52 protein-coding genes and 2 pseudogenes (2 of these 54 only partly in view) are annotated in these 56766 nt (G+C 59.2%); 37 read left to right on the plus strand and 17 right to left on the minus strand.

Annotated elements, in window-relative coordinates:
- Window positions 1-1028, minus strand: partial view of an acyl-CoA dehydrogenase family protein gene (locus B472_RS07650; RefSeq protein WP_019426623.1) — the 5' portion only. It extends 151 nt beyond the left edge of the window; only the first 1028 of its 1179 coding nucleotides appear in the window; it begins with the start codon at window positions 1026-1028; its stop codon lies off the left edge, out of view.
- 229 nt (window positions 1029-1257) lie between these two features.
- On the opposite strand from B472_RS07650, the gene B472_RS07655 reads away from it, so the two are divergent.
- Window positions 1258-1875: a glutathione S-transferase family protein gene (locus B472_RS07655; RefSeq protein WP_026039474.1), complete on the plus strand. Its 618-nt coding sequence runs from the start codon at window positions 1258-1260 to the stop codon at window positions 1873-1875.
- A 14-nt stretch (window positions 1876-1889) separates the two neighbouring features.
- On the opposite strand, the gene B472_RS07660 is transcribed toward B472_RS07655, so the two are convergent.
- On the minus strand, window positions 1890-3509 hold the full coding sequence (locus B472_RS07660) for a long-chain-fatty-acid--CoA ligase (protein WP_019426625.1): 1620 nt from the start codon (window positions 3507-3509) through the stop codon (window positions 1890-1892).
- Between the two features lie 28 nt (window positions 3510-3537).
- The gene (locus B472_RS07665; protein WP_019426626.1) at window positions 3538-4713 is read right to left on the minus strand and encodes a serine hydrolase; all 1176 of its coding nucleotides are present in this window, start codon (window positions 4711-4713) and stop codon (window positions 3538-3540) included.
- A gap of 142 nt (window positions 4714-4855) precedes the next feature.
- Here B472_RS07665 and B472_RS07670 point away from each other — a divergent pair, with 142 nt between their 5' ends.
- Entirely contained in the window at window positions 4856-5215 is a 360-nt protein-coding gene (locus B472_RS07670) for a MerR family transcriptional regulator (protein ID WP_019426627.1), read from the plus strand.
- Window positions 5212-5619 carry a PaaI family thioesterase gene (locus B472_RS07675; protein ID WP_019426628.1) on the plus strand — a complete coding sequence of 136 codons (408 nt, stop codon included), beginning with the start codon at window positions 5212-5214 and terminating at the stop codon, window positions 5617-5619. Before B472_RS07670 ends, B472_RS07675 begins: the two co-directional genes overlap by 4 nt.
- Before the next feature lie 24 nt (window positions 5620-5643).
- Here the strand turns inward: B472_RS07675 and B472_RS07680 are convergent, their stop codons facing one another.
- The gene (locus B472_RS07680; protein ID WP_019426629.1) at window positions 5644-6042 is read right to left on the minus strand and encodes a glutaredoxin; all 399 of its coding nucleotides are present in this window, start codon (window positions 6040-6042) and stop codon (window positions 5644-5646) included.
- Window positions 6043-6091: 49 nt separating this feature from the next.
- Entirely contained in the window at window positions 6092-9031 is a 2940-nt protein-coding gene (gene uvrA / locus B472_RS07685) for an excinuclease ABC subunit UvrA (RefSeq protein WP_116798619.1), read from the minus strand.
- 158 nt (window positions 9032-9189) lie between these two features.
- On the opposite strand from uvrA, the gene B472_RS07690 reads away from it, so the two are divergent.
- From B472_RS07690 to B472_RS07710, 5 genes are all read left to right on the plus strand, one after another.
- Entirely contained in the window at window positions 9190-10377 is a 1188-nt protein-coding gene (locus tag B472_RS07690) for an MFS transporter (RefSeq protein ID WP_026039476.1), read from the plus strand.
- Window positions 10378-10455: 78 nt separating this feature from the next.
- Window positions 10456-10953, plus strand: a complete 498-nt coding sequence (gene ssb / locus B472_RS07695; protein ID WP_019426632.1) for a single-stranded DNA-binding protein — start codon at window positions 10456-10458, stop codon at window positions 10951-10953.
- A gap of 75 nt (window positions 10954-11028) precedes the next feature.
- Window positions 11029-12012 carry a hypothetical protein gene (locus B472_RS07700; RefSeq protein ID WP_019426633.1) on the plus strand — a complete coding sequence of 328 codons (984 nt, stop codon included), beginning with the start codon at window positions 11029-11031 and terminating at the stop codon, window positions 12010-12012.
- Between the two features lie 79 nt (window positions 12013-12091).
- A complete protein-coding gene (locus B472_RS07705; protein ID WP_019426634.1) occupies window positions 12092-13426 on the plus strand; it encodes a DUF3422 family protein in 1335 nt (444 codons plus the stop codon).
- A 4-nt stretch (window positions 13427-13430) separates the two neighbouring features.
- A complete protein-coding gene (locus tag B472_RS07710; protein WP_019426635.1) occupies window positions 13431-14426 on the plus strand; it encodes a LysR substrate-binding domain-containing protein in 996 nt (331 codons plus the stop codon).
- Here B472_RS07710 and B472_RS07715 read toward each other — a convergent pair.
- Entirely contained in the window at window positions 14416-15339 is a 924-nt protein-coding gene (locus B472_RS07715; protein WP_019426636.1) for a LysR family transcriptional regulator, read from the minus strand. The genes B472_RS07710 and B472_RS07715 overlap by 11 nt on opposite strands.
- Before the next feature lie 86 nt (window positions 15340-15425).
- Between B472_RS07715 and B472_RS07720 the strand changes: the two genes are divergently transcribed.
- The 5 genes from B472_RS07720 (at window position 15426) to tcuB (ending at window position 20971) form a co-directional block, all read left to right on the plus strand.
- The gene (locus B472_RS07720) at window positions 15426-16499 is read left to right on the plus strand and encodes a 4-oxalomesaconate tautomerase (RefSeq protein ID WP_026039478.1); all 1074 of its coding nucleotides are present in this window, start codon (window positions 15426-15428) and stop codon (window positions 16497-16499) included.
- 9 nt (window positions 16500-16508) lie between these two features.
- On the plus strand, window positions 16509-17471 hold the full coding sequence (locus B472_RS07725; protein WP_019426639.1) for a tripartite tricarboxylate transporter substrate binding protein: 963 nt from the start codon (window positions 16509-16511) through the stop codon (window positions 17469-17471).
- 116 nt (window positions 17472-17587) lie between these two features.
- Window positions 17588-18343 carry an SDR family NAD(P)-dependent oxidoreductase gene (locus B472_RS07730; protein ID WP_026039480.1) on the plus strand — a complete coding sequence of 252 codons (756 nt, stop codon included), beginning with the start codon at window positions 17588-17590 and terminating at the stop codon, window positions 18341-18343.
- Window positions 18344-18375: 32 nt separating this feature from the next.
- A complete protein-coding gene (gene tcuA, locus B472_RS07735) occupies window positions 18376-19818 on the plus strand; it encodes an FAD-dependent tricarballylate dehydrogenase TcuA (protein ID WP_019426641.1) in 1443 nt (480 codons plus the stop codon).
- Complete coding sequence (tcuB, locus tag B472_RS07740) at window positions 19805-20971, plus strand: tricarballylate utilization 4Fe-4S protein TcuB (protein WP_019426642.1); 1167 nt, start codon at window positions 19805-19807, stop codon at window positions 20969-20971. The genes tcuA and tcuB overlap by 14 nt, the downstream gene beginning before the upstream one ends.
- A 1-nt stretch (window position 20972) precedes the next feature.
- Here tcuB and mnmA read toward each other — a convergent pair whose 3' ends face one another.
- The gene (gene mnmA / locus B472_RS07745) at window positions 20973-22145 is read right to left on the minus strand and encodes a tRNA 2-thiouridine(34) synthase MnmA (RefSeq protein ID WP_019426643.1); all 1173 of its coding nucleotides are present in this window, start codon (window positions 22143-22145) and stop codon (window positions 20973-20975) included.
- Between the two features lie 99 nt (window positions 22146-22244).
- Between mnmA and B472_RS07750 the strand changes: the two genes are divergently transcribed.
- Complete coding sequence (locus B472_RS07750; RefSeq protein WP_019426644.1) at window positions 22245-22973, plus strand: lytic transglycosylase domain-containing protein; 729 nt, start codon at window positions 22245-22247, stop codon at window positions 22971-22973.
- 46 nt (window positions 22974-23019) lie between these two features.
- Here the strand turns inward: B472_RS07750 and B472_RS07755 are convergent, their stop codons facing one another.
- Both B472_RS07755 and B472_RS07760 read right to left on the minus strand, forming a co-directional pair.
- Window positions 23020-23778: a sulfite exporter TauE/SafE family protein gene (locus B472_RS07755; RefSeq protein WP_019426645.1), complete on the minus strand. Its 759-nt coding sequence runs from the start codon at window positions 23776-23778 to the stop codon at window positions 23020-23022.
- Window positions 23775-24269 carry an NUDIX hydrolase gene (locus B472_RS07760; protein ID WP_019426646.1) on the minus strand — a complete coding sequence of 165 codons (495 nt, stop codon included), beginning with the start codon at window positions 24267-24269 and terminating at the stop codon, window positions 23775-23777. The genes B472_RS07755 and B472_RS07760 overlap by 4 nt, the downstream gene beginning before the upstream one ends.
- A gap of 225 nt (window positions 24270-24494) precedes the next feature.
- Between B472_RS07760 and B472_RS07765 the strand changes: the two genes are divergently transcribed.
- The 4 genes from B472_RS07765 to B472_RS07780 all read left to right on the plus strand — a co-directional run bounded on the left by B472_RS07765 (window position 24495) and on the right by B472_RS07780 (window position 30197).
- A complete protein-coding gene (locus tag B472_RS07765) occupies window positions 24495-26096 on the plus strand; it encodes a Re/Si-specific NAD(P)(+) transhydrogenase subunit alpha (RefSeq protein ID WP_019426647.1) in 1602 nt (533 codons plus the stop codon).
- Window positions 26097-26150: 54 nt separating this feature from the next.
- Window positions 26151-27569, plus strand: coding sequence for a Re/Si-specific NAD(P)(+) transhydrogenase subunit beta (gene pntB, locus B472_RS07770; protein WP_019426648.1), 1419 nt, complete (start codon window positions 26151-26153; stop codon window positions 27567-27569).
- 139 nt (window positions 27570-27708) lie between these two features.
- Window positions 27709-29388: a long-chain-fatty-acid--CoA ligase gene (locus tag B472_RS07775; RefSeq protein WP_019426649.1), complete on the plus strand. Its 1680-nt coding sequence runs from the start codon at window positions 27709-27711 to the stop codon at window positions 29386-29388.
- A gap of 32 nt (window positions 29389-29420) precedes the next feature.
- Window positions 29421-30197, plus strand: a complete 777-nt coding sequence (locus B472_RS07780) for a 5'-methylthioadenosine/adenosylhomocysteine nucleosidase (protein WP_019426650.1) — start codon at window positions 29421-29423, stop codon at window positions 30195-30197.
- On the opposite strand, the gene corA is transcribed toward B472_RS07780, so the two are convergent.
- Both corA and B472_RS07790 read right to left on the minus strand, forming a co-directional pair.
- Window positions 30190-31176 (minus strand): magnesium/cobalt transporter CorA, encoded by a 987-nt coding sequence (corA, locus tag B472_RS07785; protein WP_019426651.1) that lies wholly within the window; start codon window positions 31174-31176, stop codon window positions 30190-30192. The genes B472_RS07780 and corA overlap by 8 nt on opposite strands.
- A gap of 155 nt (window positions 31177-31331) precedes the next feature.
- Window positions 31332-32555, minus strand: a complete 1224-nt coding sequence (locus B472_RS07790; RefSeq protein ID WP_019426652.1) for a patatin-like phospholipase family protein — start codon at window positions 32553-32555, stop codon at window positions 31332-31334.
- A gap of 60 nt (window positions 32556-32615) precedes the next feature.
- Between B472_RS07790 and B472_RS07795 the strand changes: the two genes are divergently transcribed.
- From B472_RS07795 to hprK, 4 genes are all read left to right on the plus strand, one after another.
- Window positions 32616-33827: an MFS transporter gene (locus tag B472_RS07795; RefSeq protein ID WP_019426653.1), complete on the plus strand. Its 1212-nt coding sequence runs from the start codon at window positions 32616-32618 to the stop codon at window positions 33825-33827.
- A 255-nt stretch (window positions 33828-34082) separates the two neighbouring features.
- Complete coding sequence (gene hpf / locus B472_RS07800) at window positions 34083-34412, plus strand: ribosome hibernation-promoting factor, HPF/YfiA family (RefSeq protein WP_019426654.1); 330 nt, start codon at window positions 34083-34085, stop codon at window positions 34410-34412.
- A 147-nt stretch (window positions 34413-34559) separates the two neighbouring features.
- The gene (locus B472_RS07805; RefSeq protein WP_026039482.1) at window positions 34560-35027 is read left to right on the plus strand and encodes a PTS sugar transporter subunit IIA; all 468 of its coding nucleotides are present in this window, start codon (window positions 34560-34562) and stop codon (window positions 35025-35027) included.
- 23 nt (window positions 35028-35050) lie between these two features.
- On the plus strand, window positions 35051-35992 hold the full coding sequence (gene hprK, locus B472_RS07810; RefSeq protein ID WP_019426656.1) for an HPr(Ser) kinase/phosphatase: 942 nt from the start codon (window positions 35051-35053) through the stop codon (window positions 35990-35992).
- A 13-nt stretch (window positions 35993-36005) separates the two neighbouring features.
- Here the strand turns inward: hprK and fur are convergent, their stop codons facing one another.
- Window positions 36006-36437 carry a ferric iron uptake transcriptional regulator gene (fur, locus tag B472_RS07815; protein ID WP_026039483.1) on the minus strand — a complete coding sequence of 144 codons (432 nt, stop codon included), beginning with the start codon at window positions 36435-36437 and terminating at the stop codon, window positions 36006-36008.
- Window positions 36438-36524: 87 nt separating this feature from the next.
- On the opposite strand from fur, the gene B472_RS07820 reads away from it, so the two are divergent.
- From B472_RS07820 to ruvC, 15 genes and pseudogenes are all read left to right on the plus strand, one after another.
- Window positions 36525-37067 (plus strand): outer membrane protein assembly factor BamE, encoded by a 543-nt coding sequence (locus B472_RS07820; protein ID WP_040505877.1) that lies wholly within the window; start codon window positions 36525-36527, stop codon window positions 37065-37067.
- A 59-nt stretch (window positions 37068-37126) separates the two neighbouring features.
- Window positions 37127-37942 (plus strand): 4-hydroxy-tetrahydrodipicolinate reductase, encoded by an 816-nt coding sequence (dapB, locus tag B472_RS07825; RefSeq protein ID WP_019426659.1) that lies wholly within the window; start codon window positions 37127-37129, stop codon window positions 37940-37942.
- Window positions 37943-37964: 22 nt separating this feature from the next.
- Complete coding sequence (locus B472_RS07830) at window positions 37965-38609, plus strand: MotA/TolQ/ExbB proton channel family protein (protein WP_019426660.1); 645 nt, start codon at window positions 37965-37967, stop codon at window positions 38607-38609.
- Window positions 38610-38615: 6 nt separating this feature from the next.
- Window positions 38616-39035 carry a biopolymer transporter ExbD gene (locus tag B472_RS07835; RefSeq protein ID WP_026039485.1) on the plus strand — a complete coding sequence of 140 codons (420 nt, stop codon included), beginning with the start codon at window positions 38616-38618 and terminating at the stop codon, window positions 39033-39035.
- Window positions 39036-39101: 66 nt separating this feature from the next.
- Window positions 39102-41351: pseudogene (locus tag B472_RS07840) on the plus strand (leucine--tRNA ligase); the annotation flags it as partial.
- A 54-nt stretch (window positions 41352-41405) separates the two neighbouring features.
- Window positions 41406-41912, plus strand: a pseudogene (locus tag B472_RS17480) (class I tRNA ligase family protein); the annotation flags it as partial.
- A 12-nt stretch (window positions 41913-41924) separates the two neighbouring features.
- Window positions 41925-42473, plus strand: a complete 549-nt coding sequence (gene lptE / locus B472_RS07845; protein ID WP_019426663.1) for an LPS assembly lipoprotein LptE — start codon at window positions 41925-41927, stop codon at window positions 42471-42473.
- Window positions 42474-42479: 6 nt separating this feature from the next.
- The gene (holA, locus tag B472_RS07850; RefSeq protein ID WP_019426664.1) at window positions 42480-43532 is read left to right on the plus strand and encodes a DNA polymerase III subunit delta; all 1053 of its coding nucleotides are present in this window, start codon (window positions 42480-42482) and stop codon (window positions 43530-43532) included.
- Between the two features lie 41 nt (window positions 43533-43573).
- The gene (locus tag B472_RS07855) at window positions 43574-44854 is read left to right on the plus strand and encodes a glutamate-5-semialdehyde dehydrogenase (protein ID WP_019426665.1); all 1281 of its coding nucleotides are present in this window, start codon (window positions 43574-43576) and stop codon (window positions 44852-44854) included.
- Between the two features lie 76 nt (window positions 44855-44930).
- Window positions 44931-46226: a glutamate--cysteine ligase gene (gene gshA / locus B472_RS07860; protein ID WP_019426666.1), complete on the plus strand. Its 1296-nt coding sequence runs from the start codon at window positions 44931-44933 to the stop codon at window positions 46224-46226.
- A 125-nt stretch (window positions 46227-46351) separates the two neighbouring features.
- Window positions 46352-48220, plus strand: a complete 1869-nt coding sequence (locus B472_RS07865; RefSeq protein WP_026039486.1) for a potassium transporter Kup — start codon at window positions 46352-46354, stop codon at window positions 48218-48220.
- 6 nt (window positions 48221-48226) lie between these two features.
- On the plus strand, window positions 48227-48811 hold the full coding sequence (locus tag B472_RS07870; protein WP_019426668.1) for a YqiA/YcfP family alpha/beta fold hydrolase: 585 nt from the start codon (window positions 48227-48229) through the stop codon (window positions 48809-48811).
- A gap of 44 nt (window positions 48812-48855) precedes the next feature.
- Complete coding sequence (locus tag B472_RS07875; protein WP_026039487.1) at window positions 48856-50919, plus strand: ribonuclease catalytic domain-containing protein; 2064 nt, start codon at window positions 48856-48858, stop codon at window positions 50917-50919.
- Between the two features lie 22 nt (window positions 50920-50941).
- Complete coding sequence (mtgA, locus tag B472_RS07880) at window positions 50942-51673, plus strand: monofunctional biosynthetic peptidoglycan transglycosylase (protein ID WP_019426670.1); 732 nt, start codon at window positions 50942-50944, stop codon at window positions 51671-51673.
- Window positions 51674-51699: 26 nt separating this feature from the next.
- Window positions 51700-52248 (plus strand): crossover junction endodeoxyribonuclease RuvC, encoded by a 549-nt coding sequence (gene ruvC, locus B472_RS07885; protein WP_026039488.1) that lies wholly within the window; start codon window positions 51700-51702, stop codon window positions 52246-52248.
- A gap of 55 nt (window positions 52249-52303) precedes the next feature.
- Here the strand turns inward: ruvC and panC are convergent, their stop codons facing one another.
- The 5 genes in view from panC to B472_RS07910 are tightly spaced (at most 36 nt apart) and all read right to left on the minus strand, a layout consistent with a single transcriptional unit that may run on beyond the window.
- Window positions 52304-53152: a pantoate--beta-alanine ligase gene (panC, locus tag B472_RS07890; RefSeq protein WP_019426672.1), complete on the minus strand. Its 849-nt coding sequence runs from the start codon at window positions 53150-53152 to the stop codon at window positions 52304-52306.
- Between the two features lie 14 nt (window positions 53153-53166).
- Window positions 53167-54036 carry a 3-methyl-2-oxobutanoate hydroxymethyltransferase gene (gene panB, locus B472_RS07895; RefSeq protein WP_026039489.1) on the minus strand — a complete coding sequence of 290 codons (870 nt, stop codon included), beginning with the start codon at window positions 54034-54036 and terminating at the stop codon, window positions 53167-53169.
- Between the two features lie 34 nt (window positions 54037-54070).
- Window positions 54071-54922 carry a ScpA family protein gene (locus B472_RS07900; protein WP_019426674.1) on the minus strand — a complete coding sequence of 284 codons (852 nt, stop codon included), beginning with the start codon at window positions 54920-54922 and terminating at the stop codon, window positions 54071-54073.
- A 17-nt stretch (window positions 54923-54939) separates the two neighbouring features.
- Window positions 54940-55143, minus strand: coding sequence for a DUF3460 family protein (locus tag B472_RS07905; protein WP_019426675.1), 204 nt, complete (start codon window positions 55141-55143; stop codon window positions 54940-54942).
- Window positions 55144-55179: 36 nt separating this feature from the next.
- Window positions 55180-56766, minus strand: the 3' portion of a protein-coding gene (locus B472_RS07910; RefSeq protein WP_019426676.1) for a SulP family inorganic anion transporter. 69 nt of this gene lie beyond the right edge of the window; the window shows 1587 of its 1656 coding nt (coding positions 70-1656); its start codon lies beyond the right edge, outside the window; it ends in the stop codon at window positions 55180-55182.

The following is a 56766-nucleotide window of genomic DNA, read 5'->3' on the forward strand; positions in this document are numbered from 1 at the left end:
AGTATCTGCACGCAGCGGTCCACCACGCGCCATTCGGCTTCGGAGCAGGCCACCTTGGCGCGGCTCGATTCAAAGCCGCCTTTGTGACCTTGGTCGAGCAGCCAAGCCGTGTGCCAGATGTGCAGACGGGCGGTGTGCAGGTCGATGTCGTTGTCGGCCAGCATGAAGCCCACGCCTTCGTGTTCGGCCAGTGGTTTGCCAAAAGCATGGCGTCGGCTGGCGTAGTCGAGCGCAATGTCGTGCGCGCGGCGGGCCTGCCCCAGCCAGCGCATGCAGTGCGTCAGGCGTGCGGGGGCCAGCCGAATTTGGGCATAGCGAAAGCCTTGACCCACTTCGCCCAGCACATCGGTGGCGGGCACACGCAAGTTCTCAAAGTGCAGCACGCCGTGGCCGCCCGTGAAGCAGTTGTCCATGGCATCCATGCTGCGTTCGTGTCGGATGCCGGGCTTGTTCATGTCTGACAAAAACATGGTGGCTGTACCGTCTTCCATGCGGGCCATCACGATGACGTAGTCGGCCCCTTCGGCACCGGTGATGAACCATTTGACACCGTTGATCACATAGTCATCGCCCTCTTGCACCGCAGAGGTGGTGAGCATGGACGGATCGGCACCCGCGCCCGGTGCGGGCTCGGTCATGGCAAAGCATGAGCGCGTGAGGCCTGCTACCTGTGGGCGCAGCCAGCGTTCTTTTTGCGCGGGCGTGGCCACTGCCTCCATCAGGTGGATATTGCCTTCGTCGGGCGCGTGGATGTTGAGTGCCGTGGGTCCCAAGTTGGAGTAACCGGCTTCTTCAAAGACGACCGCTTTGGCGATGTGGCTCAGACCCAGGCCACCCATCTCAAGGGATGCATGGGGGGTGAGCAAGCCCGCAGCGCGAGCACGGCCAACCAGTTCTTCACGAAGTTCTTTGGATGGGCCGTGTGGGCCGTGGCGCGGGTCGCCTTCAAGCGGAATGACTTGCTCTGCAATGAACTGCCGCGTGCGGTCACGCAGGGCCGCCATGTCGGGTGGAATGTCAAAGTTCATGGGCCCAAGGTCTTTAGAGAAATGGTGAAGAAAACGCGCATGCAGGGATTGGAAGGCTTGGCGCCAGCTTGTACTGTCCGGCCTGCGACTTGCTGTCGCCCGGGTGTCTGAACCTGCAGCTTTGAGCGCCGCCTGTCATCTTCGGGGCATGCCTGAAATCGAGCGGGTGCTAGTCTGTCCGAAATGACGGAAAAACCCGTCCATGCCCCCGCCAAAAGAAGGACACACCATGAAGCTTTACACCGCCCACCGCGCCCCCAGCCCCCGCCGGGTGCTGATGTTTTTGGTGGAGAAAAACATCACCGGCATCGAGATGGTCAATATGGACCTGAATGGCGGCGAGCACCGCAAGCCCGAATACCTGGCCAAAAGCCCTTTGGCCAAAGTGCCCGCGCTGGAACTGGACGACGGCCGCGTGATCACCGAGACGCGGGCGATCTGCACTTTGCTGGAGGGGCGTTTTCCCGAGCCCAATCTGATGGGTGTGGGCGATGAACGTGGCTTCATCGAAATGGCCGACCGGCAGGTGGAGTTGTATTTGCTGGGTGGCATTGCCAATGCGATCCGCCACAGCCACCCGGGACTGGCGGCTCTGGAAAAACCCCAGTTCCCCGAGTTTGGCCGCTCTCAGGCCGAGAAGGTGCGGGAGGTGGCGCGGGGCTTTGACCAGCGCCTGCAAAGCCAGCCCTTTATTGCGGGCGAGCGCTTCACCATTGCCGACATCACCGCGTTTTGCGCGTTGGAGTTCGCACGCGGCCTGATGAAATTTGTGCCTGGCGACGAAGGCATGCTGGCCCTGCAGGCTTGGCGCGACCGCATGAACGAGCGGCCCAGCGCCAAAGTCTGATCGGCTGAAAACGATCAGCTGAACACGCCGCCGTAGTCCTTGCGCAGCTCGTTCTTTTGCACCTTGCCGGTGCCGCCCACAGGCAGGGATTCGAGGAATACCACATCGTCGGGCACCCACCACTTGGCCACTTTGCTGGCCAAAAAGTCCAGGATCTCTTGCTTCTCAACCGTTTGCCCTGGCTTGCGCACGATGAACAGCAGCGGACGCTCGTCCCACTTGGGGTGCTTGACGCCGATGACGGCGGCCATGGCCACAGCAGGGTGACCGATGGCCGCGTTTTCCAGGTCGATCGAGCTGATCCACTCGCCACCGGTTTTGATCACGTCTTTGGTGCGGTCGCGGATTTGCATCGTCCCTTGCGCATCGATGGTGGCGATGTCGCCGGTGGGGAACCAGCCCTCCACCAATGCGGTCTTGTCGGCTTTGAAATAGCGCTCGACGATCCACTGGCCGCGCACCATCAGCTCGCCTTGGGAGGCGCCGTCACGCGGCAAGGTCGCGCCTTTTTCATCCACGATTTTGATTTCAATGCCCGAGACCGCGCGGCCTTGTTTGGCCACGATGGCGTGTTGATCGGCGGCAGGCTTTTGGCGGTCGGTGCGGGTCAGCAAACTCATGGTGGCCACGGCGGTGGTTTCGGTCATGCCCCAGCCGTGGCGCACTTCCACACCATAGGTGTCCATGAACTTGGCGATCAGTGCCATGGGCATGGCCGAGCCGCCCACGCAGGTGCGCTTCATGTGGGCAAAGCGCAAATTGTTTTGCTCGACGTGCTGGATCAGGCCCATCCAGATGGTGGGCACGCCCGCGCTGATGGTGACCTGCTCGGCGTCCATCAGCTCGTACAAGCTGGGGCCGTCGAGCTTGGGGCCGGGCAAGACCAGCTTGGTGCCCGCAATCAGTGCGGCATAGGGGATGCACCAGGCGTTGATGTGGAACATGGGCACCACCGGCAAGATGGCCTCTTGGGTGGACAGGCCCAGCACATCGGGCATGCAGCCGGTGGTGGCGTTCATGACGATGGCGCGGTGCGAGTACAGCACGCCCTTGGGGTTGCCGGTGGTGCCCGAGGTGTAGCACAGGGCTGCGCCGGTGTTTTCGTCCAGCTCGGGCCAATCGAAGGTGTTGCTGTGGCCTGCGATCAGGTCTTCGTAGTTCAACACGCTCACGCCGTCTATGGCGGGGGTGTTGGCCGCATCGGCCAAGCACACCCAGGCACGGACTTTGGGGCAATGCGCCGCAATGCCTTTGACCAGCGGCGCAAAGGTGGCATCGAACAGCACCGCTTCGTCTTCGGCGTGGTTGATCACATAGATGAGCTGCTGTGGATGCAGGCGCGGGTTGCAGGTGTGCATGACCATGCCGCTGCCCGAGACGGCGTAATACGCTTCCAGGTGGCGGTGGTTGTTCCAAGCGATCGAGCCGACCGCGCTGCCCGCCTTCAGGCCCATCTGGGATAAGGCGTTGGCCAGCTGGCGTGAACGTTTGGCGGCATCGGCAAAGGTGCAGCGGTGCAGGGGGCCGTGCGTTTCGCGCGAAACGATGTCTTGCTCGCCAAATTGGGCGGCGGCATGTTCGAGGATGCCCGAAATCAACAGAGGGCGATTCATCATGAGGCCGGATGTGGGCATGGCAAAAGTCTCCAGTGTTTTGAATGGTTTACAGCAGCGCCGCGTACACCAGATCGCGGAACAGGGGTCGATAGTAATCTCTTTGGTTGGGGGCCTGAATCATCAGCATGGCGTACATGTCGAGCGCCGGGTCGATGAAAAACGTGGTGCCCGCGATGCCGCCCCAGTAGTACAAACCCACCGAACCGGGCACGGGCGACCGGCCCAAGTGGGTGCGCACCGCAAAGCCCAATCCAAAGCCATGACCTGGCGGCAGCAAGGTGCCATCTGCAGGCATACCACCCAGGTGGTCGGCGGTCATGTAATCCAATGTGTGGGGGCCGAGCAGGCGCACACCGTCCAATTCGCCTCGGTTGCGCAGGCATTGCAAAAAGCGGGTGTAGTCCATGGCGGTGGACATCAGGCCGCCGCCGCCGCTTTCCATGGCGGGCACTTCTCGGGGTTCGATCACCTTCATCGGCTCGCCCCCATCCGGGTCGTGCGCGAAGGGCTCGGCCAAGCGGTGCTGCTGCCCGGGCGGCACGGCAAAGCCGGTGTCCACCATGCCCAGCGGTCCAAATATTTCGGCTTGCAAAAATGCGCCCAAACCTTGCCCGCTCACCACCTCGACCAGTCGCCCCAGCACATCGGTGGCGCGGCTGTAGGCCCACACGGTGCCAGGTTGGAACTGCAGGGGCAGCGCGGCCAGCGTTTGCGAAAACGCGGCATTGGTCCGCTCGCGCGAGGCGATGTTCACCTCGCCGTATTGGCGCTGCACGGGCGATTCGCCCAAAAATTCATACGTCAGTCCCGCCGTGTGGCGCAGCAGGTCTTGCACCGTGGCCGGGTTGCGCACCGGCTCCAGGCCATGGGCCGTGGCCACTTGCTGCTTGGAGTACTCGGGCAGCCAGCGGCCCACCGGATCGGAGAGCAACAGCAGGCCGCGCTCGACCAGCATCATCACCGCCACCGACACGAGCGGTTTGGTCATCGAATAGATGCGGAAGATGCTGTCGGTTGTCATGGGGGTGCCCTTGCCGGGGTCTTGCTGCCCAACGGCCTCGAACAAACCGATTTGCCCGCGCCGGGCGATCATCGCCACCGCACCGGGTAACCTGCCGCTGGCCACTTCGCGGCGCAGCACATCCATCAGGCGCTGCGTCCGCTCGGGGGACAGGCCCACGGCAGCAGGGTGGGCGTGGGGCAAAGCGGGGTGCGTGGTCATCGGGTGCTCCTAAAGAAGGATGTTTTGTACACCAGCACGGCGCAGCGGGGTATCACCTGCGGCGCAAACAGATCACTGGCTTGTCGCCCATGCGTCAAAGGCTTGAACCTTGGCACTGTGCGAGCCTTGCTAGACTGATTTCATGCGCATATCAGAACTCTCGGCCAGGACCCAGGTGTCGGTGCACCGCTTGCGGCGCTACGAAGCGGCGGGCCTGATTGCGAGCCGGCGATTGCCCAATGGCTACCGCGATTACGAGGAGAAAACGGTCCGGCATGTGGTCTTCATCGCCATGTCCCGAGAGATGGGCTTTTCGCTGCCCTTCATCGCCGAGTACGTGCCCAAATTTCAATCCGGCCAGTTGACGCCTCAGGACATGATCGAGGCGATCCACCAGCGTGTGGCAGACATCGACCAGGCCATTGCAGAACACAAAGCACTTCGCAAGAAACTGATCGAGCACATCGCATGGTTTGAAACCCGACAAAGGAAATTGAAATGAGTCCACTCGACATGTTGAAAAAGATCAACGCCATGGCCGAATTCAACCGCTGGTGCGGCATTGAGGTGACGGTGGCTGAACCCGGTTTTGTGGAAATCCAGATGCCTTGGCGCCCCGAAGTCGGTCAGTATTCTGGCTTCTTGCACGCGGGTTTGATCGGCACCTTGATCGACACCGCGTGTGGTTTCGCAGCGGGCACCGTGGCGGGGCCGAATTTGTTGGCGGCCCATTTTTCGGTCAACTGCCTGCGGCCTGCCGTGGGTCAGAAGTTCATTGCCCGGGCTCGCGTGGTCAAGCCGGGCAAGGCCCAGGTGTTCACCAGCTGTGATTTGTTCGCGGTGGATGCCGATGGCGAAAGGCTGGTGGCGAACGGTCAAACTTTGCTGACCGTGGTCGCCGCGTAATCGGTTCAACGCGGCAAATGGCCCTCAAGCTGCAGGTGCTGCAAATCGCTCCCGCAAATAGGCCACGATCTCGGACGAGTCTTGCAGCCAACGGGTTTGACCATTGGCTTCGGTGATCTTCAGGCACGGCACCTTGGTCGCGCCACTGCCTTCTTGCAAGTCATTTCGGTTGGCTGCATGGTGCTGCGCGTCGCGCTTTTCAATCGGCAGCGACAGGCGGCGCATTTCTTGGCGCACTTTGATGCAAAACGGACAGGTGCTGAACTGGTAAAGCGCCAGGCTTTGGCACTGCTGGTCCACGCGGGCTTGGGCAGCAGGTTCGCGAACCACGCCAGCGGGTTGTGTCAGGCGCTCTTTGAGCAGCATGACGGGGCCCAGCACGATGCGCAGGGTTCTGAAGAAGGCACGGATGACGGTTTTCATAAGGTTTCAACAGTTCAAAAGTGGGTGGAAGAAAGAACAGGCAGCGCCGTCACAACAATCGCGCCAAATAGTGGCCCGTGAAACTGGCCTTGTTTTTGGCCAATTGCTCGGGCGTGCCTTCGCCCAGCACCGTGCCACCACCTGCGCCGCCCTCGGGCCCCATGTCGATCAGCCAGTCGGCAGTTTTGATCACGTCCAAGTTGTGTTCGATGATGACGATGGTGTTGCCCGCGTCGCGCAGCTGGTGCAAGACTTTCAGCAGCAGTGCAATGTCTGCAAAGTGCAGGCCGGTGGTGGGTTCATCCAGGATGTAGAGCGTGCGGCCCGTGTCGCGCTTGGACAACTCTAAGGCGAGCTTGACGCGTTGCGCCTCGCCGCCCGAAAGCGTCGTGGCGCTTTGCCCCAGGCGGATGTAGGTCAGACCCACATCGAGCAGGGTTTGCAACTTGCGGGCGATGTTGGGCACGGCGCTGAAGAACTGGTGCGCGGCTTCTACGGTCATGTTCAGGATCTGCGCGATGTTCTGGCCCTTGTATTGCACTTCCAGGGTTTCGCGGTTGTAGCGCATGCCGTGGCACACGTCACAGGGCACGTACACGTCGGGCAAAAAGTGCATTTCGACTTTCACCATGCCGTCGCCCTGACAGGCTTCGCAGCGGCCCCCGCCCGATGAGGCGCTCACGTTGAAACTGAAGCGCCCCGGGCCATAACCGCGCTCACGGGCGGCGGGCACTTCGGCCATCAGCTCGCGGATGTGCGTGAACAAGCCCGTATAGGTGGCCGGGTTGCTGCGCGGTGTGCGGCCAATGGGTGACTGGTCCACGTTGATGACTTTGTCGAAGTGCTCCAGCCCTTTGATCTCTTCGTGCGCAGCAGCTTCATCGTGGGTGCGGTGGATTTGGTGCGCCGCTGCCGTGTAAAGCGTGTCGTTGACCAAGGTGGATTTGCCCGAACCCGATACGCCGGTCACGCAAGTGAGCAGCCCCACCGGGAACTTCACGTTCACGTTCTTCAGGTTGTTGCCTTTGGCGCCCACGATCTCGATGAAGTCCTTGCCCGCTTTGTGGCGTTTTGGGATTTCGATCTTTTTGCGCCCCGACATGTATTGGCCGGTGACCGAGTCGGGCGCAGCCAGGATGTCGGCGCAGGTGCCTTGCGCCATCACGCGCCCACCATGCACGCCTGCGCCAGGGCCCATGTCGATGACGTGGTCGGCCACGCGGATCATGTCTTCGTCGTGCTCGACCACCAGCACGCTGTTGCCGATGTCGCGCAGGTGTTGCAGCGTGCCGATCAGGCGGTCGTTGTCGCGCTGGTGCAGGCCGATGCTCGGTTCATCCAGCACGTACATCACGCCCGTGAGCCCTGAGCCGATCTGGCTGGCCAGGCGGATGCGTTGCGACTCGCCGCCCGAGAGGGTGTCGGCGCTGCGGTCCAGGCTCAAATAATTCAGCCCCACGTCGTTCAAGAACTTCAGCCGCAAGGCAATCTCGCGCACCACCTTGTCGGCGATCTCGGCTTTGGCGCCGCGCATGGTCAGGCCCTGAAAGTATTGCTGCGACTCGCCCAGCGTGATGTGGCTGATCTCGTAAATGGCGCGGGCTTGCGCACCCTCGCCAATGCGCACATGGCGGGCTTCGCGCCGCAGACGTGTCCCATTGCAATCGGTGCAGGCCTGCATGTTGCGGTAGCGCGCCAGGTCTTCGCGCACCACGGCCGAGTCGGTCTCGCGGTAGCGGCGCGTCATGTTGGGGATGATCCCTTCAAACGGGTGCTTCTTGCTGATTTTCTTGCCTTGGGATGCGCCCGACTCCAGACGATAGCTGAATTTGATGTCTTCCTCGCCCGAGCCGTGCAGCAGCACCTGCTGGTGCGCGGGCGAGAGTTTTTCAAAAGGGGCTTCGATGTCGAATTGGTAATGCTTGGCCAGGCTTTCGAGCATGCTGAAGTAAAAACCGTTGCGCCGGTCCCAGCCCTTGATGGCGCCACTGGCCAAACTGAGCGAGGGGAAGGCCACGACCCGCTCGGGGTCAAAAAACGCCATGCTGCCAATGCCGTCACAAGTGGGGCAAGCGCCCATGGGCGAGTTGAAGGAGAACAGGCGCGGCTCCAGCTCGCTGATCGAGTAGGTGCACACCGGGCAAGAGAACTTGGCGTTGAACAGGTGCTCTTTGCCCGTGTCCATCTCTAAAGCCACGGCGCGGTGCTCGGCCAAGTGCAACGCGGCTTCAAAGCTTTCGGCCAGGCGCTGGCGCAAGGCGTCGCGCGCTTTGGCATCCTCTTCGGCACGGACTTTGATGCGGTCCACCACCACGTCGATGTTGTGTTTCTCGGTTTTCTTGAGCGTGGGCAGGTCTTCCACCTCGCAGGTCTGCCCATTGATGCGAAAGCGCACATAGCCCAGCGCCTGCATCTGCTCAAACACTTTCTCGAACTCGCCTTTTTTCTCGCGGGCAATGGGCGCGAGGATCATCAGCTTGGTGTCTTCGGGCAGGGCCAGCACGGTGTCCACCATTTGGCTCACGGTCTGTGCCTGCAGCGCCAGGTTGTGTTCGGGGCAATACGGCGTACCGGCTCGGGCAAACAGCAGACGCAGGTAGTCGTGGATCTCGGTCACCGTGCCCACGGTCGAGCGCGGGTTGTGGCTGGTGGCTTTTTGCTCGATGCTGATGGCCGGCGAGAGGCCCTCGATCAGGTCGACATCGGGCTTGTCCATCAGCTGCAAAAATTGCCGGGCATAGGCCGACAGGCTTTCCACATAACGGCGTTGGCCTTCGGCGTACAGCGTGTCAAAGGCCAAGCTGGACTTGCCCGAGCCCGACAGCCCGGTGATCACCACCAGCTGGTTGCGCGGGATGTCCAGATCGATGTTTTTCAGGTTGTGGGTGCGCGCCCCCCGGACGCTGATGTGGGTTTGCCGCAGCGCCGAGGCCAAATAGCGCGATGCATCGGGTTCTTCGGGCAAGAGAGGGGAATCGACAAGGTTCACAGTGGGCGGCCAAATCAGCAAAACTTTCGATTATCCCCTTTGGCGCCTGGGTGGGGGCAGGCTGGGTTTGATCGGGGACAATGTTGCTTTGGCATTTGCCTTTTGTTTTGCCTGCTGTGGCCATTCACGTGCATCCCCATTTTTCAGATTCTTTGGACATGACCCCCACCGAGCGCCGTGCGGCCGCCTCGCTGGCCAGCATTTTTGCGCTGCGCATGTTGGGTTTGTTTCTGGTTTTACCCGTCTTTGCCCTGGAAGCTCGCCGTTACCCTGGCGGTGAAGACCCGGTGTGGCTGGGCTTGGCCATGGGCATATATGGCCTCACACAAGGCCTTTTGCAGCTGCCCTTTGGCATGGCGTCAGACCGCTTTGGCCGCAAGCGCGTGATTGTGCTGGGTTTGCTGGTTTTCGCCTTGGGCAGCTTTTGGGCGGCAGCGGCCTCCGATTTGATGAGTTTGCTGGTGGGGCGTAGCCTGCAAGGTGCAGGGGCGGTGTCGGCGGCCGTGACGGCTTTGCTGGCCGATTTGACGCGTGACGAAGTGCGCACCAAGGCCATGGCTTTGGTCGGTGGCAGCATCGGTTTGATGTTCGCCTTGTCCTTGGTGGTGTCGCCTTGGCTGACCGCCTGGATCGGTCTGTCTGGGCTTTTTGGGCTGACGGGCTTGTTGGCTTTGGCGGGTATCGGGGTGGTCGTTGGGTGGGTGCCGCCTGCACCTGAGCCGGTGACCGGGCAGGGTCGGGGGCACTGGCGGGATGTGCTGGCGCATGCCGACCTGATGCGCCTGAATATCGGGGTGTTTGTTTTGCATGCGGTGCAGCTGGCCATGTGGGTGTCGGTGCCGGCCTTGCTCGTTCAAGCGGGATTGCAGACGGCGCAGCACTGGCAGGTGTATTTGCCAGCGGTTTCTTTGTCTTTTTTGTTTTTGGGCGTGGTGTTTGCTGCCGAGCGGCGCGGACACCTGAAAAAGGTCTTTCTTTTGTCGATCGCTCTGATCGCGTTGGTCGAAGTTGGTTTGCTGGTTCAGTCAGCAGGCACCACCAGTTTGAGTGGGATGGCGTTGCTCCTGCTCGTGTTTTTCTGTGGTTTCAATGCACTGGAAGCCACCCAGCCCAGCTTGGCGTCGCGCATCGCGCCTCAGGCCATGCGGGGCACGGCCATGGGGGTCTACAACACCCTGCAGTCGCTGGGCTTTTTTGTGGGCGGCTTGGGGGGCGGCTGGTTGGTTAAATCTTGGGGCAGCCCGGTGCTTTTTTTGTGCTGTGGCGTGGCCATGTTGGGTTGGTTGCTGCTGGCTTGGCGCATGCAAATGCCTGGCCGCGGTCGCCCGGTGGTGCCATCGGCCTGAGGGCAGGAGAGGGCTGCTGCAGTCCACGGCAGCGGCCCGGATTGGCCCCATAATTGCTGTATCTATCGAGGAGTTTCCATGGCATCCGTCAACAAAGTCATCATCGTCGGCAACTTGGGCGCTGACCCCGAAACCCGCTACCTGCCTTCAGGTGACGCGGTCACCAGCATCCGCGTGGCCACCACAGACCGCTACAAAGACAAGCAAACGGGCGAGATGAAAGAGGCCACAGAGTGGCACAGCATCAGTTTTTTCGCCAAATTGGCCGAGATTGCAGGCCAATACCTGCGCAAAGGCAGCCAGGTGTATGTCGAGGGGAGTTTGCGCACCCGCAAATACACCGACAAAAACGGCGTTGAGAAATACGCGACCGATATCCGGGCCGACAGCATGCAAATGCTGGGCAGCCGCCAAGGCATGGGTGGTCCATCCGAAGACGGTGGCAGCGGCGGTGGCTATGCCCCGCGCCAAGCCGCGCCGGCCCGCCCTGCAGCCGCCCCGGCCAACCGCCCTGCGGCTGCGGCCAAGCCTGCCCCCAGCAGCTTTGACGACATGGACGACGATATTCCGTTCTGAGAACACGTTTGAACCGATGCCCATCCCCTAACCCGTGGTCAAGCCCACGGGTTTTTTTATGGCCTGACGCAGCACATGACCCCGCCCTCTTTTTTGAAACCCGTGCAGCACCTCGGTTTTGCCTGGTTTGCCATGGTCATGGGTTTATGCGGCTTGTCTCTGGCTTGGCACCGAGCCGCAGCCTGGGGAGATGTGGCTGTGCTGGTGTCGGTCGCTTGGGGCGCTTTGGCCGCGTGTGTCTTGAGCGTTTTGATGGTTGCCACTGCCCTGCGCATGTGGTGGTTTCCAGAGGCAGTACGGGCAGATTTGAAGCACCCAGTACGCCATGTTTTTGTAGCGGCCTTGCCAGCTTCTTGGGTGTTGATGGCCAGTGTCGGCGCCGTTCACTGGGGGCGGACGTTGTGGGCTGAGGCTTTGTGGATGTTGGGTTCTGCCAGCTTGCTGGCGGTGAGTGGGGCGGTGGTGGTGAGTTGGTTTCGTTCGGATCGAAGCCAAGACCGTTTTTGGCTGGGCATGACGCCTGCTTTGTTCATTCCCGTGGTGGGCAATGTGTTGCCGGCTTTGGCCGGTATGGTTTTGGGACATCCGGTTTGGGCTGCGTTTCAATTTGGCCTTGCCGCCTTGCTGTGGCCGGTGGCTGGGGGTCTGATTGGCTGGCGCATCCGCCGCTTGGGCATGTGGCCGCCACGCCTGCTGCCTTTGACCTTCATCACCGTGGCGCCCCCTTCTGTATTGGCTTTATCGGGTTTGAACCTCGGTTCACCGTACTCGGTGGTTGTCGGGCTTTGGTGCCTGGCGGTGCTGTTTTTATGTGGGTCTGCTTGGGCGGCCCATGGGGTCGTCAAGCAAACATTTGGCATGCCTTTTTGGGGGATGTCCTTTCCTTTGGCGGCATTCGCGGCTTTGTCATTGGCCTTGTCCGTGCGGCACGTTCAGACGCAGCCTGGGGCATTGGCTGTTTTGGTGCTGGTTTCTGCTTTGATCGCTTGGCTTTTGCTGTCAACTTGGGTGGGTCTATGGCAGGGCCGATTGCTGGTGCCTGAGCCGTCCGCACCTTGAAGGTGCTGTTGAGGGTGACTGGTGGAGATTTCTTGTGGCGCCCGTGGCGTGCGCTTTCAAGCTCGGTCAGAATAGCCGCATGAACGAAATCACCTCCCGGTTCTTGCCGCCAGAAGACGCCCAAAGGCGTGAGTTGCACAATGAAGTGCATGCGCGCCCGCCTGCCCGGGTCAGGTTGCCAGCGTTGATTGTTTATGTGGCGCTGCTCAACGCGGGCATCTCGCGTGAGCAAGAGTGGGCGCATTTGCGGCTTCTACCCGGTCATGCCGATTTGGGTCTGGACCAATTGCAGGGCAATTTTTTGCGTTTGCGCTGCGACCACTTCACCGTCAAATGGGAGCGGCACACCGAGTTCACCCGTTACTCCATCGTTCAAAATTTACCGCCGAATGCGCAATGGGGTGCCGACTTGCCTGAGTTGGCTCCGCATGTGGCCGCTGGCACCGACTGGCTGCGCGCCTTGCCGGGCCAAACCATGGCTGCCATCGAGCTGGGCATGTTGACCGCCGATATCGAAGCGCCCAACTTGATCGCACAAGCCCAGAGCTGGTTGGGTGAGGGCACGGTTTTGGCGTCTCGCATGGGCAACACTGCCGAGGGCCATTCGCATTCGTGCATCCTGACCCATTTCCGAATTGGTGCCGATGGTTTTGAGCGCATGTTGGTGGTGGCCCCAGAAGACACCAGTGAAGCCAGGGCCGGACGCATTTCGCAGCGCTTGCTCGAATTGGAAACCTACCGTTTGATGGCTTTGCGGGGTTTGCCGGTGGCCAAAAACTTGTCGACCATGTTGTCAGCGGCCGAAGCGCAATTGGCCGACATCACGGGTTTGCTGGAGCGCAAGGGTGAGACCGATCAGGCCTTGCTGGATTTGTTGGTGTCCTTGGCGGCGCGCATCGAACGTGCCACGGCCGAACATGGGTTCAGGTTTTCGGCGACACGCGCTTACGACACGCTGGTCAGCCAGCGACTGACCGAATTGCGCGAGCGCCCTATTTCTGGCACGCAAACGCTGGGCGAGTTCATGCAGCGGCGCTTGTCGCCTGCCATGGCCACTGTGATGGCGACCGAAAAGCGCTTGGCGTCTTTGGCGGAGCGGGTTTCCCGCACCAGTGCCTTGCTGCGCACCCGCGTGGACATTGCCACCGAGGCTCAAAACCAGGTCTTGCTGGAAAAACTCACCCGGGGTCAAGCGTTGCAACTGCGCTTGCAAGTCACGGTGGAAGGCCTGTCCATGGCCGCTATTTCGTATTACGTGGTGAGTCTGCTGTTGTACGCTTTCAAGGGCTTGAAGGCTTATGGCTTGCCCTTCAATCCTGAAATTGCCGTCGCCATGCTGCTGCCTTTGGTGCTGTGGAGCGTGTGGCGCAGCCGTCAAAAAATCCACGAAAAACTGAACCGATCGGACACTTGACCTTATGGAGTTGCGTCAACTGCGGTATTTTGTGCGGGTGGTGGAGCTGGGCAGCATCAGCCGGGCCGCTTTGGATCTGAACCTGGTGCAATCGGCCTTGAGCCAGCAAATCACCCGGCTCGAAGGAGAGCTCAGCACACGTTTGCTGCAGCGCAGCCCACAGGGCGTGACACCCACTGAGGCCGGTGTGGCTTTTTTCCGGGAGGCGCAATTGACCTTGCGTCACGCTGAGCAAGCCATTCGCGCTGCCCAGCATGCGCGTTTGTCCGGCACGGTCAGTGTGGGCCTGGCCCCCACCACGGCAGCTGTTCTGGGCTTGCCGCTGATGCAGGCCATGCGTGAACGCTACCCGGATGTGCGCTTGCACATGGTGGAGAGTTTGTCGGGCCACTTGTCGACCATGCTCAACGCACGGCAGCTGGATTTGGCGGTCTTGTTTGACTTGCCGATGGCCGGTGGCCAATCCTTGCAGGCAGCCAGGCGCTGGAGCGTTTTGCCGCTGATTGAAGAGGATATTTTTCTCATCAGTGCACGATCAACCAGAGCCAAAAAATTTCCGCAAAGCCTGCGCATGTCGCAACTGTGTGATGAGCCGCTGATTTTGCCGACGGGGCCGCATGGCTTGCGCAGTGGCCTGAATGCGGCATTTTCTCGAGCCAAGTTGGCGCCGCGTGTGGTCATGGAAATGGACTCCTTGGCCATGCTGATGGATGCCGTGAGCGCAGGCCTGGGCTCTACCTTGCAACCTTGGGCTGCCGTAGCGCGCCTGCAAGGCGCTACCGAGAGCCTTTGCATGACGCGCATTACCGATCATCAAGTCAAACGTGTGAATTTTTTATGCGGTTTGTCGGACGATGAATTGTCGCCTGCAGCCTTGGCGACCCGCGTCGTGATGTCGGATTGTGTGCGCACGCTGGTTCGGTCAGGTGTCTGGTTGGGTGCGAGCCTGAGTGTTCCAGCATCCCATGTTGAGGTGGGCCACTCGGCGGTTAAGTTTTGACCACTGACTTGCGGCGGCCTTCCGGACGCAAGCCCAGCAGCAACTCATAAAGCTTTTCAGCCGCTGGTGTGAAGCTGCGGCCTTTACGGCGAATCAGTCCAATGCGCCTGGTGATGATGGGGTCAAACAAAGGGACGCTCGCCAATACGGGGTGATCTGCGCTGGGCATGGCCAATGAGGGGACTGCGGCCACACCCATGCCGGCTTCGACCAAACCCAACAAGGTCGTGACATGCTGGGCTTCATAAATACTTTGCGGTCTTTGATCGGCAGAGGCCAAGGCCAAATCGAGCAGCATGCGATTGCCTGAAGATTTGGAAACCGACATGAAGTCGTATTGACCCAGTTCTTGCCAGCTGACTTTTTTCTTTTTGGCAAGCGGGTGGTCTTTTCTGCAAGCTGCGACAAAGCGCTCTTCCAGAATGCTGCGAAATTCAATGCCGGGTTCGTCATTGCCCATGAAGTTGACGCCGAAGTCGGCTTCGCCACTGGCGACGACCGACAAGACCTCATTGGCGCTGGCATCGTGTACTTTGATTCGGATGCGTGGAAACCTGGCGTGGTAAGTGCGCAGGACTTGTGGCAAGAAGTAGTAAACAGCAGAAGGTACGCAGGCGACGGTGACTTCGCCCATGCGCGCACCTCCAACTTCTCGGATGCCCAACAAGGTCTCATCCAGGTCGTCAAGCAAAAGACGCACCTTGCGTGCGAAGTCTCTGCCAACGCCCGTCAGACTCATGCTGCGGGTGCTTCTGTCGATCAATTTCACGCCCAAAGCGTTTTCGAGTTTGTCGATTCGACGGCTGAAAGCCGGTTGTGAAATGTGCACGGCTTCGGCTGCTTTTCGGAAGTTGCCCAGTTCCGCTGCCGCAGAAAAAGCCTGAAGGTCATGCAAATCGAAGTTGATGTTCATGTCGATTTCAGTGTTGTGTTTTTTGCATCAATACTTTTTAAAAATGCAATTCACAAAATTCTACACAGATCGCATCATCCGCACCCATGACTACTTCATTGCCTTGCGTCCTGATGCGTTCAGGAACTTCACGCGGTCCTTTTTTCCTTCGTGAATGGTTGCCTCAAGACGATCGCTTGAGAGATCGTGTTTTGCAAAGCGCCATTGGTGCAGCCGATCCTTCGCAGATCAACGGACTCGGTGGCGGCTCTACCTTGACCAGCAAGGTCGCCATGGTTTCGAGATCTTCTCGCGTGGACTGTGATGTGGATTACCTGTTTGCCCAGGTGGGCCCGAACGGGGTCGATACCCGACCCAATTGTGGAAACATGTTGGCGGGTGTCGCGCCATTCGCTGTCGAGCAAGGCTTGATCTCGGCCACAGATGGCATGACCTCGGTTCGTGTGCACAACGTCAATACCGGGGCGCGCATTGATGTGCAAATTCACACACCCAATGGCCAAGTGACTTACGACGGCAACATCAGCATGGATGGGGTGGCCGGCACAGCTGCGCCGGTTTACTTGAGTTTTTTGGATGCATGGGGCGCTGTGACTGGAAAGCTTTTTCCGACGGGTGAGCGCATCAACTTGATCGATGGTGTGGAGGTCACCTGCATCGATGCAGCCATGCCCATGGCCTTGATGAACGCCCAGAGTTTGGGCGTCACGGGCACTGAGAGCGCTTCTCAGCTCGACGCGATGCCCGATCTTTTGGCCCGCATGGAGCGCATTCGACTGCAAGCCGGTCTCCTCATGGGTTTGGGCGATGTCTCTGCCAGTGTGATGCCCAAACCTGTATTGGTGAGTCAAGCGCAAGACCCGATGGCCATCGTGTCACGCTATTTCACGCCTTGGCAATGCCATACCGCCCATGCCGTCACGGGCGCCATTGGTGTCGTGACAGCGTTTGCATTGCCCGGCACGGTGGCCAGCCGGACGGTTTGCCTTGAAGGCGAACAAATTTTCAAAGTGGTGCACCCCTCGGGTGTGATTCAGATTGCTGCTGAGGTCCGGGAGGAATCAGGTCAGCTGCAGGTGGTTCGGGCATCCGTGGTTCGTACGGTTCGAAAAATCATGGAAGGTGCTTTGCAGCTTCCTGCCGATTTGGTTTTTTCTTAAGGAGTTTTCATGTTTTCGCGCGATTTCAAAAAGATATTGACCGCCTTGGTTTGGAGTTCATCGGTACTGGCCTACGCTTACCCTGACAGAGCGGTCACCCTGGTTGTGCCCACCGCTGCAGGCGGTGGCAATGACGCCATGGCCCGCGTCATTGCCCAAAAAATGGCGCCTTTGCTGGGACAGTCGGTGATCGTTGAGAACAAAGCGGGTGCGAATGGTTCGATTGCCACTGAGTTTGTAGCCCGTGCCTCAGCAGACGGTCATACCGTGCTTTTTGGGTATGTCGCAACCCATGCGATGAACCCGGCTTTGCAAAAGCTGCGTTACGACCCGGTCAGCGACTTCGAGCCGGTGGGCTTGGTCGGCTACTCCCCCACTTTGATGGTCGTCACGCCACAATTGAAGGCCGCTGATGCAAAGGCTGTTTTGTCGTCCATTCAGGCGCAGGACGGTAAATTGAGTTATGCCTCGGCGGGGAATGGGACGGCGCCACATTTTGCCGCTGAACTCTACAAACTCAACATGAAAGCCTCCTGGATGCATGTGCCCTACAAGGGCTCTGCACCCGCAGTCAACGACACGGTGGCGGGTCACACGCACATCATGTTCCCCAGCCTTTTCACCGCCTTGCCGCACGTCAAGTCGGGCAAATTGCATGCTGTTGGCATTGCGGGCAGTCGCCGTTCTCCTGCTTTGCCAGGGGTTCCCACTCTGAAAGAGTTGGGTATCCCCGGGTTGGACGTGACGCAGTGGTATGCCCTGTTTGTGCCCGCTAAAACGCCAAAAGCGGTGGTCGATAAACTCAATGCGGCACTCAATCAAGTGCTTACCGACAAGGACACGGTGGCTCGCATCGAAGCGCAGGGTGCCGATGTTCAAACCAGCACGCCCGAAGAGTTGAAAACGCTGGTTCGCGATGACCTTGCCAAGTGGCGGCGGGTGGTGCAACAAGCCAAACTCTCGGCAGATTGAACCTGTCCAAAAGCAAGTGGGTATCAGTTTTAATGATACCCCCATCCTTGGATGCTGGTACACAGCACAGTGTCCAGGGCATACATTTGAAAGTTGATTTTCAAATGGGATTTTTCATGGACTTGCAACTCAAAGACAAAACCGCACTTGTAACTGGGGCCAGCGTGGGCATTGGGCGTGGCATTGCCAAGGCCTTGGCTGCAGAGGGCGTGCGTGTGGCGGTGTCGGCTCGGCGGGTGGACAAGTTGCGCGAGTTGGCGGACGAAATTGTGGCCGCTGGCGGACATGCGCCGGTGATCATTGAATCGGACTTGTATGCGGACGACGCGGCCAAACGCTTGGCCGAGGCGGCTTTGGCGGGTTTGGGCAGCGTGGACATTTTGGTGAACAACGCTGGTGGTTCGCGCAGCTTCAAAGAGTTGCATGTCAGCGAAGAGGCCTGGCAAGAAGCCATCACTTTGAACTTTCACCGCCCGCGCCAAGTGGCCGATGCCTTGATCGACCAAATGATTGAGCGCAAGTGGGGCCGCATCATCAACATCACTGGCAAGAGCGAGCCCGAACACACCAACGGCGCGTTTTGCGCCAAGGCGGGCATGCACAGCTGGGCCAAGGGTTTGTCGCGCATGGTCGGCAAGCATGGGGTCACGGTGAACTGCGTGCCACCGGGGCGTATCCATTCCGAGCAGATTTTTCGCAATTACACACCCGAGTACCGCCAGTGGCAGTGCGACAACGAAATTCCTGTAGGCCGCTATGGCGAACCAGAAGACATGGCCAACCTGGTCACGTTTTTGGCCTCGCCTTTGGCCAGTTACATCACGGGCGCCGTGATCCCGGTGGACGGTGGTTTGCGCAAATACCAGTTCTGATCAAGCTTGGGCACAGTGCCCTGAAAGTGTTTATGACGGTCGATGTTTTGGTGATTGGCGGCGGCAACGCGGCCCTGTGTGCGGCGCTCATGGCCCGCGAAGCCGGTGCCAGTGTGATGCTGCTCGAATCGGCGCCGCGCGAATGGCGCGGCGGCAATTCAGGCCACACACGCAATTTGCGCTGCATGCACGATGCGCCGCAAGACGTGTTGGTCGATGCCTATCCGGAAGAAGAGTTTTGGCAAGACCTGCTCAAGGTCACCGGCGGCCTGACCAACGAGCATCTGGCCCGCTTGGCGATTCGCCATTCAGCCACCTGCCGCCCTTGGATGGTCAAGCACGGCGTGCGCTTTCAGCCTTCGTTGTCCGGAGCTTTGCACACGGCCCGCACCAATGCCTTCTTCATGGGCGGTGGCAAGGCGCTGGTCAATGCTTTCTACCGCAGCGCCGAAAAGCTGGGTGTGCAGATCCACTACAACGCCGAGGTGGATACCGTCGAATTGGACGAGGGCCGCTTCGTGGCCGCGTCGGTGATGCACAAACAGGCCGATGGCAGCGTGCGGCGCGAACGGATTGAAGCCCGCACCTGCGTGTTGGCGGCTGGGGGCTTTGAGTCCAACCGCGAGTGGCTGCGCGAAGCCTGGGGCCAGAACGAACGCGGTGAGTACCCGGCCGACCAGTTTTTGATTCGCGGCACACGATTTAACCAAGGCGTGCTGCTCAAGCACATGCTGGCGCAAGGCGCTGACCGCATTGGCGACCCCACCCAGGCGCACATGGTGGCGATTGATGCCCGTGCACCTTTGTACGACGGCGGCATTTGCACCCGCATCGACTGCGTGTCTTTGGGTGTGGTGGTCAACCGCGAAGCGCGGCGTTTTTACGACGAGGGTGAAGATTTTTGGCCCAAGCGTTACGCCATCTGGGGCCGTTTGGTGGCGCAGCAGCCGGGGCAGGTGGCGTATTCCATCATCGATGCCAAAGCCATTGGCCGTTTCATGCCCCCTGTGTTTGAAGGCACCCAAGCAGACAGCCTGCCCGAGTTGGCGCGCAAACTGGGCCTGGACGAGGCGACGTTCATGCAAACCTTGAACGACTACAACGCGGCCTGCCGTGAAGGCACCTTTGACCACACGGCGCTGGACGACTGCCACACCGAGGGCGTGAGCCCCGCCAAAACCCATTGGGCCAGGCCTTTGGACACTGCGCCTTATTACGCTTACGCCGTCAGGCCCGGCGTGACTTTCACCTATTTGGGATTGAAAACCGATGAGACCACCGCTGTGCGATTCAACGACCAGCCCAGCCCCAATTTGTTTGTGGCCGGCGAGATGATGGCGGGCAATGTGCTGGGCAAGGGCTACACCGCCGGGGTGGGCATGACGATTGGCACGGCTTTTGGCCGCATCGCCGGCGAGCAGGCGGCCAAAGCCGTGAAAGCCCAAAAGGAAGGAGCTTCCCATGCAAACGCTTGAAGCCCTGACGCGTGACGCCCGTGCCCTGGCGCTTGGCGAGTTGACAGCCCCGGAAGCCGAAGTGGCCCGGCAGATGCAAATTTGCAACGGCTGCCGTTATTGCGAAGGTTTTTGTGCCGTGTTCCCGGCCATGACCCGGCGCTTGGAGTTTGGCAAGGCCGATATCCATTACATGGCCAACCTGTGCCACAACTGCGGTGCCTGTTTGCATGCTTGCCAGTACGCACCGCCGCACGACTTTGCCATCAATGTGCCCAAAGCCATGGCCCAAGTGCGCGGCCAGACTTACGCCGATTACGCTTGGCCTCCCGCTTTGGGCAGCTTGTACCAACGCAATGGTCTGACCTTGTCGGTGGCGCTCGCTTTGGGCTTGGCGCTGTTTTTGGCGCTGGCCATGCTGCGCCAAGGCACCTTATGGGGGGCGCCAGTGGCGGGTGGCTTTTACGCGGTGTTTCCGCACAATTTGATGGTCAGTCTGTTTGCGCCCATCTTCTTGTTTGCGGTGATGGCGCTGGCCCTCGGTGTTCGGCGCTTTTGGCGCGACGTCACGCCTGCCACCAGCGGTGCCGACCTGACGCCGCCTGCTGCGGCCGAAGCGGCGCACGACGCTTTGCGCCTGAAGTACTTGGACGGTGGCCACGGTGAAGGTTGCCACAACGAAGACGATGCGTGGACGCATGCCCGCAGGCGTTACCACCACCTGACGTTTTACGGTTTCATGTTGTGCTTTGCCGCCACCAGCGTGGCGACGCTTTACCACTATGTTTTGGGTTGGCCCGCACCGTATGACTTGACCACCTTGCCCAAGTTGCTGGGTGTCATTGGCGGGGTGAGCCTGACAGTGGGCACGGCCGGTTTGTGGCGCTTGAACCTGCGCCGCCACCCAGAGCATGGTGACGCGGCGCAGAAACCCATGGACCGGGGCTTCATCGCCTTGTTGTTCTTGGTCAGCGTGACGGGTTTGCTTTTGTGGCTGCTGGGCCAAACAGCGGCCATGCCCTCGATGTTGGCGGTGCACTTGGGTGCGGTGATGGCTTTGTTCTTGACTTTGCCCTATGGCAAGTTTGCGCACGGCGTTTTCCGCACAGCGGCTTTGCTGCGCTTTGCCATCGAAAAGCGTCAACCCAACCGCTTGGGTCTGGGCGGGGAATAAATCAATCGGTTGTGGACGGGCAGGCGCTGGCCGAATGGATCACGCCGCCGCCCAAACACACTTCGCCGTCGTACAGCACAGCGCTTTGGCCGGGCGTGACGGCCCATTGATGTTCGCTGAACGACAGATTGAATCCGTCCGAGCCATCGGTCATGCAGAGCGCTTGCAGGCTGCAAGCTGCGTCCACTTGCCGATAACGGGTTTTGGCGGCATAGGCGCCCGGCTTCGGGGCCAAGCCAGCGCACCAGCTCACGTCGGTGGCTTGCAGTTGAGGCGACAGCAACCACGGGTGGTCGTGGCCTTGCACCACCCACAAGGTGTTGTGGGGGATGTCCTTGCGGGCCACAAACCAGGGTGTATGTTCACCCGCGCCTCGCAAACCCTGCGCTTGCAGGGCTTTCATTTCAGCGCCTTTGGCCTTGATGCCGCCTATCCCTAAGCCTTGGCGTTGGCCCAGGGTGTAAAAGCTCAGCCCCACATGCTGGCCGATCGTGCGACCTGATGGGTCTTTGATAGGCCCCGGTTCTTTGGAGATGTAGCGGTTCAAAAACTCGCGGAAAGGTCGCTCACCAATGAAGCAGATGCCCGTGGAGTCTTTCTTTTTGGCATTGGGCAGGCCGATCTCTTGAGCGATGCGGCGCACCTCGGTTTTGTGCAATTGGCCCACCGGGAAAAGCGTCTTACTCAATTGCGCTTGGTTCAGGCGGTGCAAGAAGTAGCTTTGGTCTTTGCTCGGGTCCAAGCCCTTGAGCAGTTCAAACAGGCCGCTGACCGTGTTTTGTCGCACACGGGCGTAATGGCCAGTGGCGATTTTTTCAGCCCCTACGCGCAGGGCGTGGTCTAAAAAAGACTTGAACTTGATTTCGGCATTGCACAGGATGTCCGGGTTGGGCGTGCGCCCGGCTTGGTATTCGCGCACAAACTCGGAAAAAACCCGGTCTTTGTAATCGGGCGCAAAGTTGACGTGTTCGATCTCGATGCCCAGCACATCGGCCACAGCGGCAGCATCGACGAAGTCGACGTTGGATGAGCAGTACGCGCTGTCATCGTCGTCTTCCCAGTTTTTCATGAAAATGCCAACGACTTCATGGCCTTGCTGCTTGAGCAAGTGCGCCGTCACGGCCGAATCTACCCCGCCGGACAGGCCGACGACCACACGTTTCAATTTGGACATGGCGTCATTATCCTTTGCGCCGTTGGGACATGGCGATGTGCAGAATGGCAGTGGTTTGGCGGATCGGCTGGATAATGGCCAGCCTTGTGTTTGGAAGTCATGTTCAAAATCTGGTCACCCGACGCTGATCGTCTGTCGCAGTGTCGCCGTGCGTTTGCACGGTTTGCAGCATTCACCCACCGTGGCTTGGCCTTGGTGGGTGCGCTGGTGGCCGCCTTGTTGTTGTGGGTCTGGCTGCAGCCGCAGTGGTTGCAGCCGGTGGAGCAACGCTTGGCCACCTGGTTGCGAGAGCGCGATGTGCTGACTGTTTTTTGGCCCCAAAACACAGCCGAGCGAGCTACGGCTGTGCATCTGCAGGATTTGCCGCCGCCTCAGGCCTCGGTGGCCATTTGGTTGGCACGCAAGTACAAGGTGGCACCTGAGCCTTTGGCGGCCCTGGTGGCCGAGGCCCATGTGCTGGCCAAATCGTCCAAATTGCCTGCGCACCTGATTTTGGCCGTGATGGCCACGGAATCGGGTTTCCATCCTTACGTTCAAAGTCAGGCCGGTGCGCAGGGTTTGATGCAAGTCATGACGGGCATTCATGCCCAACGCTACGAGGCCTATGGCGGACCTTTGGCTGCTTTTGATCCGGTGACCAACTTGCGCGTGGGCGTGGCAGTGCTGGCCGATGCGATCAAATTGCGCGGTGGATCACTGGAGGACGGGCTGCTTTTCTACCTGGGGGGCTATGCCATGACCGAGGACAACGGTTATGTGGCCAAAGTCTTGGCGGAGAAATCGCGGTTGGATGCCGTTGCCGCAGGCCAAAAACTCCCACTGGATTGAGCTTCAGGGCCCACTGTCCTTGGTTGGGGTGGGCGCATGGACAGTGTCACAAGCGGCTGAAGAAAACGATGCTCATCGACAAACCAGTGATGATGACCAAGTTGCGCACCCACTGAACGGGCAAGCGTTTAGCCAGACGTGCGCCGACCCAACCCCCAGCGGTTGCCAACACCATCATCCAGACCGCTTGCGGCCAAACAATGGCGCCCGCCAGCGCAAACGCCAGCACCGAGAGCAAAGACAAGACAAAAGAGTTGAGGTTCTTCAGTGCATTGACCGTGTTCAGTCTGGCTTCGCCGGTCAGGGTGTAAAGCGCCATCAGCAAAATGCCCAGTCCCCCGTTGAAGTACCCCCCGTAAATGGCGACAAACATGAGGCCGGGCTGGCGCCAAGCCTGTCGACCTTGTCCGGCGTTGCGTTGGGCCAGCCAAGGGCCTGCGGCAAAAAGCGCAGTGGCCAACAGCAAAAGCCAAGGCACCAGGCTCGAAAAAACGCTCGCTGGCGTCACCAGCAGCAATCCGGCGCCGATCAAACCGCCTGATGCGGCAATGACGACTTCCCTTTGCAGCAAGCTTTTGGGCAAGGCCTTGAGTTCTGAGCGAAATCCCCATGTGCTGCCCAAGTAGCCAGGGCTCACGGCCATGGCACTGGTGGCGTTGGCAGCCAGCGGGGGGACACCTGCAAACACCAAGGCTGGAAAGGTGAGAAAGCTACCGCCCCCGGCGATGGCATTGAGCACGCCCGCGGCAAATGCTGCGCCACCCGTGAGCAGCCAAAGGGCTTCACTGGACCAGGCGGCGCTCATGGTGCCAAAGGCGGCAAGTTGGCCACGGCGGCATCGGTGTGGATCACATCCAGCGGAAAGCGTTGCCCGGCCAGGTGGTCTTCGATGCACCGGAGCACCAAGGGGCTGCGGTGGCGATCGGCACTGGCGCGCACCTCTTGAGGCGTCATCCAAAGGGTCCGCACAATGCCTTCGTCCAAGCTCAGGCCTGGCTGCACATCGCCGATGTCACCGCAAAAGGCCATGCGCACATAGGTGATGTCTTCGCCCGTTTGCGGTCTCTGAAAGCGAGATAAGTAAATGCCCACTAACGCTGTGGGCTTGAAAGTTCTTGCGGTTTCCTCCAGGGCTTCGCGAGCACAGCCTTCAGCAGGTGACTCGCCGGGGTCGAGGTGACCGGCGGGGTTGTTCAGCCGAAGGCCTTCTTGGGTATGTTCTTCGATCAGCAGGTAGCGGCCTTCTTTTTCAATGATGGCGGCCACGGTGACATTGGGTTTCCAGCGTGTGTCCATGTCGCGGATTATCGGGCCCCCGTGACCCCCAAGCTGACATCCCCTTGTCAGTCAGCCTGGGTCAAGCCTGAAAATGCACAAGATCGGTGTTGACTGATGTATTGATTTTCCAAGGGCAACAGCCGCATGGCCATGCCGCTTGGAAGATCTTGGTGAAAGGGGGGACACATTGACTTCGGTTAAGCTGTTTTCCTTTGGTTTTCTGGACAGAGTGAGGAGTCAGACATGCAAACAGGCGATACAGCCGCCACGCCCCAGCGCATTGGCGTGCCCAAAGAGGTTTTTCCTGGCGAAAAACGGGTGGCCACAGTCCCCGATGCGGTGACCAAGTTGGTCAAATTGGGCTTTGCCGTGGTGGTTGAGCAGGGCGCGGGCGATCTCGCAGACCTCTCGGATGCGGCTTACGTCGATGCCGGTGCCACCATTGCGCCCAACGCTGCAGCGCTGTGGAGCGGGAGCGACATTGTCTTCAAAGTGCGCGCCCCCACACCCGACGAAGTGGCGCTGATGCACGAAGGCCAGACGCTGATCGGCTTTTTGTGGCCCGCCCAAAACCCCGATTTGATGCAGCAGCTGGCGGCCAAAAAGGTCACGGCCTTGTCCATTGACGCTTTGCCCCGCACCTTGAGTCGCGCCCAGAAGATGGACGCGCTGACCTCCATGGCCGGTGTCAGCGGTTACCGGGCGGTGGTCGAGTCGGCCAACGCCTTTGGCCGTTTCTTCAACGGCCAGATCACGGCTGCGGGCAAAGTGCCCCCCGCCAAAGTGTTCATCGCCGGTGCCGGTGTGGCCGGTTTGGCCGCGATTGGCGCGGCCGCCAGCCTGGGCGCCATCGTGCGCGCCAACGACACCCGCGCCGAAGTGGCCGACCAGGTCGTGTCGCTGGGCGGTGAGTTCGTCAAGGTGGACTACGAAGAAGAAGGCTCGGGCGGTGGCGGTTACGCCAAGGTCATGAGCGAAGGCTTTCAGGCCGCGCAGCGTGAGATGTACGCCAAGCAAGCCAAAGAGTGCGACATCATCATCACCACCGCGCTGATTCCCGGCAAACCTGCGCCTAAGCTGATCACCGCCGAGATGGTGCAAAGCATGAAGCCGGGCAGCGTGATCGTGGACATGGCCGCCGAGCAAGGCGGCAACTGCGAGCTGACCGAACCTGGCAAGGCCGTGGTCAAGCATGGCGTGACCATCGTCGGTTACACCGACTTGGCTTCACGCATGGCACGCCAGTCGTCCACGCTGTACGGCACCAACTTGTTCCGCTTGACCGAAGAGCTGTGCAAGACCAAGGACGGCGTGATCAACGTCAACATGGAAGACGACGCGATCCGGGGCCTGACGGTCATCAAAAATGGCGAGATCACCTGGCCTGCGCCGCCCTTGGCCGCTGCGCCCAAGCCGGCCGCTAAACCCGCTGCCGCGCCTGCTGCCAAAAAAGGCCACGGCCACGGCGAGCCTTCGGGGCCCATGCCGGTGGGTCAGTTGCTCATCGTTTCAGCGGTCGCCGCTGTGCTGCTGGTGCTGGTGGGTGCGTATGCGCCAGCCGCTTTCCTGTCGCACTTCACGGTGTTTGTGTTGGCCTGCTTTGTGGGCTACATGGTGGTTTGGAACGTCAAGCCCGCGCTGCACACCCCGCTCATGAGCGTCACCAACGCGATCAGCTCCATCATCGCCATTGGCGCGCTGGTGCAGATTTCACCTTTGGCTGCGGCTGGGCGCCCCAACACGCTGATCGCCATCTTGGCCTCTTTGGCGCTGGTTCTGACGGCCATCAACATGTTTGGCGGCTTTGCCGTCACCCAGCGCATGCTGGCCATGTTCCGAAAGTAAAAAAATTTGGGGACAGATCTTTAGCGCTGTCCCCAACTGATTAAAGAGACACTCATGAACTCAAGTCTGGCCACGGTCGCCTACATCGGCGCGACCATTCTCTTCATCCTCAGCCTGGGCGGTTTGTCCAACCAGGAAACCGCTCGGCGCGGCAACCTCTACGGCATGATCGGCATGAGCTTGGCCGTGCTGGCCACCATCTTTGGCCCGCAAGTCACGGCCGAGGGCATTCCCATGATCGTGGGCTCTGTGCTGGTGGGTGCGCTCATTGGTCTGTACGCTGCACGCAAAGTGCAGATGACCCAAATGCCCGAACTCGTGGCGCTCATGCACAGCATGGTCGGCATGGCGGCGGCGTTGGTGGGTTATGCCACTTACGTGGACCCCGAAGCCTCCAAGAATTTGGAAGGCGCGGCGCACGCCATCCACGCGGGTGAAATCTACATCGGCATCTTCATCGGCGCGGTGACCTTCTCGGGTTCGGTGGCGGCGTTTGGCAAGTTGTCCGGCCGCATCGGCGGAAGCCCCTTGTTGCTGCCCGCTCGCCACTGGCTCAACCTGGTGGGTTTGATCGCGGTGGTTTATTTTGGTCGTGAGTTCATGAACGCCCAAACGGTGGAAGAAGGCATGGTGCCTTTGTTCATCATGACGGCGATCGCCTTGCTGTTTGGCATTCACATGGTCATGGCCATTGGCGGCGCGGACATGCCGGTGGTGGTGTCCATGCTCAACAGCTACTCGGGTTGGGCCGCAGCGGCCACCGGTTTCATGCTGAGCAATGACTTGCTGATCGTGATCGGTGCCTTGGTGGGCTCGAGCGGCGCGATTTTGTCCTACATCATGTGCAACGCCATGAACCGAAGCTTCATCAGCGTGATTGCGGGTGGCTTTGGTACCACGGCTGCAGCACCCAAAGCCGCTGGTGAAGCGTCTGAGCCTGTGGGTGAAGTCAGCCCGATCTTGGCGGCCGAAACCGCCGAGATGCTGCGTGATGCCAAGAACGTGATCATCGTCCCCGGTTACGGCATGGCGGTGGCGCAGGCCCAGCACACGGTGTTTGAAATCACCAAGCAACTGCGCGAAAAAGGTGTCAACGTGCGCTTTGGCATCCACCCGGTGGCAGGCCGCATGCCCGGGCACATGAACGTGTTGTTGGCCGAAGCCAAAGTGCCCTATGACATCGTGTTTGAGATGGATGAGCTCAATGATGATTTTCCGGACACCGACGTGGCCATCGTGATTGGTGCCAACGACATCGTGAACCCGGCTGCGCAAGACGACCCCACCAGCCCGATTGCAGGCATGCCGGTGCTCGAAGTCTGGAAGGCCCGCACCAGCATCGTGATGAAGCGTTCCATGGCCAGCGGTTATGCCGGTGTGGACAACCCTTTGTTTTACAAAGAGAACAACCGCATGTTGTTTGGCGATGCCAAGAAAATGCTGGACGAGGTGTTGATGGCCCTGAAGACCTGACAAGCTTCTTTGTCGTTGCCATGACAAAAGGGAGATGAACAGTGTTCATCTCCCTTTCATTTTTTGGGCGTAAACCCCGATGTTTTTCAGTCAGTTCGCTGTCAGATATCAGGTAGACTGAATTTCAGGAGACTACGACATGTTGAACCCCGTTTGGTTGAAAAGTTACCCCGAAGGCATCCCCGCTGAGATTGCGCCAGACCCCTACAGCTCCTTGGTCGGTTTGCTCGAAGACAGTTTTGCCAAATACGCCGACCGTTGTGCTTACAGCTTCATGGGCAAGGACATCAGTTTTGCCCAAACCAACGAGGAAAGCCTGGCCATGGCTGCGTACTTGCAGTCTTTGGGATTGGTTCAAGGCGACCGCGTCGCCATCATGATGCCCAACGTGCCGCAGTACCCTGTGGCCGTAGCAGCCATCTTGCGTGCCGGTTTTGTGGTGGTCAACGTCAACCCTTTGTACACCGCGCGTGAGTTGGAACACCAACTCAAGGACTCGGGTGCCAAAGCGATCGTGATCATCGAGAACTTTGCCGCGACGCTTGAAAAATGCATCGCTCAAACACCTGTCCAGCATGTGGTCGTGGCTGCGATGGGCGACCGTTTGGGTGTGCTCAAAGGCAGTTTGGTCAACTACGTGGTGCGCAACGTTAAAAAAATGGTGCCTGTTTTTCACCTGCCTCAAGCGGTCAGGTTCAATGATGCGCTGAGCAAAGGTCGACAGCTGGCTTTTCGAAAGCCCGAGTTAACGGCCGACGACATCGCCGTGCTGCAATACACCGGTGGCACCACCGGGGTGTCCAAGGGCGCCGTTCTTTTGCACCGCAACGTGATCGCCAATGTGTTGCAGTCTGAGGCTTGGAACGCACCGGTCATGAAGCGCATCCCGGCGGGGGAGCAACCCACGTCGGTGTGTGCATTGCCGCTGTACCACATCTTCGCCTTCACGGTGAACATGATGTTGGGACTGCGCATGGGGGGGAAAACCATCTTGATTCCCAATCCCCGTGATTTACCTGCCGTTCTTAAAGAGTTGTCCAAGCACACGTTTCACAGCTTTCCAGCCGTCAATACCCTGTTCAATGGCTTGGCCAATCACCCCGATTTCGGCACGGTGAACTGGTCCAATCTCAAGGTGTCTTTGGGCGGTGGTACCGCGGTGACGCCCAATGTGGCCCAACTTTGGTTGGAGAAAACCGGGTGTCCGATTTGTGAAGGCTACGGCTTGTCTGAAACCAGTCCGTCCGCCAGTTGCAACCCAACCACCAGCACTGAATTCACGGGGACCATTGGCGTGCCTTTGCCCAGCACCTGGATGAAATTGCTGGACGACGATGGACACGAGGTGACCGAGCCCGGACAACCCGGGGAAATCGCCATCAAGGGGCCGCAGGTCATGGCGGGTTACTGGCAGCGGCCCGATGAAACGGCCAAAGTCATGACTGCCGATGGTTTCTTCAAATCGGGTGATGTGGGGACTTTGGATGCGCGGGGTTTCTTCAAGATCATTGACCGCAAAAAGGACATGATTTTGGTCAGTGGCTTCAATGTCTATCCCAATGAGGTGGAAGAGGTGGCTTCAACTTGCCCGGGCGTGCTCGAGTGCGCGGCCATTGGTGTGCCTGATGAAAAAACGGGCGAGAGCGTCAAGTTGGTGGTGGTCAAAAAAGACCCGGCTTTGACAGAAGCCAGGATCATGGCCCACTGCCGCGAGCACATGACCGCTTACAAGCAACCCAGGGTGATCGAGTTCCGAACCGAGTTGCCCAAAACCCCGGTGGGTAAGATTTTGCGGCGTGAGCTGCGCAGTCCGGGTTGATGGCCTGGCGCAGGCTGAATCGGGTTTGAAGGATGGCGACGATCGGCATCATGAGTGCCATGCACGAGGAATTGTCGGCTGTATTGGCTGAAATGGCAGACCAGCAGTGTGTCACTGTCGCAGGCAGGGATTTCTGGGTTGGCCATTGGCAAGGCCATTCGGTGGTGGCGGTGTTGTCCCGCATTGGCAAAGTGGCAGCAGCGACAACCGCCAGCATCTTGCTCGACCGCTTTCAGGTGAGCAGCTTGATTTTCACCGGGGTGGCCGGCGGCTTGGCGCCTGAAGTTCGCGTTGGCGATGTGGTGGTGGCCCAAGGCTTTATCCAGCATGACATGGATGCCTCCCCTTTGTGCCCAAGGTATGAAGTGCCTTTTTATGGGCGTGCGTGCTTCGATGCGGACGCCAATTTGTCCGCGCAATTGGCACAGGCCAGCGCCCAGATTTTGGCCTGCGCCCCTGAACATTTTGGGCATGAGGCCATGGGCCAATTCAAGGTGTTGTCGCCCCGGGTGCACCAAGGTTTGTTGATCAGTGGCGACCGATTTGTGTCGACCTCTGCTGAAAGTCAGGTGTTGTCCCAGGCGTTTCCATCCGCCTTGGCTGTTGAGATGGAGGGCGCCGCAGTCGCCCAAGTCTGTTGGGATTACAAAGCCGCTTTTGCAGCGGTGCGCACGGTGTCCGATCGCGCCGATGACGCAGCGCACACGGATTTCCAAAGCTTCGTGAGCGGTGTCGCCAGCCGCTACAGTTTGGCAATTTTGTCCTGTTGGCTGAAAGACTTGCCAACCGAAGGCCTCGGCATCACTTGAGCCAGCCGCGGCGGCGGAAGTACCACATGGGCACCACAGCGCTGGCCACCATCAGGGTCAGGGCAAATGGGTAACCCCACTTTTGCGACAGTTCGGGCATGTACTGGAAATTCATGCCGTACAAGCTGGCGATCAAAGTGGGAGGCAGCAAAGCCACGCTGGCCACCGAGAAGATTTTGATGATCTTGTTCTGGTTGATGTTGATGAAACCCACAGTGGCATCCATCAAGAAGTTGATCTTGTCAAACAAGAATTCGGTGTGTGAGTCCAGTGAGTCGATGTCTCGCAAAATCTGACGTGCTTCTTCAAATTGCTCGGCATTGAGCATTTTGGAGCGCATCATGAAGCTGACGGCGCGTCGGGTGTCCATGGCGTTGCGGCGGATCCGTCCGTTCAAGTCTTCTTGCCTGGCAATGGCACCCAGCACTTCACCCGCCATGGCGTCGGTCACGTCCCCTGAAAGCACTTTTTTGCCAGCGCTTTCCAGTTGGTCGTAAATGCCTTCCAGTGTGTCGGCCGAATACTCGGCATCGGCATCAAACAGCTTGAGCAGCACATCTTTGGCGTCTTCGATCAAGCCTGGGGCTCGGCGGGCGCGCATGCGCAACAGGCGAAACACCGGGACGTCTTCGTCGTGGATGGAAAACAGCACTCCTTGACTTTTCAGTTCGACGTTGTGTTGGTTCAAGATGAAAGCGCAACGGACCGTGCTGGGCTGCTCTTCGTTGGCGACCAAAAAGTCGGAGCGGATGTGCAGCTCGCCATTGTCTTCTTCGTAAAAGCGGGCGGATTCTTCGATGTCCTCGTCCATCGCATCTTCCGGGATGGACAGGCCAAAGTACTGTTTGATCCAGCGTTTTTCTTCCAGAGTGGGCGACTCCAAGTCGACCCAGATGGGTTGAAAGCGGGAGAGTTCTTCCAGCGACTCGATCTCTTCCTGAAAGAGGCGGCCGTTGACAAGGGTAAAAATGTTGAGCATGGCGAATCCAAAAAATGGCCAGTTGCCAAAAGTTCAAAGGGGCGGCGAAGGGTTCTTGGCAGCTTTCGAACGATGGGCAGGGTGCTCAGCGCGTTCGAAAGCTACCAACTCGGGGTAGTTTCCACAGCTATGTGTCTCCAGAATGAATGTTGGGATTATCGCACCTGACAAGTTGATCGGGTGCTCAGGAAATCAAGGATCTCCGCTGACCTGGCGGCCACATCCGCTTGCCCCAAGGCCAACAAGGCCCTGATGAACCCCGGCTCAAACAGCAAATAACTGGCCAAAGCCGCCCCGCTGCCTTGCAAGGCACCCAAGCCCTCGAGGACCCGCAAGATGGGCAATGGCAGTGTGTGCACATGAGCCTGAGCTAACGCGTCCAGAGAGGCGCTGGGTTGGAGTGTGAGCACCTCAACCGAACGAAATGGCAACTCGGCGCGCACCGATTCAGGCAGCTTGCGCAAGGATTGGTTGATGCGGCTGATTTGCTCCACGTCGGCTTCCAGGGTGTCATGGAAGACGCTGGCCATCGCATGTCCTGCGATCGTGCCCAAAGAGGGTCGACCGTTGGTGCGAAGGGGGGTGCCCAAGCCGGCCCGCTGAGGTTGGCTCACGCCGATGGCCAAAATGCGATCGGCACCCAGCTGCACGGCAGCCGACAGGGGAGATATTTGCCGCATCGAACCATCGCCAAAAAACTCCATGCCACCGTCGACCCACAGCGGTGTGGCCGGGAAGATGAAGGGAATGGCGCTTGACGCCATCAGGTGCTCGATCGTGATGGGTTGTTGTTCGGCGCGACGGCCGGGACGGCTCCAAGGAATCGGTAAGCCGTCCTGGGTTTGGCAAAAAGTCCAGTGCACACCACTGGAGTAACTGGAGGCGGTCACTGCCAAAGCGTGTAACACCCCTTTTTGCAGTGCCGTGTCGATGCGGCTCAGTTCGATCGCTTTGTGCAAAGTGTTGACCAAGGCCAAGCTGTCCATGGCTGCAGCTTGTTGGCGAGCCGATAAGACCAAACCCAAGGCTGTGGCCCAGCGGCTAAAGCGCGCCAGGGGTGTCTGAGGCAGGTGATACACCGCATCGGTGCGGATGCCCTGCCAAAACTCGGCCAGATCGTCGAGTGCGCCCAACCCTTCCATGGCCCGACTGGCCAAAAATGTGGCATTCAGAGCGCCAGCAGAAGTGCCTGTGAGCACTTGAAACGGAAAACAAGCCGCCGCTTGTGAAGCCCCCAGCAGTCGACCTATCGCCTGTAGAGCGCCCGCTTGGTAGGCCGTGCGCGCGCCGCCGCCCATCAAGACCAACCCAGTCAAGCGGGGTTTTGTGGTGATCGGGGTGCTGGCCAAAGCTGCGCCTTTCAGGGTGTCGATGTACATGGTGTTCCAGGGGGCAGGCCGCGGGTGTTAGATTCTCCGTCAACGCGAAGGCATTGTTTCATGATCCCCCACTTGACCCCACGGCGTGAGCGCTGGCTGCTGTTGACCTTGGCGGGCATCCAATTCACGCACATCCTAGATTTCATGATCATGATGCCGCTGGGGCCACAGTTCACGGCGCTGTTTGGCATCAGCAACGCCCAGTTCGGCTTGTTGGTTTCGGCTTACACCTTGTCGGCGGGCCTGTCTGGGCTCATGGCGGCCACCTACATCGACCGTTTCAGCCGCAAGCAGTTGCTGTTGACCATGTACCCCTTGTTTGGTTTGGCCACTTTGGCTTGTGGCCTGGCGCCCGATTACTTTTGGTTGATGGTGGCGCGCATTGCCGCAGGCTTGTTTGGCGGTGTGTTGTCGGCCTTGGCCCAGACCATCGTCGCCGACGTCATTCCGTTTGAGCGCAGGGGCAGGGCCATGAGCGTGGTCATGACTTCTTTCTCCGTGTCCACGGTGGCGGGTGTGCCGTTGGGTTTGTTTTTGGCAGCGCATTTCAATTGGCATGCGCCTTTCTTTGGCATTGCCTTGCTGGTGGGCCTGCTGGCATTGGGCGCTTGGCAGACGCTGCCCCGGCTGGACGCGCATTTGCACCACCCTGAGCGTGTGAGTGTGTGGCGCGGCATTGGCCAAGTGTTGGTGGAGCCCAACCACCTCAAGGCTTTTGGGGTCACTGCGTTGATGATGTTTGCGGGCTTCACCGTCATTCCCTACATCACGATCTACCTCCAGTCCAACGCTGGCATGCAAAACGATGAGGTGCCTTGGATCTATTTGTGTGGCGGCCTGACGACCTTGTTGACCGCGCGTTACTTTGGTCGCTTGACCGATCGGGTTGGCAAGGTCAAGGTGTTTCAGCGCTTGGCTTTGGCGGTGGCTTTTCCCTTGATGGCCACCACGCTGTCGGAGGGCTTGCCCTTGTGGGGTTTGTTACTGATTTCGACGGGTTTGTTCGCCATGATGAGTGGACGGATGATTCCTGGCATGGCCATGATTTCATCGTCCGTAGAACCACGCCTGCGCGGGACCTTCATGACGCTCAATTCAGCGGTTCAGTCCGCCGCCATGGGGTTTGCGGCTTTGGTGGGTGGGCTCATCATCGGGCGCGATCCACAAGGGCACCTCACGCTGTACTGGGTGGCAGGCTTGTTGGGGGTGGTGGCAAGCGGTCTCAGCGCCTGGTTGGCCGGGCGTTTGCGCTTGCATGGCGCGCAGGCTTGAGTTGCGGGTGCGGGTGTGGGCACTGCAAGTCGATGGGGGTGACGAAAGAGGCACCACAAAACACCGTCTCAAGTCGAACGATAGCACCGAAATGAACCCTTGAGGGCATTGAAAGCAGACTTTTCAGGTTTAGTTGGGGAAGCATTGCTTTTCGGTGGTGCGGAGCGCATAGTGGGGTTGAATCACCTGATAAGTGGTTTCTGAGCCCCGCCTCGGTGGGGCTTTTTCTACCCTGAATCTATGGAGGCGACACTCATGAATTTAATCATCAGCGGACACCATTTGGAAGTGACCCCTGCCTTGCGCCAGTACGTCACGGGGAAACTCGATCGCATCACCCGACATTTTGACCAAGTGGTGGATGTGAAAGTGCTGCTGACCGTCGAAAAGCAGAAAGAGAAAGAAAAACGCCAGCGGGCCGAGTGCAACATCCATGTCAAAGGCAGTGACTTGTTTGCCGAGAGCGCTCATGAAGATCTTTACGCGGCAGTGGACGATTTGGTGGACAAGCTCGATCGTCAAGTGGTCAAACACAAAGACCGGATCACCGATCACCACCACGCTGCGCCCAAGCGCATGATGTGAACCATCCCTCTTGGCTCAAGGCCGCTGAAAAGCGGCCTTTTTCATGGCCCATGTCGTCTCTAAATGGCAACAAAACTGTAAAAACGGCTTTGGTTCGAAGGCAGGCCATTGCTTGGGGCCGTTCGGGTGCATAATCCGGCCTCGACCATGAACCGACTCTCATCCATACTGCCTGTTGCCCAAGTTCTTGTAGGCGTGGAAGCCACCAGCAAGAAACGTGCATTCGAAGAAGCCGGACTTCTCTTTGAGAATCTCCACGGCTTGTCGCGTGCTTTGGTGACCGACAGCTTGTTTGCGCGGGAGAGATTGGGCTCGACAGGTCTGGGTCATGGCGTGGCCATCCCTCATGGCCGCATCAAAGGCCTCAAGGCGCCCATGGCTGCCGTCTTTCAGTTGGCTGAGCCGATCGGCTTTGACGCCCCTGATGAGCAGCCTGTGAATTTGCTGATTTTTTTGCTGGTGCCCGAGGCTGCTACGCAAAAACACCTTGAAATTCTCTCTGAAATCGCTGAATTGCTGAGCGATACCGTGCTTCGCGAAAGCATCAAGTCCAGTTCGGCCCAAATCGGTTTGCACCAATTGATTGCCCAGTGGCAGTCGGCCCAAACGGCCTGAGTTCTCACGGCTGAAGTTCTGCGATGAAGCCTTCCGTCATCAGCGCCGACGTTTTGTTTGAAGACCATCGGCAGCAACTCAAATGGCAGTGGTTGGCAGGTCTTGGCGCCTCCGAGCGTCGTTTTGACGAAGTCGCAGTGCGCGAAGCCCGGTCGGGTGCCGACTTGGTGGGGTATCTCAACTACATCCATCCTTACCGCGTACAAATCTTAGGCCCACGCGAAGTGGCTTACCTGACCAGCGGTACCGATGAAGACTGTGCCCGTCGTACGTCCCGCATCGTGACCTTAGAGCCGCCTGTCTTGGTTTTGGCCGATGGCCAGACCGCCCCCGATGCACTGTTGGCCATGTGTGAGCGGGCTCAAATTCCGATGTTTTTGACCGAGCAGTCGTCAGCGTTTGTGATTGACGTTTTGCGGGCCTATTTGTCCAAACATTTTGCCGATCGCACCACGATGCATGGTGTCTTCATGGACATCTTGGGCATGGGTGTTTTGATCACGGGCGAATCGGGCTTGGGGAAAAGTGAGTTGGGCTTGGAGCTGATTTCCCGCGGCAACGGCTTGGTGGCCGATGACGCCGTTGATTTGTACCGCATCAATCAGACCACCATCGAGGCCCGGTGTCCGGACCTTTTGCAGAACTTGCTTGAAGTGCGTGGCATCGGCTTGCTCGACATTCGGGCTATTTTTGGTGAAACGGCCGTGCGCCGCAAGATGCGTCTTAAGCTGATCGTTCACTTGGTTCGTCGCGAAACTTTGGAGCGCGACTACGAACGCTTGCCGTCAGAGCCTTTGCGCCAGGATGTGCTCGGAATCCCCGTTCAAAAGGTGGTGATTCAAGTGATGGCGGGGCGAAACATCGCGGTTTTGGTGGAAGCGGCTGTGCGCAACACGATTTTGCAGATGCGTGGCATCGACACCTACCAAGAATTCATTGAGCGGCAACGCCGCGCTATGGAGTGATCCCTTCAATTGCTCAGCGGGCATTCCGATGGGGGCAGGGATTCTGAGTGCAATGGGCGTACAAGCTCAGAGCATGGTCTGCGATCTCAAATCCTTTGGCCTTGGCCACGGCGTGTTGACGGGATTCGATCTCTGCATCGTAGAACTCTTCAACCCGGCCGCAATCGAGGCAGACCATGTGGTCATGGTGCTGCCCTTCGTTCAACTCGTAAACAGATTTGCCACTTTCAAAGTGGTTGCGACTCAAGATCCCAGCCTGCTCAAATTGCGTCAAAACCCGGTAAACAGTGGCCAAGCCGATGTCTGCGTTTTCAAGCAGCAGATGACGAAAAACATCTTCTGCTGTCATGTGACGCATGGAGCCGCTTTGGAAAACCTCCAAAATTTTCAGCCGCGGCAAAGTGGCCTTGAGCCCGTTGTTTTTCAGTTCATCAATCTGACGCATGGGATGGGGTGGTCCTGTCGTTGGGTAGCGGTTTGTTTGCAAAGCTGCCGCTACAATGGACATGATCATATCGGCACCCATCCAACCATGACCGCATCCCCGACATTCCGCTTGCCCTGCCGTTTTCTGGCTGTAGCACTCGTGCTCTTTGGCTTGCTGGGTTGCAGTGGTTTAGCCGGCGTCAATCGAGACACATTCAAGCCTTATGTGCCCGAGGTGGTCCAGGGCAACTTCATCTCCAAAGAGCAGCGTCAAGTCCTGAGCCGTGGCATGGCGCGCGTTCAAGTGCGCGAAATTTTGGGCACACCCTTGGTCGCCAGTTTGTTTCATGCTGACCGATGGGATTACGCCTTCAGCATACAAAGGCAAGGCGTCGCACCACAAAATTTCAGGCTCACGGTTCATTTCAAGGGCGATGTGTTGGATCGCATAGAGGGCGACGATTTGCCCAGTGAATCCGAGTTCGCCGGTCGTTTGATCAAGCCTCGGACGCCCGGCAAATTGCCGACCCTTCAAGCCAGCGAAGAAGACCTCAAGAAGTTCACCACCACGTCGTTAGCCAAACCCACCAATCCGCCCGCAGCGTCCGCCCCCCGAACTTACCCGCCCTTGGAGCCTGCTTCGCGTTGAGCGCGGTAGTTGGGTGTGACCCTTGCAGCGGTGTCGTCCCTCTTCCCTTCAAACCCCTTATGACCACACTGAAACAACTGCCCATCACCGTCGCGGGTGCCTCCGGTCGCATGGGGCACATGCTGATTGAAGCCATTTTGGCCACAGATGATTGCCGTTTGGCGGGTGCCCTGGACATGGCCAGCAGTCCGGCTCTGGGCCAAGACGCGGGTGCCGCCATGGGGCGCACTACGGGCACTTTGGTCACGGCTGACCTGCACGCAGGCCTGCAGGGCGCGGCTTGTTTGATCGACTTCACACGTCCCGAAGGCACTCTGGCACACCTCAAAGTGTGCCGCGAGCTGCGCGTGAAAGCGGTCATTGGCACCACGGGTTTCACCGACGCGCAAAAAGCCGAAATCGCCGAGATCGCGCGCGACGTGGCCATCGTCATGGCGCCGAACATGAGCGTGGGCGTCAACGTCACCCTCAAACTTTTGCAAATGGCGGCGCAAGCCATGCCCACCGGCTACGACATCGAGATCATCGAAGCCCACCACCGGCACAAAGTCGATGCGCCGTCGGGCACAGCCCTCAAGATGGGCGAGGTGATTGCCGAAGCCATTGGGCGCGATCTGAACGAGTGCGCTGTTTACGAACGATATGGCCACACCGGCGAACGCGACCCATCCACCATTGGGTTTTCCACCATCCGGGGCGGTGACATTGTGGGCGACCACACGGTGCTCTTTGCAGGGATTGGCGAGCGCATAGAGGTGACGCACAAGTCATCCAGTCGCTCGACCTACGCTCAAGGCAGTCTTCGGGCGGCACGCTTCTTGTCAACGCAAGACAGTGGCTTGTTTGACATGTTTGACGTGTTGAAACTGCGCTGAGGCGCGTTGACCCCCAAACACCATGAGCTTGAACGACTTCTGGCAACACAGCGACGCCGTGAGTCTGGTTTTGGCGGTGTTGCTCTTGGCGCTGTCTGTGGGCTCATGGGTGGTGATTGCCTGGAAATGGCGTTTGCTATCCCGGGTGAGTGAAGACGTGCCTCGCAGTGTGGCCGCTTTTTGGCAAGCATCCGGCTTTGACGATGCCCGCCAGCGCGTGGCCCAATTTGACCGTGATGCCTGTGTGCTGCCCATGTTGGACGCGACTTTGTTGCCCTTGGGGGGCACTTTGGCTTCCTCCGGCGACCGACACCACCAACTGACGCGGGTGCTGCGCGACGCCATGCAATCGGTGGTTCGACGAATGCAGTGGGGACAAACATGGTTGGCCACTGCGGGTGCGATTTCCCCCTTTATCGGTTTGTTGGGCACGGTCTGGGGCATCTTCAACGCTTTGGCAGGCCTGACAGAGGGCGGGGCAATTCGCATCGAAGAGATTGCCGGACCCGTGGGCGAGGCCTTGGTCATGACTGCGGCCGGCTTGGCCGTGGCGATTCCGGCGGTGTTGGGTTACAACCTGTTGGGCAGGCGCATTGGCCAAGTCGAGGCGGTGCTTGAAGGTTTTGCACATGATGTGCGGGCGCTTTTGGCCGAAACTTCAGACTGATGCACCATGGCCTTTGGTCGATTGTCCAGCCGTCCGTCCGATCCGCCCATGGGTGAGATCAATGTGACGCCCTTGGTGGACGTGATGTTGGTCTTGCTGGTGATTTTCATGGTCACAGCACCCTTGATGAGCAGCGCCATACGGCTGGACTTGCCTCAAAGCGAAGGCGTCGATACTGGCGCCTTGGCTTCCTCTGTGGTGTTGGTGGTGGATGCCCAAGGGGCTCTGTACCTGAACGATCAAGCCATCACGGCGCAAGATCTGAAAGCCCATCTGTCCCGTGTGGCCCTTAGAAATCCGCAAACCGAGTTGGAGCTCAGAGCCGACGCCACTGTGTCCTACGGTCGGGTGGTGGAGGCCATGGGTTTGGCTCAAAAAGCGGGCCTGACCCGCATTGGCTTTGTGGCTCAGCTGGCAGCCCCCTGATGGGCGCAGGCTTGGCGAGTTTTGCGCCCTCGAATTGACCCAGCCCAAGCCCTACAATTTAGCCCTATGCAAGACAAGTACAACCACCTCGAAGTCGAACCCGCAGCGCAGTCGCGCTGGACGGCCCGCGATGCCTACCGCGTCACCGAAGACGCCAGCAAAAAGAAGTTTTACGCCTGCTCCATGCTGCCTTACCCCAGCGGCAAGCTGCACATGGGCCATGTGCGCAACTACACCATCAATGACATGCTCACGCGCAGCCTGCGCATGAAGGGCCACAACGTCCTCATGCCCATGGGCTGGGACGCGTTTGGTCTGCCTGCCGAGAATGCCGCGCTTAAAAACGGCGTGCCCCCGGCCAAGTGGACTTACGAAAACATCGCTTACATGAAAAAGCAGATGCAGGCCATGGGTTTGGCCATCGACTGGTCGCGCGAGGTCGCCACCTGCGACCCCACCTATTACAAGTGGAACCAGTGGTTGTTCTTGAAGATGCTGGAAAAAGGCATCGCCTACCGCAAGACCCAGGTCGTCAACTGGGACCCGGTGGACCAGACGGTGCTGGCCAACGAGCAGGTGATCGACGGCAAAGGTTGGCGTACAGGTGCACCGGTTGAAAAACGCGAAATTCCGGGCTATTACCTGAACATCACCGCTTACGCGCAAGAGTTGCTCGACCATGTGCAGATCGGCAACGAGAAAGCCACGCTGAACGGCTGGCCCGACAAAGTGCGCCTGATGCAGGAGAACTGGATCGGCAAGAGCGAAGGCGTGCGCTTCGCTTTCCCGCACGACATCCGCGATGCCTCGGGTGCTCCGATTGGCGAGGGCAAGATGTTCGTCTTCACCACCCGCGCCGACACCATCATGGGCGTGACGTTTTGCGCCGTGGCGGCCGAGCACCCGCTGGCGCTGCACGCAGCAGCAAGCAAGCCCACGCTGGCCGCCTTCCTTGAGGAATGCAAAACCGGTGGCACCACCGAGGCCGAAATGGCCACCCAAGAAAAGAAGGGCATGCCCACGGGCTTGTTCGTCACGCATCCCCTCACCGGCGCGCAGGTCGAGGTCTGGGTTGGCAACTATGTGCTGATGAGTTACGGCGATGGCGCTGTGATGGGCGTGCCAGCGCACGATGAGCGTGACTTTGCGTTTGCTTTGAAGTACGACTTGCCGATTCGTCAGGTCGTTGGACTGGCTCCGGCCGTGGCGGTCTTGCCCTCCGGTTCGTCAGTCGCAGGCTCCGATTCCTCACCGGCGGCCAAGCCCGCCACGGCCTTGGTGGCCGGGGTTGGCGATGCATCGTTCGACGAGCGTGTCTGGCAAGAGTGGTACGCCACCAAAAATGGCATCTGCGTCAACTCCGGCGAACTCGATGGCCTGAGCTTCAAGGCGGCCGCCAGCAAAGTGGCCGAGCTTTTGGCCGCCAAAGGCTTGGGCGAGAAGAAAACCACCTGGCGTCTGCGCGACTGGGGCGTGAGCCGCCAGCGCTATTGGGGGACACCCATCCCGATCATCCATTGCGACGAGCACGGCGCGGTGCCGGTGCCCGAAAAAGACCTGCCCGTGGTGCTGCCGCAAGACTGCATCCCTGACGGGTCAGGCAACCCGCTGCACCAACACGAAGGTTTCCATGCGGGTGTGACTTGCCCGGTGTGCGGTCAACCCGCCCGACGCGAGACCGACACCATGGACACCTTCGTGGATTCGTCCTGGTACTTCATGCGCTATTGCGACCCGACCAAAGCCGATGGCATGGTGGGGGCGGGTGCTGATTACTGGATGCGCGATCAACTGCTGGCCACGGGTGGCAGCGGCATGGACCAGTACATTGGCGGCATCGAGCACGCCATCCTGCACCTGCTGTATGCACGCTTCTGGACCAAGGTCATGCGCGATTTGGGTTTGGTCAAGGTCGACGAGCCTTTCACCAAACTGCTCACGCAAGGCATGGTGCTGAACCATATTTACTCCCGCCGCACCGCCAAGGGTGGCAAGGATTACTTCTGGCCGCACGATGTCGAGCATGTGCTGGACGATACTGGCAAAGTCATCGGTGCCCAACTCAAGAACGAAGCCGACAGTGGCGACGGTCGTCTGCCCGTGGGCACGCCAATAGACTACGAAGGCGTGGGCACCATGTCCAAGTCGAAAAACAACGGCGTGGACCCGCAGGACCTGATCGAGAAGTACGGTGCCGACACCGCGCGCTTGTACACCATGTTCACCGCACCGCCCGAAGTCACACTGGAGTGGAATGACTCCGCCGTGGAAGGCAGTTACCGCTTTTTGCGCCGGGTCTGGAACTTCGCGTTCAAGCACCACGAACTGCTTCGCTCGGCCACGGCGCAAGACCTGAGCCAAGCCGCCTTGGGTGACGCGGCCAAGGCCCTGCGCCGCGAGATGCACCTGGTGCTCAAGCAAGTGGGCTACGACTACGAGCGCATGCAATACAACACCGTGGTATCCGGTTGCATGAAACTGCTCAATGCCCTGGAAGACTTCAAACCTGATGCCAGCCCGGGTGACACTGCTGCCCTGTGCGAAGGCGTGTCCATTCTGATGCGCATGCTCTACCCCGCCTGCCCGCACATCACCGACGAAATTTGGCAGCAATTGGGTTACGCACAAGCCGTGGGCGAGTTGCTTGACGCACCTTGGCCCGCCCTCGACGAGTCGGCCCTGGAGCGCGACCAGATCGAGCTGATGCTGCAAATCAACGGCAAGCTGCGTGGTGCCATTTGGGTGCCCGCCAGCGCCGACAAGACCCAGATCGAAGCCGCCGCTTTGGCGACGGAGGCTTTTGTCAAGCAAGCTGCAGGTGCCGCACCTAAAAAGGTGATCGTGGTGCCTGGCCGCTTGGTCAACATCGTGGTCTGAATCGGCTGGCCCATGAGCACCCCGCGCCGCCATTTTTTGCAGGGCTTATGGGCTGTGCCCTTGACCGCAGGGCTCTCGGCGTGCGGCTTTCAGTTGCGCAGCGTGGGTGATTACCCTTTCAAGACGCTTTACGCCAATTTTTCAATCAATTCGCCTTTGGGTGTCGAGCTGCGTCGGAATCTGTTGGGCACTGGCCGCATTGAGGTGTGGAGTGAGCCCGCGCAAATGCTCAAAGCCGATGCCATTTTGGACATCTTGAGTGAAGAGCGACAGCAGGTGGTGGTGGGTATCAATGCTTTGGGCCAGGTGCGCGAATTGCAACTGCGTTTGCGCGTCAGGTTTCGCTTGCGAACGCCCGAAGGTGTGACCTGGATTGATGCGGTGGAGTTGGCGCAGCAGCGTGATTTGAGTTTCACCGAGACCGCTGCTTTGTCCAAAGAAATCGAACAAGGCATGCTTTACCGCGACATGCAAACCGATATCGTGCAGCAGATCATGCGGCGTTTGGCGATGGTCAAGCCGCCAGCCAAAGCACTGGCCGTGCCTGCGTCCAAGCCCTGACCACTCATGCAACTGGCCCCATCCCAGCTGTCGTCTCATCTGCAAAAAGGTTTGCGCAGTCTTTATGTGCTGCATGGCGATGAACCTCTGATGCAGCAAGAAGCCGCTGACGCCATCCGGGCGGCGGCACGGCTCCAGGGCTACACCGAGCGCAGCGTGCACACCGTTTCGGGCGCGCATTTTGATTGGAGCGAGGTCTTGGCCGCAGGCGGTTCGCTCAGCTTGTTTGCTGACAAACAGATCGTGGAAGTGCGCATTCCCTCTGGAAAGCCGGGCAAGGAGGGCAGTGCCGCCTTGCAGCAGTTGGCCGCGGCCACCCAAGACAACGACAGCACGTTGACCTTGGTCACTTTGCCCCGTTTGGATGGACCCACCCGCAAAGGCGCTTGGTTTGGCGCGCTCGAAAATTTTGGCGTTTCGCTCCAGATCGATCCGATTGAGCGCAACGCGCTGCCCGAGTGGATCGCCCAGCGCTTGCACATGCAGGGCCAAAATGTGGCGGCTGGTGAAGAGGGCCAGCGCACCCTGCAATTTTTTGCAGACCGGGTGGAGGGCAATTTGTTGGCCGCTTTCCAAGAAATTCAAAAACTGGGCTTGCTTTACCCGCCGGGCGACATCAGCCAAGCCCAAGTGGAGGCGGCGGTCGTCAATGTGGCCCGTTACGACGTCTTCAAGTTGTCCGAGTCGGTGCTGTCGGGTCAAGTTGCCCGTGTCCAACGCATGCTCGATGGGTTGCAAGCCGAGGGCGAGGCCGTTGTGCTGGTGCACTACACCATTGCCGAAGACATCCGTGCTCTGAAACGCGTCAAAGATGCCATGACTGCTGGCAAACCGCTGCCCATGGCGCTGCGCGAACAGCGCGTCTGGGGGCCGCGCGAGCGCTTGTTTGAGCGCGTTTTGCCCCGCATGACGGAGGCCCGATTGAACGGCCTGCTGCAGGCAGCCCACCAGGTGGATGGCATTGTCAAAGGCTTGAAAGTGCCCGACTGGCCCACCGATCCTTGGCAAGCTTTGCAGCGCTTGGCCTTGCGGTTTTCGCGCTTTTGCATGGTGCGCTGAGGCCCATCCCTACCCTTGGCTGCATCTGCGAAAATGTCCCAATGACCGAATTGAACACTGCTGAATACATGCTGGCTTTGGGCCAGCAGGCCAAGCAAGCTTCGGCCGCCATGGCCCGCGCTTCGTCTGCGACCAAAAACAAGGCATTGCGCCGTTTGGCGGCCTTGTTGCGCCACAACACCGAGGCCCTGCAGCTGGACAACGCCAAAGACTTGGCGCGGGCCCGTGCTGCCGGTTTGGCCGAACCCATGGTGGACCGCCTGAAACTCACCCCCAAGGTGTTGGAGACCTGTGCCCAAGGTTGCGAGCAATTGGCGGCGATGCCCGACGTGATCGGCGAGGTCATCGGTATGAAGCAAGTGCCCAGTGGCATCCGCGTGGGCCAGATGCGGGTGCCGATTGGCGTGTTCGGCATGATTTTTGAAAGCCGACCCAACGTGACCATTGAAGCCGCCAGCCTGTCGATCAAGAGTGGCAACGCTTGCATCTTGCGGGGTGGTTCTGAGGCCATTGAGTCGAACAAAGCTTTGGCGCAACTGGTGCAGCAAGCCTTGTCCGACAGCGGCTTGCCCGTTGATGCGGTACAACTGGTGCAAACCACGGACCGTGCGGCGGTGGGTCAGCTCATCACCATGCCCCAGTTTGTGGATGTGGTCATCCCGCGTGGCGGCAAAGGCCTGATCGAGCGCATCAGCGCCGAAGCCAAGGTGCCGGTCATCAAGCACCTGGACGGCAACTGCCACACCTATGTGGACGAGCCTTGTGACATGGACATGGCTGTTCGGGTGGCCGACAACGCCAAAACCCACAAATACAGCCCTTGCAATGCCAGCGAGAGTTTGCTGGTGGCCCGCGGCGTGGCGACAGAATTTTTGCCCCAAATTGGCGCGGTGTATGCCGCCAAAGGGGTTGAGATGCGTTGCTGCCCCAAGGCCAAGGCCATCCTGAGTCAAGTCGCCGGCGCCCACCTGAAAGACGCGACCGAGCAAGATTGGTTCGAGGAATACCTTGCCCCCATCATCAGCATCAAGGTGGTTGAAGGGGTGGATGAGGCGATTGCCCACATCAACCACTACAGCAGTCACCACACCGACGCCATCTTGACCCGTGACCATGTGCACGCCCAGCGTTTTTTGCGCGAGGTGGATTCCGCCAGTGTGATGGTCAACACCAGCACGCGTTTTGCCGATGGTTTTGAGTACGGGCTGGGCGCCGAAATTGGCATCAGCACCGACAAGTTTCACGCCCGGGGGCCTGTCGGCATCGAAGGGCTGACCTCCCTCAAGTACGTGGTACTGGGCGAAGGCGAAGTGCGTGTCTAACGCGTGCTTGAAAAGCGAGGCTTTGGCCTCATATGATTTCTCTGTTTTGTTCACCACAGCCCCCTAAAGGTCGCCCATGGTCCCCCACCTCGTCACCGCCTTGACTGGCCCCATCAATGAGCTGGAGCAGCGCATCCTTGACTCCATGCCCGCCATTGAGCGTTGGTTTCGCTTGGAGTGGATGGAGCACACCCCGCCGATCTACACCTCGGTCGACATTCGCAATGCGGGCTTCAAGCTGGCCCCGGTGGACACCAACCTTTACCCCGGTGGCTGGAACAACCTGACGCCAGAAATGCTGCCCTTGGCGGTGCAAGCAGCGCAGGCGGCCATCGAGAAGATCTGCCCTGAGGCCAAAAACCTGCTGATCATTCCGGAAAACCACACCCGCAACACCTTTTACCTCGCCAACGTGGTCCAGTTGAAGCGCATCTTCCACATGGCGGGCCTCAATGTGCGACTGGGCTCCATCAACCCAGAAATCAAGGAAAGCACCACCATCGAGCTGCCCAATGGCGAGAGCGTGACCCTAGAGCCGGTGGTTCGCAGCCACCACCGCTTGGGTTTGAAAGATTTTGACCCTTGCACCATCTTGCTCAACAACGACCTGTCGGCCGGTGCGCCGGGCATTTTGGAGGAGCTGCATGAACAGTTCTTGCTGCCGCCCTTGCACGCGGGCTGGAGCGTTCGCCGCAAGACCAACCATTTTCAAAGCTACGAAGAAGTGGCCAAGCGTTTCGGCAAGCTGCTGGGCATAGACCCCTGGCTCATCAACCCCATGTTCAGTCAGTGTGGCGATGTCAATTTCGCGGAAGGCACGGGCATGGATTGCCTGCGCAGCAATGTGGATGCGCTGCTGACCAAAATCAAGCGCAAATACAAGGAATACGGCATCAACGAAAAGCCTTTCGTGGTGGTCAAGGCCGACAACGGGACTTATGGCATGGGCATCATGACGGTGCGGGATGTGGCCGATTTGGACCAGCTCAACCGCAAAACCCGCAACAAGATGAACGTCATCAAGGATGGTCAGACCGTCAATGACGTGATCATTCAGGAAGGTGTGCTGACCAACGAGCGCATCAACGATGCGGTGGCCGAGCCCGTGGTTTACATGATGGACCGCTACGTGGTGGGTGGTTTTTACCGGGTGCACGCGGAGCGTGGTGTCGACGAAAACCTGAACGCTCCGGGCGCGAGTTTTGTGCCTTTGGCCTTTGCCGACACCCCGCACTTGCCGCAGCCAGGCGTCAAACCGGGTGCCAGCGTCCCCAACCGTTTCTACATGTACGGTGTGATTGGTCGTTTGGCCATGTTGGCGGCCAGCTACGAACTGGAAGCCACCGACCCCGAGGCCGAGGTTTACGACTGAAGTTCGGCCCGGCCTTGAAAGTTGCTGCACTGCAACATTTTTGATGCCTGCCGAGACGGCTTCGGACAAATGAGCGCAAAATAGCGCCCACTTGCGTTAAAGCCTGATTTTTTTCGGGCTCATTTATGTCTTCAACTAAGTCCTCTCTCACCGCCTTGACACTGGGTGCCATTGGCGTGGTTTACGGCGACATCGGCACCAGCGTGCTGTACGCCATGAAAGAGGTCTTCGGCTCGGGGCATGTTCCCTTCACGCCTGCCAATGTTTACGGCATCCTCTCCATCTTTTTTTGGACACTGACCACCATCGTGTCCTTGAAGTATGTGGTGTTGGTCTTGCGTGCTGACAACCACGGTGAAGGCGGCCTGGTGGCCATGTTGGCTTTGGCTTCCCAGTCGGTCAAAGACCAGCCGCAATTGCGCAAGGTGCTGCTTTTGGTGGGCATCTTTGGCACTTGTCTGTTTTATGGCGATGGCGTGATCACGCCGGCCATTTCGGTGTTGTCAGCGGTCGAAGGGCTGGAGATCATCTCGCCCGCCTTCAAAAAATCGGTCATTCCTCTGACCCTGATCATTCTGTTTTTGCTGTTTTGGGTACAAAAACGCGGTACAGCGGGCATCGGCCGGTTTTTTGGGCCGATCACTTTGGTTTGGTTTTTGGCCATTGCCGCTTTGGGCTTGTTGCAGATTGTGCAGCGCCCCGAAATCTTGTTGGCCATCAGCCCGCATTACGCGCTGAGCTTCATCTGGCACAACCCGGGCACCACCTTCATCATTTTGGGTGCGGTGGTCTTGTGTGTGACCGGCGCCGAGGCGCTATACGCTGACATGGGCCACTTTGGCAAAAAGCCCATCCGTTTGGCTTGGTTTTCGGTGGTCATGCCTTGCTTGACGCTCAACTATTTCGGTCAAGGGGCGTTGTTGTTGGCCGAACCCGACGCCGTGAAAAACCCTTTCTACATGATGACGCCCGATTGGGCCTTGTTGCCCATGGTGGGCTTGGCCACGATGGCCACCGTGATTGCCTCACAAGCCCTGATTTCGGGGGCTTTCAGCGTCACCAAACAAGTGATTCAGCTGGGCTACCTGCCTCGCTTGCAGGTCTTGCACACCAGCGAGACCGACACGGGCCAAATTTACATGCCCTTTGTGAACTGGAGCTTGTTTGCGGCGATCGTTTTGGCGGTCGTGATGTTCAAGTCGTCGAGCAACTTGGCCGCAGCGTATGGCATTGCCGTGTGCACCGACATGTTGATCACCACGGTGCTCACCTTCTTTGTCATTCGCCACGCTTGGAAGCTGCCCTTGGCCCTGTGCATTGGGGCCACCGGCTTTTTCTTGTTGGTTGACTTGGCGTTTTGGGCTTCGAACATGTTCAAGCTGTTGGACGGCGGCTGGTTCCCCTTGCTGCTGGGTGCCGTGATTTTCACCTTCATGTTGACTTGGCACGATGGCCGTCGTTTGCTCAATGCATCCCTGCGTTCCGACGCCTTGCGGCTGACGGATTTTCTGGAGGCCGTTTTTGTGGCGCCTCCAACCCGGGTCACGGGCACCGCTGTGTTTTTGACCGCAGAGGTGGGCACGGTGCCCAATGCCTTGTTGCACAACCTCAAGCACAACAAAGTTCTGCATGAGCGGAATTTGTTTGTGACGGTGCAAAACCTTGAAATTCCCCGCATGCCGGTCGCACAGCGTTTGGAAGTCACCGACCTTGGCAGTGATTGTTGGCAAGTCATTGTCAACTATGGGTTCAAAGACAACCCCGACTTGCCGTCCGCTTTGGCCAACATTGGCGGCAACGGTGACCGCTTGGACCCGATGATGACCAGTTACTTTTTGTCCCGTGACATCGTGATCCCCACCATCGGTGGCGGCATGGCCACCTGGCGCGAAAAACTCTTTGCCCAGATGCACCACAACGCCAGTGGTGCTGCAGCATTCTTGAACTTGCCCACCAATGCGGTGGTCGAGTTGGGCTCCAAGATCGAAATTTGACGCACTGTGGCCACGACCCATCTGCTGTATTTGCACGGTTTCAGGTCGTCACCGCAGTCGGTCAAGGCCCAAACCATGGCCAAGCTGGTGCGGACGCGGCACCCTGAAGTCACTTGGTGGTGTCCCCAGTTGTCCGCTTCTCCCGCCCAGGCCATGACCTTGCTGTTGGAGGGCACAGCCGCTTGGCCGCGCGGGCAAATGGCGGTCATGGGTTCTTCTTTGGGTGGCTTTTATGCCGCATGGTTGTCGGCTCAGCGGGGTGTTCCTGCGGTATTGGTCAACCCGGCCGTGTATCCATCACGCGATTTGGCGCGCTACATCGGCGAGCACCCGGTGTGGCAAGACCCCTCTCAAAGCATCTTTTTTGAGCCGGCTCATGTTCAAGAGCTGAAAGTTCTTGAAAGTCATCCTTCACCGACCCGGCCCGCCACGTTGGCCTTGATCGCCAAGGGCGACGAGGTATTGGATTGGCGCGAAATGCTGGCCCGCCATCAAGCCGGACACGTGCGCCTGATCGAGGGCAGCGACCATGCCTTGAGTGATTTTGACGATTACTTGCCGCAAATCCTTGAATTTCTGCAGCTGCTGTGAAGCCTGCTGGGCCGAATGACCGGGTGGCGTGGGAAAATCCCCCCATGTACGTATTATTTGAAGATGCTGGAAAGTTCATGGCCGGCCGTGTCATGTCCGAAGCCGAGGCCTCGGCGCAGGTCGAACTGGACTCGGGCAAACGGGTCAAGGTCAAATCGGCCCACATGCTGCTCAAATTCGACAAACCGGCCCCGGCTGTTTTGCTCCAATCTGCGGCGGCCCTGAGTCAAACCATCGAGTTGGAGCTGGCCTACGAGTGTGCTTCCGACGAAGAGTTCGGCTTTGGCGACTTGGCCCAAGACTACTTCAGCACCCCCGCCAGCACCACCGAACAAGTCGCTGCTTTATTGTGCTTGCACGAAGCCCCGCACTACTTCCGCAGGGGCAGCAGCAAAGGGCGCTTTCGCAAGGCCCCGGCAGAGATCGTTCAGCAAGCGCTGTTGGCCATTGAAAAGAAAAAGCAGGTCCAAGCCCAGATCGAAGCTTGGTCGGCCGAGTTGGTGTCTGGCAGCTGCCCGGCACCGATCCGCGAGCAGCTTTACAAAATCTTGTTTCGCCCCGACAAGAACACGCCCGAATACAAGGCCGTGGTCCTTGCCAGCAAGAGCAGCCAGACCGCGCCATTGGACTTGTTGCAAAACGCGGGTGCCATCGCGTCCCCTTGGGATTTCCATTGGCAGCGATTTTTGTTTGATTTGTTTCCCAAGGGCACGGGCTTTCCTGCTTTGCAGGCGCCGGCCATTGCAGACGACTTGCCATTGGCACCTGTTCAAGCCTTTTCGATTGACGACTCGCACACCACCGAGATCGATGACGCCTTGTCACTGCAAGGGCTGGGCAGCGGCAGCGTCACGGTGGGGATTCACATCGCCGCCCCCGGCTTGGCCTTGTCACCCGGCAGCGCCATCGACCAGTTGGGGCGTACACGCCTGTCCACGGTTTACATGCCAGGCTACAAAATCACCATGTTGCCAGACAGCGTGGTGCAGGCCTACACCTTGATCGAGGGGCGCGACTGTCCGGCGGTCTCGCTGTACGTCACCTTCAGCGAAGACACGCTGGAAGTGCAAAGTGCGGTGACCCGTCTGGAGCGCGTCCCGATTTTGGTCAATTTGCGCCACGACCAGTTGGACGAGCGCATCACCCGCGAATGGCTGGAGGGCGAAGACCAAAGTGACCATGCCGATGTGCCGGTGAGCCGAGCCACGCTGGGCTTTTTCTGGCGTTTGGCGCAAACCCTGAAAGGGCGGCGTGAAGTGGTGCGCGGCAAGCCTGAAAACTTCAACCGCCCAGACTACAGCTTCAAGCTGGAGCGCGCCAACAACGACACGCCACCGTCTGGCGACGAAACCGTGGTGATAGGCACCCGCAAGCGCGGAGCGCCACTCGATTTGATGGTGGCCGAGGCCATGATTCTCGCCAACAGCACCTGGGGCCAGTGGATGGCCAGTCTGGGTGTGCCGGGTATTTACCGCAGCCAGGCCAGTTTGGCGCCCGGCGTCAAGGTGCGCATGGGCACCAAGGCACTGCCGCATGCGGGCATTGGTGTGCCCAGCTATGCATGGAGCACCTCGCCTCTGCGCCGCTACACCGATTTGGTCAACCAATGGCAAATCATCGCTTGCACCAAGCATGGCGCCACAGCCGCTTTGGCGGCACCTTTCAAGCCCAAAGATGCGGAGTTGTTCTCCATCATCAGTGGCTTTGATGCGACTTACAGCGCCTACAACAGCGTGCAGTCGAGCATGGAGCGCTACTGGACGCTGCGCCACGTGCAGCAGCAAGGGATCGAGGAACTGGATGCCAGTTTGGTCAAGGAAATGGGCGGTGGCATCTGGTTGGTGCGTGCCGAGACCCTGCCCTTGATGTTCAGTGTGATGGGCGCGCAAACATTGCCTCGAGGCGCACGGGTGCGCGTCAAACTGGCCGATGTCGACCTGATGGCGCTGGATGTGCATGGCACGGTGATCGCCCACTTGGACGCAGATGTTGCCCTGACAGGCATGGCCGCTGAAAGCGATGAAGTCGATGACGATGACAACTTGCCCGCAGGTCCCGTGACGATTGCGGTGGATTTGAACGACAGCCCGCAGGACTTGCCGGCCTAAGCCCATCGAAAGAGCCTGAGCCATGCGCGCATTCGGACGGTGGTTGCTTCTGTTGCTTTTGGCCTTTGCGGTCCTGCAGCTCTTTTTTGCGCTGCGCGTTCTGAGCATGCAATGGCTCATGCCCGAATCGACGGCCTTTCAGCGTTCGCAGGCATGGCAAATCTTAAAGCGCGATGGTCAACTGCCTTGGCGACAAGAGCCAGTGGCTTTGAGTGCGGTGAGCACCAAATTGCAGCGCGCTGTGCTGGCCTCTGAAGACGATGCCTTCAACCAGCACCAAGGCATTTGGTGGCAATCCCTGGAAAGCGCATGGGAGAAAAATGCCAAGGCCAAAGCCCAGGCCGAAAAACGCGCTCAACGGCAACCCGAAAAACCTGTCACAGTGAAGATTGTTGGGGGCTCGACCATCACCCAGCAACTGGCCAAAAATCTTTTTCTATCGGGCGAGCGCACTTTGCTGCGCAAGGCTCAGGAGGCCCTGATCACCGTGGCGCTTGAAACTTTTTTGAGCAAAAGCCGGATTTTGGAGATTTACCTCAATCAGGTGGAATGGGGTGAAGGTGTGTTTGGCATCGAAGCCGCATCTCAGCATTACTTTCGCAAAAGTGCATCCCAATTGAGTGCTTGGGAGGCGGCGCGTTTGGCCGTCATGTTGCCGCGTCCACGTTACTTTGAAAAATTGCCGCAGTCTCCTTATTTGGCGCAACGCGCCGAGACCATCATGGCCCGCATGAACAGCGTGGTCTTGCCATGAGTTTGACCACATCAGCACCCCCAACGCTGCGCATCTTGGGCATCGATCCCGGTCTGCAAACAACGGGTTTTGGCGTGATCGACATCACCGGTTCCCGCCTGGCCTATGTCGCCAGTGGCGTGATTGAGACCACCCGCGAGGAAATGGGCAATCTGCCCGCACGCCTCAAAGTGATTTACGACGGCATCCGAGAGATCACCGAACGCTACCAGCCCGATGTGGCCTCGGTCGAGATCGTCTTCGTCAACATCAACCCTCAGGCCACCTTGTTGTTGGGGCAGGCCAGAGGTTGCTGCGTCACGGCATTGGTGTCTTGTGGTCTGCCTGTGGCCGAGTACACCGCCTTGCAAATGAAGCAATCGGTCACCGGCCATGGGCGAGCGGCCAAGTCTCAGATTCAGGAGATGGTCAAGCGCTTGTTGCAGCTGCCGGTGGCGCCACGGCAAGACGCTGCTGACGCTTTGGGCATGGCCATTACCCATGCCCACGCCAGCCCGTCCATGAACAAGTTGGCGGCGCAAGGGGTGTTGAGCCGCAAAACCCACGGCATGTTCAGAAGCGGTCGCAGCCACTGACTGCTTGCAGCCGTTGAAGGTTGGCAGCTTGCGCCCTGGCAAGTGCTCGAGGTTTTTAAATCTCGAAGTTGTCAATCAGGCGGGTCGTGCCCAACTTCGCCGCGCCCAGCACCACCAGCGCATCGCCAGCTTGCGGGGTCTGCAAGTCGTGGCGGCGGCGTACGGTGAGGTAATCGGGTTGCCAGCCGCGCTGGCGAAGGTTGTCGATGGCTTTGGCTTCGAGGGCCGGCAAGTGCTTGGCCAGTGCATCGGCAGTGGCCAGGGCGTCACGGCCCAAGGCGCGAAGGGCCAGTGACAGTTGCAGCGCTTCGGCGCGTTCGCGCTCACTCAGGTAGCCATTGCGTGAACTCAAGGCCAAACCGTCCTCGGCGCGGCAGGTGTCTACGCCAATCACCTCGATGGGCAGTGCGAATTGGGCCACCATTTGACGAATGACCATGAGTTGCTGGTAATCCTTCTTGCCAAAAACAGCCACCCCGTGTGCTTTGCCAGAAAACACGCTGGAGAACAGTTTCATGACCACCGTGGAGACGCCCGTGAAAAAACCAGGGCGAAATTCCCCTTCCAAGATGTCGCCCAAGCTCGGGTCGGCTTGCACCTTGACGGTCTGCGGTTGCGGGTACAAGTCTGTTTCGCGCGGCGCGAACACCACATCGCAGCCCGCCGCTTCGAGCTTGGCGCAGTCGGCTTCCCAAGTTCGAGGGTAACTGTCAAAGTCTTCATGCGGCAAAAATTGCAGGCGGTTGACAAAGATGCTGGCGACAGTCAGGTCGCCTTGCGGCCGTGCCCGCTCGATGAGCTTGATGTGGCCGGCATGCAGGTTGCCCATGGTGGGCACAAAGGCGGGACGTTGGCTGGGGGCCAGGTGTTGGCGCAGTTCGGCAATCGATCGGGCGATGAGCATGAGAGAAATAGCCTTTACCAGGCGTGCAAAGCATTGTCAGGAAAGCTGCCGTCTTTGACGGCGCGCACATAAGCAGCCATGGCCTCGAAAACGCTGTGTTGGCCGTTCATGAAGTTGCGAACGAATTTGGGGTTCTTGCCCAAGTTGACGCCCAACATGTCGTGCATGACCAGCACTTGGCCTGCTGTGCCATCACCTGCACCGATGCCGATGGTGTGGCAGCGCGGCAAGGCCAAAGTGAGTTCGGCCGAGAGGGTGGCTGGCACCATCTCCAATACCAGCATGCTGGCGCCGGCATCTTGCAGGGCCAAAGCCTCTTGAAGCAGCTTGTCGGCCGAGTCGCCCCGGCCTTGGAAGCGGTAACCCCCCAGCGAATGCACAGTTTGTGGTGTCAGTCCTAAGTGTGCACACACCGGGACACCGCGCTCCACCAGAAAACGAACGGTCTCGGTGGTCCATCCGCCGCCTTCGAGCTTGACCATGTGCGCACCCGCTTGCATCAGCACACTGGCACTGCGCAAGGCTTGTTCGCGCGACTCTTGGTAAGTGCCAAAAGGCAGGTCACCAATGATCCATGGGGTCCCTTGTACGCGTTGGATGCCACGCACCACGCTCTCGGTGTGGTATCGCATGGTGTCCAGACTCACCCCCACGGTGCTGGTCAGGCCTTGGCACACCATGCCCAAAGAGTCTCCGACCAAAAGGCAATCCACACCCGCAGCGTCAGCGACTGCGGCAAAGGTGGCGTCGTAGGCGGTGAGCATGGTGATTTTTTCGCCGCGTTCGCGCATGTCGTTCAAGCGAGGCAAGCTCACAGGTTTGCGAGTCGCCACGGGCGAAGCGGGAGGGGGTGTGCCGTACGGGGTCACGTTGGGGGAGGTCATGGCGGGTGCTTTTGGAGCCACGGGTGTGACCCGTTCACTGGGGCGTGTAGGCCAGGCGTACGTAAATGGGGGCAAAAGCTTCTGCTTGGGTGATTTCGATCAAGGTCTCTTTGGCCAACTCCAGCAGGGCGATGAAGGTGACCACCAAAACCGGGGTGCCCAAGCTGGGATCAAACAGGTTTTCAAATTCGACAAATTTGCGGCCTTGCAAGTGCTTGAGCACGATGCTCATGTGTTCGCGCACACTCAGCTCTTCGCGGCTGATTTTGTGGTGTTGCACCAAGTTGGCGCGTTTGAGAATGTCGCGCCAAGCCAATTGCAGCTCGTCCATGCTCACATCGGGAAAGCGGGGTTGCAGGCTTTGTTCGATGTAAACCTGGGCTTGTAAAAAGTCGCGGCCGAACTGAGGTATCACATTCAATTGCATGGATGCCAATTTCATTTGCTCGTACTCGAGCAAGCGGCGCACCAATTCTGCACGGGGGTCCTCAGCCTCTTCGCCTTCTGCCGCACGTTTGGGGGGCAACAGCATCCGTGATTTGATCTCGATCAGCATGGCAGCCATCAACAGGTATTCTGCCGCCAGTTCGAGGTTGCGTTGGCGAATCTCGTCCACATAACTCAGGTATTGGCGGGTCACACCCGCCATGGGGATGTCGAGGATGTTGAAGTTTTGCTTGCGGATCAAATAGAGCAACAAGTCCAGCGGCCCTTCAAAAGCCTCCAGAAAAACTTCCAATGCGTCGGGCGGGATGTACAAATCCCGTGGCATGGAGAACAAGGGCTCTCCATACAGACGAGCCACCGCCACGTTGTCCACCACATCGGGCAAGGCCGAGTCCAGACCCTCGGGGGCTGGTTCAAGATCGGTTAAAGCCGTGCTCATGCCAGAGTCAGGCCGGATCAAGCCTTGGTTTGGTAAACGTATGGCTGTTGGGCCACGCGTGCCGCTTGGGCTTGGGCTTGGAACTGAGCGTCCATGCCGGTGTCCCACAACAAAGCCCGGCCTTGGCGTTGCTCGGCTTCCAGTTCAGGGCGCTCGACTTTGAGTTTGGCCAGAAACTGCGTGGTGTCGGAGGTGTAGTGAGGGCGTGCAAATGGGAACATGGCTGGCCTGTTGGACAAAACACCCATTTTACGGGCTCAGACCGGTGCCGGGTCTTCTAAGTGGATGTGTTTGGAAAAGCCCGAGCGCTCCAGCAAAGAGCGCGGCTGGGCATTGAGCCCATGCAACACCAAGCGACCTTGGCGTTTGCTCAGGCTGCGGTGCAATTGCTCCAGCGCGTCCAGGCCTGTGGTGTCCAAAGAAATCAGTTGACGCGCATCCAAACGCATCACCAAGCCCGGTGGGGCCGTGTCGGCCAAGCGCTGCAAAGGGTCAAGTTTGGCCACCGCGCCAAAAAAAAGGGCGCCGAACAAACGTGCCTCCACGCTGGTCTCGGTGTGTGAGTCGATGTCTGCACTGAACAAGTGGCTTTGGCGGCGCACAAACAGCACAAAAGCCAGCACCAAACCCAACTCCAGAGCCACCGTCAGGTCGAACACAATGGTCATGACAAAGGTCGAGACCATCATCAGGCGGTAATGGTTGCTGAATTGCTTGAGGCGGGCGAACTCGCGCCATTCGCCCATGTTCCAAGCCACGAACAACAACACCCCCGCCAGAACGGCCAGCGGAATGTGCATCGCCAAAGGCGCGGCGAGTAAAACGACCCCGGCCAGAGTTGCGGCGTGCACAATGCCCGCGATGGGTGACACGGCCCCGGCGCGGATGTTGGTCACTGTGCGAGCGATCGTTCCTGTGGCCGGCATGCCACCAAAAAAGGGCACCACGGCGTTGGCAAGGCCTTGGGCCATCAGTTCTTGGTTGGGGTCGTGTTTGGGCGCGTCGCTGAGTTGATCGGCCACGCGTGCGCACAAAAGCGATTCGATCGCACCCAGCAGCGCAATGGTCAAGGTGGGCACCACCAAGAGCTTGGCGGTTTCCCAAGAAAAGGCGGGCCACTGAAACACCGGCAAGCTTTGGGGAATGCCGCCAAAGCGGGAGCCGATGGTGTCGACCGGCAGGCGCAGTGCCCAAGCCAACAGCGTCAAACTCACCAAAGCGACGACGGGCGCGGGCACCCGTGAGGTGGCTTTGAGCGCGCTGATGCCTTGGACGCTGTCGAGCTGGCGGCGAAACTGCGAGTCCACCGCCCACAAACGCGGCCAAAGAAACAAGCCCAGCACACACACCATGGCCAATCCAAAAGCGTAAGGGTTGAAGCTGCCGATGGCGCTGGAGAGCGTGCCGATTTGGCTGAAGAAGTCGGCCGGCATTTTGTCGACCTGCAGGCCCATGACATCGCGCAGCTGCGACAGGCCAATGAGCACCGCAATGCCGTTGGTAAAACCAATCACCACACTCACCGGTACATAACGCACCAAGGTGCCTAGGCGCAACCAACCGAGCAGGAAAAGCAGCACGCCGGCACTGACGGTGGAGATCAACAGGTTGGCCAAGCCGTAGCGTTCGATGATGCCGTAGACGATGACGATGAAGGCGCCGGCTGGGCCACCGATTTGCACCGAGGTGCCCCCTAAGGCCGAGATCAAAAAGCCCGCGATGATGGCCGTCCACAAACCGGCTTCGGGCTTGAGTCCACTCGCGATCGCAAAGGCCATGGCCAAGGGCAAAGCCACAATGCCCACCGTGATGCCGGCCCCTGCGTCGAGGGCAAACTTTTGTCG

Origin of the sequence: Limnohabitans sp. Rim28, from assembly GCF_000293865.2 — a bacterium.
Taxonomy (GTDB): Bacteria; Pseudomonadota; Gammaproteobacteria; order Burkholderiales; family Burkholderiaceae_C; genus Limnohabitans_A.

Excerpts from the sequence above, each read along its gene's own strand:
- mtgA (WP_019426670.1), top strand. The coding sequence starts at position 50,942 with ATGCGCGCATTCGGACGGTGGTTGCTTCTGTTGCTTTTGGCCTTTGCG.
- B472_RS07660 (WP_019426625.1), bottom strand. The coding sequence starts at position 3,509 with ATGCCCACATCCGGCCTCATGATGAATCGCCCTCTGTTGATTTCGGGC.
- B472_RS07865 (WP_026039486.1), top strand. The coding sequence starts at position 46,352 with ATGTCTTCAACTAAGTCCTCTCTCACCGCCTTGACACTGGGTGCCATT.
- B472_RS07765 (WP_019426647.1), top strand. The coding sequence starts at position 24,495 with ATGCAAACAGGCGATACAGCCGCCACGCCCCAGCGCATTGGCGTGCCC.
- B472_RS07715 (WP_019426636.1), bottom strand. The coding sequence starts at position 15,339 with ATGAACATCAACTTCGATTTGCATGACCTTCAGGCTTTTTCTGCGGCA.
- B472_RS07690 (WP_026039476.1), top strand. The coding sequence starts at position 9,190 with ATGACCCCCACCGAGCGCCGTGCGGCCGCCTCGCTGGCCAGCATTTTT.
- B472_RS07750 (WP_019426644.1), top strand. The coding sequence starts at position 22,245 with ATGTTCAAAATCTGGTCACCCGACGCTGATCGTCTGTCGCAGTGTCGC.
- B472_RS07790 (WP_019426652.1), bottom strand. The coding sequence starts at position 32,555 with ATGTACATCGACACCCTGAAAGGCGCAGCTTTGGCCAGCACCCCGATC.
- B472_RS07905 (WP_019426675.1), bottom strand. The coding sequence starts at position 55,143 with ATGTTCCCATTTGCACGCCCTCACTACACCTCCGACACCACGCAGTTT.
- tcuA (WP_019426641.1), top strand. The coding sequence starts at position 18,376 with ATGACGGTCGATGTTTTGGTGATTGGCGGCGGCAACGCGGCCCTGTGT.
- B472_RS07780 (WP_019426650.1), top strand. The coding sequence starts at position 29,421 with ATGGCGACGATCGGCATCATGAGTGCCATGCACGAGGAATTGTCGGCT.
- pntB (WP_019426648.1), top strand. The coding sequence starts at position 26,151 with ATGAACTCAAGTCTGGCCACGGTCGCCTACATCGGCGCGACCATTCTC.
- gshA (WP_019426666.1), top strand. The coding sequence starts at position 44,931 with ATGGTCCCCCACCTCGTCACCGCCTTGACTGGCCCCATCAATGAGCTG.
- B472_RS07835 (WP_026039485.1), top strand. The coding sequence starts at position 38,616 with ATGGCCTTTGGTCGATTGTCCAGCCGTCCGTCCGATCCGCCCATGGGT.
- corA (WP_019426651.1), bottom strand. The coding sequence starts at position 31,176 with ATGCTCAACATTTTTACCCTTGTCAACGGCCGCCTCTTTCAGGAAGAG.
- B472_RS07820 (WP_040505877.1), top strand. The coding sequence starts at position 36,525 with ATGACCGCATCCCCGACATTCCGCTTGCCCTGCCGTTTTCTGGCTGTA.
- B472_RS07700 (WP_019426633.1), top strand. The coding sequence starts at position 11,029 with ATGACCCCGCCCTCTTTTTTGAAACCCGTGCAGCACCTCGGTTTTGCC.
- fur (WP_026039483.1), bottom strand. The coding sequence starts at position 36,437 with ATGCGTCAGATTGATGAACTGAAAAACAACGGGCTCAAGGCCACTTTG.
- B472_RS07830 (WP_019426660.1), top strand. The coding sequence starts at position 37,965 with ATGAGCTTGAACGACTTCTGGCAACACAGCGACGCCGTGAGTCTGGTT.
- mnmA (WP_019426643.1), bottom strand. The coding sequence starts at position 22,145 with ATGTCCAAATTGAAACGTGTGGTCGTCGGCCTGTCCGGCGGGGTAGAT.
- dapB (WP_019426659.1), top strand. The coding sequence starts at position 37,127 with ATGACCACACTGAAACAACTGCCCATCACCGTCGCGGGTGCCTCCGGT.
- B472_RS07655 (WP_026039474.1), top strand. The coding sequence starts at position 1,258 with ATGAAGCTTTACACCGCCCACCGCGCCCCCAGCCCCCGCCGGGTGCTG.
- B472_RS07900 (WP_019426674.1), bottom strand. The coding sequence starts at position 54,922 with ATGAGCACGGCTTTAACCGATCTTGAACCAGCCCCCGAGGGTCTGGAC.
- B472_RS07675 (WP_019426628.1), top strand. The coding sequence starts at position 5,212 with ATGAGTCCACTCGACATGTTGAAAAAGATCAACGCCATGGCCGAATTC.
- B472_RS07730 (WP_026039480.1), top strand. The coding sequence starts at position 17,588 with ATGGACTTGCAACTCAAAGACAAAACCGCACTTGTAACTGGGGCCAGC.
- B472_RS07795 (WP_019426653.1), top strand. The coding sequence starts at position 32,616 with ATGATCCCCCACTTGACCCCACGGCGTGAGCGCTGGCTGCTGTTGACC.
- lptE (WP_019426663.1), top strand. The coding sequence starts at position 41,925 with ATGAGCACCCCGCGCCGCCATTTTTTGCAGGGCTTATGGGCTGTGCCC.
- B472_RS07855 (WP_019426665.1), top strand. The coding sequence starts at position 43,574 with ATGACCGAATTGAACACTGCTGAATACATGCTGGCTTTGGGCCAGCAG.
- hpf (WP_019426654.1), top strand. The coding sequence starts at position 34,083 with ATGAATTTAATCATCAGCGGACACCATTTGGAAGTGACCCCTGCCTTG.
- B472_RS07775 (WP_019426649.1), top strand. The coding sequence starts at position 27,709 with ATGTTGAACCCCGTTTGGTTGAAAAGTTACCCCGAAGGCATCCCCGCT.
- B472_RS07875 (WP_026039487.1), top strand. The coding sequence starts at position 48,856 with ATGTACGTATTATTTGAAGATGCTGGAAAGTTCATGGCCGGCCGTGTC.
- B472_RS07710 (WP_019426635.1), top strand. The coding sequence starts at position 13,431 with ATGGAGTTGCGTCAACTGCGGTATTTTGTGCGGGTGGTGGAGCTGGGC.
- panB (WP_026039489.1), bottom strand. The coding sequence starts at position 54,036 with ATGACCTCCCCCAACGTGACCCCGTACGGCACACCCCCTCCCGCTTCG.
- B472_RS07720 (WP_026039478.1), top strand. The coding sequence starts at position 15,426 with ATGACTACTTCATTGCCTTGCGTCCTGATGCGTTCAGGAACTTCACGC.
- B472_RS07725 (WP_019426639.1), top strand. The coding sequence starts at position 16,509 with ATGTTTTCGCGCGATTTCAAAAAGATATTGACCGCCTTGGTTTGGAGT.
- B472_RS07805 (WP_026039482.1), top strand. The coding sequence starts at position 34,560 with ATGAACCGACTCTCATCCATACTGCCTGTTGCCCAAGTTCTTGTAGGC.
- B472_RS07705 (WP_019426634.1), top strand. The coding sequence starts at position 12,092 with ATGAACGAAATCACCTCCCGGTTCTTGCCGCCAGAAGACGCCCAAAGG.
- hprK (WP_019426656.1), top strand. The coding sequence starts at position 35,051 with ATGAAGCCTTCCGTCATCAGCGCCGACGTTTTGTTTGAAGACCATCGG.
- ssb (WP_019426632.1), top strand. The coding sequence starts at position 10,456 with ATGGCATCCGTCAACAAAGTCATCATCGTCGGCAACTTGGGCGCTGAC.
- B472_RS07760 (WP_019426646.1), bottom strand. The coding sequence starts at position 24,269 with ATGGACACACGCTGGAAACCCAATGTCACCGTGGCCGCCATCATTGAA.
- holA (WP_019426664.1), top strand. The coding sequence starts at position 42,480 with ATGCAACTGGCCCCATCCCAGCTGTCGTCTCATCTGCAAAAAGGTTTG.
- B472_RS07665 (WP_019426626.1), bottom strand. The coding sequence starts at position 4,713 with ATGACCACGCACCCCGCTTTGCCCCACGCCCACCCTGCTGCCGTGGGC.
- B472_RS07755 (WP_019426645.1), bottom strand. The coding sequence starts at position 23,778 with ATGAGCGCCGCCTGGTCCAGTGAAGCCCTTTGGCTGCTCACGGGTGGC.
- panC (WP_019426672.1), bottom strand. The coding sequence starts at position 53,152 with ATGCTCATCGCCCGATCGATTGCCGAACTGCGCCAACACCTGGCCCCC.
- B472_RS07670 (WP_019426627.1), top strand. The coding sequence starts at position 4,856 with ATGCGCATATCAGAACTCTCGGCCAGGACCCAGGTGTCGGTGCACCGC.
- B472_RS07680 (WP_019426629.1), bottom strand. The coding sequence starts at position 6,042 with ATGAAAACCGTCATCCGTGCCTTCTTCAGAACCCTGCGCATCGTGCTG.
- tcuB (WP_019426642.1), top strand. The coding sequence starts at position 19,805 with ATGCAAACGCTTGAAGCCCTGACGCGTGACGCCCGTGCCCTGGCGCTT.